Origin of the sequence: Streptomyces sp. NPDC056231, from assembly GCF_048270745.1 — a bacterium.
GTDB lineage: Bacteria > Actinomycetota > Actinomycetes > Streptomycetales > Streptomycetaceae > Streptomyces.
In genome coordinates this window covers 1-55676 of sequence record NZ_JBLVKW010000053.1, presented here as the reverse complement: position 1 = coordinate 55676, position 55676 = coordinate 1, and the positions used below count along the sequence as shown (strand labels likewise).

At 69.5% G+C, this 55676-nt stretch carries 52 protein-coding genes, 1 pseudogene and 2 riboswitches; of the genes and pseudogenes, 28 read left to right on the top strand and 25 right to left on the bottom strand.

All coding sequences use genetic code 11. The features are described 5' to 3' along the window. Both ACNPQM_RS30810 and ACNPQM_RS30805 read right to left on the bottom strand, forming a co-directional pair. The coding region (locus ACNPQM_RS30810; RefSeq protein WP_418086538.1) for a hypothetical protein at nt 1–231 on the bottom strand (231 nt) is incomplete at its 3' end. A 4-nt stretch (nt 232–235) separates the two neighbouring features. Further along, nucleotides 236–4660 carry a S8 family serine peptidase gene (locus ACNPQM_RS30805; protein WP_418086537.1) on the bottom strand — a complete coding sequence of 1475 codons (4425 nt, stop codon included), beginning with the start codon at nt 4658–4660 and terminating at the stop codon, nt 236–238. A gap of 387 nt (nt 4661–5047) precedes the next feature. Here ACNPQM_RS30805 and ACNPQM_RS30800 point away from each other — a divergent pair, with 387 nt between their 5' ends. Next, on the top strand, nt 5048–5260 hold the full coding sequence (locus ACNPQM_RS30800) for an FKBP-type peptidyl-prolyl cis-trans isomerase (protein WP_418086536.1): 213 nt from the start codon (nt 5048–5050) through the stop codon (nt 5258–5260). 18 nt (nt 5261–5278) lie between these two features. Here the strand turns inward: ACNPQM_RS30800 and ACNPQM_RS30795 are convergent, their stop codons facing one another. Then, complete coding sequence (locus tag ACNPQM_RS30795; RefSeq protein ID WP_418086535.1) at nt 5279–6151, bottom strand: alpha/beta fold hydrolase; 873 nt, start codon at nt 6149–6151, stop codon at nt 5279–5281. Between the two features lie 232 nt (nt 6152–6383). Then, nucleotides 6384–6848: an ATP-binding protein gene (locus ACNPQM_RS30790; protein ID WP_418086534.1), complete on the bottom strand. Its 465-nt coding sequence runs from the start codon at nt 6846–6848 to the stop codon at nt 6384–6386. Nucleotides 6849–7002: 154 nt separating this feature from the next. Here ACNPQM_RS30790 and ACNPQM_RS30785 point away from each other — a divergent pair, with 154 nt between their 5' ends. The 6 genes from ACNPQM_RS30785 (at nt 7003) to ACNPQM_RS30760 (ending at nt 12967) form a co-directional block, all read left to right on the top strand. After that, a complete protein-coding gene (locus ACNPQM_RS30785; RefSeq protein WP_418086533.1) occupies nt 7003–7857 on the top strand; it encodes a helix-turn-helix domain-containing protein in 855 nt (284 codons plus the stop codon). Beyond that, a complete protein-coding gene (locus tag ACNPQM_RS30780) occupies nt 7854–8039 on the top strand; it encodes a DUF397 domain-containing protein (RefSeq protein WP_418086532.1) in 186 nt (61 codons plus the stop codon). The genes ACNPQM_RS30785 and ACNPQM_RS30780 overlap by 4 nt, the downstream gene beginning before the upstream one ends. 264 nt (nt 8040–8303) lie before the next feature. After that, nucleotides 8304–10721 carry a GTPase-associated protein 1-related protein gene (locus tag ACNPQM_RS30775; protein WP_418086541.1) on the top strand — a complete coding sequence of 806 codons (2418 nt, stop codon included), beginning with the start codon at nt 8304–8306 and terminating at the stop codon, nt 10719–10721. A gap of 163 nt (nt 10722–10884) precedes the next feature. Next, a complete protein-coding gene (locus ACNPQM_RS30770; RefSeq protein WP_418086531.1) occupies nt 10885–11685 on the top strand; it encodes a tetratricopeptide repeat protein in 801 nt (266 codons plus the stop codon). A 53-nt stretch (nt 11686–11738) separates the two neighbouring features. Next, on the top strand, nt 11739–12095 hold the full coding sequence (locus ACNPQM_RS30765; protein WP_418086530.1) for a DoxX family protein: 357 nt from the start codon (nt 11739–11741) through the stop codon (nt 12093–12095). A 104-nt stretch (nt 12096–12199) separates the two neighbouring features. Beyond that, complete coding sequence (locus ACNPQM_RS30760) at nt 12200–12967, top strand: SDR family NAD(P)-dependent oxidoreductase (protein WP_418086529.1); 768 nt, start codon at nt 12200–12202, stop codon at nt 12965–12967. A gap of 89 nt (nt 12968–13056) precedes the next feature. Here ACNPQM_RS30760 and ACNPQM_RS30755 read toward each other — a convergent pair whose 3' ends face one another. The 3 genes from ACNPQM_RS30755 to ACNPQM_RS30745 form a co-directional block, all read right to left on the bottom strand. Beyond that, the gene (locus ACNPQM_RS30755; RefSeq protein WP_418086528.1) at nt 13057–13995 is read right to left on the bottom strand and encodes a hypothetical protein; all 939 of its coding nucleotides are present in this window, start codon (nt 13993–13995) and stop codon (nt 13057–13059) included. A gap of 285 nt (nt 13996–14280) precedes the next feature. Continuing rightward, complete coding sequence (locus tag ACNPQM_RS30750; protein ID WP_418086527.1) at nt 14281–15549, bottom strand: cytochrome P450; 1269 nt, start codon at nt 15547–15549, stop codon at nt 14281–14283. Between the two features lie 29 nt (nt 15550–15578). Next, a complete protein-coding gene (locus ACNPQM_RS30745; RefSeq protein ID WP_418086526.1) occupies nt 15579–16937 on the bottom strand; it encodes a glutamine synthetase family protein in 1359 nt (452 codons plus the stop codon). Nucleotides 16938–17290: 353 nt separating this feature from the next. Between ACNPQM_RS30745 and ACNPQM_RS30740 the strand changes: the two genes are divergently transcribed. The 8 genes from ACNPQM_RS30740 (at nt 17291) to ACNPQM_RS30705 (ending at nt 25350) form a co-directional block, all read left to right on the top strand. Beyond that, a complete protein-coding gene (locus ACNPQM_RS30740) occupies nt 17291–17479 on the top strand; it encodes a ferredoxin (protein ID WP_277329056.1) in 189 nt (62 codons plus the stop codon). A 1-nt stretch (nt 17480) separates the two neighbouring features. Further along, the gene (locus tag ACNPQM_RS30735; protein WP_418086525.1) at nt 17481–18701 is read left to right on the top strand and encodes an NAD(P)/FAD-dependent oxidoreductase; all 1221 of its coding nucleotides are present in this window, start codon (nt 17481–17483) and stop codon (nt 18699–18701) included. A 12-nt stretch (nt 18702–18713) separates the two neighbouring features. Next, entirely contained in the window at nt 18714–19520 is an 807-nt protein-coding gene (locus tag ACNPQM_RS30730; protein WP_418086524.1) for an acetoacetate decarboxylase family protein, read from the top strand. A gap of 34 nt (nt 19521–19554) precedes the next feature. Further along, a complete protein-coding gene (locus ACNPQM_RS30725) occupies nt 19555–21027 on the top strand; it encodes an aldehyde dehydrogenase (protein ID WP_418086523.1) in 1473 nt (490 codons plus the stop codon). Beyond that, nucleotides 21020–21955 (top strand): 3,4-dihydroxyphenylacetate 2,3-dioxygenase, encoded by a 936-nt coding sequence (locus ACNPQM_RS30720; protein WP_418086522.1) that lies wholly within the window; start codon nt 21020–21022, stop codon nt 21953–21955. The genes ACNPQM_RS30725 and ACNPQM_RS30720 overlap by 8 nt, the downstream gene beginning before the upstream one ends. A gap of 11 nt (nt 21956–21966) precedes the next feature. Then, nucleotides 21967–22812 (top strand): fumarylacetoacetate hydrolase family protein, encoded by an 846-nt coding sequence (locus ACNPQM_RS30715; protein WP_418086521.1) that lies wholly within the window; start codon nt 21967–21969, stop codon nt 22810–22812. 145 nt (nt 22813–22957) lie between these two features. Next, on the top strand, nt 22958–23596 hold the full coding sequence (locus tag ACNPQM_RS30710) for a TetR/AcrR family transcriptional regulator (protein ID WP_418086520.1): 639 nt from the start codon (nt 22958–22960) through the stop codon (nt 23594–23596). Nucleotides 23597–23892: 296 nt separating this feature from the next. Then, a complete protein-coding gene (locus ACNPQM_RS30705; RefSeq protein ID WP_418086519.1) occupies nt 23893–25350 on the top strand; it encodes an APC family permease in 1458 nt (485 codons plus the stop codon). A gap of 170 nt (nt 25351–25520) precedes the next feature. Here the strand turns inward: ACNPQM_RS30705 and ACNPQM_RS30700 are convergent, their stop codons facing one another. Further along, nucleotides 25521–26231, bottom strand: a complete 711-nt coding sequence (locus ACNPQM_RS30700) for a type 1 glutamine amidotransferase (RefSeq protein WP_418086518.1) — start codon at nt 26229–26231, stop codon at nt 25521–25523. A gap of 168 nt (nt 26232–26399) precedes the next feature. On the opposite strand from ACNPQM_RS30700, the gene ACNPQM_RS30695 reads away from it, so the two are divergent. Together ACNPQM_RS30695 and ACNPQM_RS30690 are read left to right on the top strand one after the other, a co-directional pair. After that, a complete protein-coding gene (locus ACNPQM_RS30695; RefSeq protein ID WP_418086517.1) occupies nt 26400–27890 on the top strand; it encodes an aldehyde dehydrogenase in 1491 nt (496 codons plus the stop codon). After that, entirely contained in the window at nt 27875–28606 is a 732-nt protein-coding gene (locus tag ACNPQM_RS30690) for a gamma-glutamyl-gamma-aminobutyrate hydrolase family protein (RefSeq protein ID WP_418086540.1), read from the top strand. Before ACNPQM_RS30695 ends, ACNPQM_RS30690 begins: the two co-directional genes overlap by 16 nt. 66 nt (nt 28607–28672) lie before the next feature. On the opposite strand, the gene ACNPQM_RS30685 is transcribed toward ACNPQM_RS30690, so the two are convergent. After that, nucleotides 28673–29245 (bottom strand): MarR family winged helix-turn-helix transcriptional regulator, encoded by a 573-nt coding sequence (locus ACNPQM_RS30685; RefSeq protein ID WP_418086516.1) that lies wholly within the window; start codon nt 29243–29245, stop codon nt 28673–28675. Between the two features lie 269 nt (nt 29246–29514). Here ACNPQM_RS30685 and ACNPQM_RS30680 point away from each other — a divergent pair, with 269 nt between their 5' ends. After that, nucleotides 29515–29976 carry a hypothetical protein gene (locus tag ACNPQM_RS30680; protein WP_418086515.1) on the top strand — a complete coding sequence of 154 codons (462 nt, stop codon included), beginning with the start codon at nt 29515–29517 and terminating at the stop codon, nt 29974–29976. Nucleotides 29977–30382: 406 nt separating this feature from the next. Here ACNPQM_RS30680 and ACNPQM_RS30675 read toward each other — a convergent pair. Further along, a pseudogene (locus tag ACNPQM_RS30675) lies at nt 30383–30718 on the bottom strand (ArsR/SmtB family transcription factor); the annotation flags it as partial. Between the two features lie 65 nt (nt 30719–30783). Continuing rightward, nucleotides 30784–30973: riboswitch (cobalamin riboswitch) on the top strand. Nucleotides 30974–30999: 26 nt separating this feature from the next. Here ACNPQM_RS30675 and ACNPQM_RS30670 point away from each other — a divergent pair. Both ACNPQM_RS30670 and ACNPQM_RS30665 read left to right on the top strand, forming a co-directional pair. After that, a complete protein-coding gene (locus ACNPQM_RS30670; protein WP_418086514.1) occupies nt 31000–32109 on the top strand; it encodes a HoxN/HupN/NixA family nickel/cobalt transporter in 1110 nt (369 codons plus the stop codon). A gap of 110 nt (nt 32110–32219) precedes the next feature. Beyond that, nucleotides 32220–32444 carry a hypothetical protein gene (locus tag ACNPQM_RS30665; RefSeq protein WP_418086513.1) on the top strand — a complete coding sequence of 75 codons (225 nt, stop codon included), beginning with the start codon at nt 32220–32222 and terminating at the stop codon, nt 32442–32444. Between the two features lie 85 nt (nt 32445–32529). Here the strand turns inward: ACNPQM_RS30665 and ACNPQM_RS30660 are convergent, their stop codons facing one another. Further along, entirely contained in the window at nt 32530–33291 is a 762-nt protein-coding gene (locus tag ACNPQM_RS30660; protein ID WP_358856416.1) for a DeoR/GlpR family DNA-binding transcription regulator, read from the bottom strand. 434 nt (nt 33292–33725) lie between these two features. Between ACNPQM_RS30660 and ACNPQM_RS30655 the strand changes: the two genes are divergently transcribed. The 4 genes from ACNPQM_RS30655 to ACNPQM_RS30640 are packed head-to-tail and all read left to right on the top strand — an operon-like array spanning nt 33726 to nt 39374. Beyond that, nucleotides 33726–35261, top strand: a complete 1536-nt coding sequence (locus tag ACNPQM_RS30655) for an APC family permease (RefSeq protein WP_418086512.1) — start codon at nt 33726–33728, stop codon at nt 35259–35261. After that, nucleotides 35258–36691 carry an FGGY family carbohydrate kinase gene (locus ACNPQM_RS30650; RefSeq protein ID WP_418086511.1) on the top strand — a complete coding sequence of 478 codons (1434 nt, stop codon included), beginning with the start codon at nt 35258–35260 and terminating at the stop codon, nt 36689–36691. Before ACNPQM_RS30655 ends, ACNPQM_RS30650 begins: the two co-directional genes overlap by 4 nt. After that, nucleotides 36688–38124, top strand: a complete 1437-nt coding sequence (locus ACNPQM_RS30645) for an NAD(P)/FAD-dependent oxidoreductase (RefSeq protein WP_418086510.1) — start codon at nt 36688–36690, stop codon at nt 38122–38124. Before ACNPQM_RS30650 ends, ACNPQM_RS30645 begins: the two co-directional genes overlap by 4 nt. Then, on the top strand, nt 38121–39374 hold the full coding sequence (locus ACNPQM_RS30640) for an NAD(P)/FAD-dependent oxidoreductase (protein WP_418086509.1): 1254 nt from the start codon (nt 38121–38123) through the stop codon (nt 39372–39374). The genes ACNPQM_RS30645 and ACNPQM_RS30640 overlap by 4 nt, the downstream gene beginning before the upstream one ends. A gap of 454 nt (nt 39375–39828) precedes the next feature. On the opposite strand, the gene ACNPQM_RS30635 is transcribed toward ACNPQM_RS30640, so the two are convergent. From ACNPQM_RS30635 to ACNPQM_RS30625, 3 genes are read right to left on the bottom strand one after another with little or no spacing between them, the layout of a single operon-like run. Further along, nucleotides 39829–40074: a peptide-methionine (R)-S-oxide reductase gene (locus tag ACNPQM_RS30635; RefSeq protein ID WP_418086539.1), complete on the bottom strand. Its 246-nt coding sequence runs from the start codon at nt 40072–40074 to the stop codon at nt 39829–39831. A 15-nt stretch (nt 40075–40089) separates the two neighbouring features. Continuing rightward, nucleotides 40090–40440, bottom strand: coding sequence for a hypothetical protein (locus ACNPQM_RS30630; RefSeq protein ID WP_418086508.1), 351 nt, complete (start codon nt 40438–40440; stop codon nt 40090–40092). A 29-nt stretch (nt 40441–40469) separates the two neighbouring features. Beyond that, on the bottom strand, nt 40470–40796 hold the full coding sequence (locus ACNPQM_RS30625; RefSeq protein ID WP_418086507.1) for a plasmid mobilization protein: 327 nt from the start codon (nt 40794–40796) through the stop codon (nt 40470–40472). A gap of 222 nt (nt 40797–41018) precedes the next feature. On the opposite strand from ACNPQM_RS30625, the gene ACNPQM_RS30620 reads away from it, so the two are divergent. After that, nucleotides 41019–42935, top strand: coding sequence for a PE-PGRS family protein (locus ACNPQM_RS30620; RefSeq protein WP_418086506.1), 1917 nt, complete (start codon nt 41019–41021; stop codon nt 42933–42935). A gap of 216 nt (nt 42936–43151) precedes the next feature. Here ACNPQM_RS30620 and msrB read toward each other — a convergent pair whose 3' ends face one another. From msrB to ACNPQM_RS30600, 4 genes are all read right to left on the bottom strand, one after another. Then, nucleotides 43152–43559, bottom strand: a complete 408-nt coding sequence (msrB, locus tag ACNPQM_RS30615; protein WP_418086505.1) for a peptide-methionine (R)-S-oxide reductase MsrB — start codon at nt 43557–43559, stop codon at nt 43152–43154. A 10-nt stretch (nt 43560–43569) separates the two neighbouring features. Then, nucleotides 43570–44964 carry a UDP-N-acetylmuramate--L-alanine ligase gene (murC, locus tag ACNPQM_RS30610; protein WP_418086504.1) on the bottom strand — a complete coding sequence of 465 codons (1395 nt, stop codon included), beginning with the start codon at nt 44962–44964 and terminating at the stop codon, nt 43570–43572. Nucleotides 44965–45004: 40 nt separating this feature from the next. Further along, nucleotides 45005–45457 carry an indole-3-glycerol phosphate synthase gene (locus tag ACNPQM_RS30605; RefSeq protein ID WP_366136952.1) on the bottom strand — a complete coding sequence of 151 codons (453 nt, stop codon included), beginning with the start codon at nt 45455–45457 and terminating at the stop codon, nt 45005–45007. Between the two features lie 149 nt (nt 45458–45606). Then, nucleotides 45607–46371, bottom strand: a complete 765-nt coding sequence (locus tag ACNPQM_RS30600) for a pyrimidine reductase family protein (RefSeq protein WP_418086503.1) — start codon at nt 46369–46371, stop codon at nt 45607–45609. 36 nt (nt 46372–46407) lie between these two features. Between ACNPQM_RS30600 and zapE the strand changes: the two genes are divergently transcribed. From zapE to ACNPQM_RS30585, 3 genes are all read left to right on the top strand, one after another. Then, the gene (zapE, locus tag ACNPQM_RS30595; protein WP_358856396.1) at nt 46408–47532 is read left to right on the top strand and encodes a cell division protein ZapE; all 1125 of its coding nucleotides are present in this window, start codon (nt 46408–46410) and stop codon (nt 47530–47532) included. 40 nt (nt 47533–47572) lie between these two features. Continuing rightward, nucleotides 47573–47998, top strand: a complete 426-nt coding sequence (locus tag ACNPQM_RS30590; RefSeq protein WP_358856395.1) for an OsmC family protein — start codon at nt 47573–47575, stop codon at nt 47996–47998. Nucleotides 47999–48313: 315 nt separating this feature from the next. Continuing rightward, nucleotides 48314–49693 (top strand): alkaline phosphatase PhoX, encoded by a 1380-nt coding sequence (locus ACNPQM_RS30585; protein WP_358856394.1) that lies wholly within the window; start codon nt 48314–48316, stop codon nt 49691–49693. A gap of 59 nt (nt 49694–49752) precedes the next feature. Here the strand turns inward: ACNPQM_RS30585 and ACNPQM_RS30580 are convergent, their stop codons facing one another. From ACNPQM_RS30580 to ACNPQM_RS30550, 7 genes are all read right to left on the bottom strand, one after another. Then, a complete protein-coding gene (locus ACNPQM_RS30580; RefSeq protein ID WP_418086502.1) occupies nt 49753–49983 on the bottom strand; it encodes a hypothetical protein in 231 nt (76 codons plus the stop codon). 100 nt (nt 49984–50083) lie between these two features. Then, nucleotides 50084–50824, bottom strand: a complete 741-nt coding sequence (locus ACNPQM_RS30575) for an MgtC/SapB family protein (protein ID WP_418086501.1) — start codon at nt 50822–50824, stop codon at nt 50084–50086. A gap of 82 nt (nt 50825–50906) precedes the next feature. After that, on the bottom strand, nt 50907–52544 hold the full coding sequence (locus ACNPQM_RS30570) for an Nramp family divalent metal transporter (RefSeq protein ID WP_418086500.1): 1638 nt from the start codon (nt 52542–52544) through the stop codon (nt 50907–50909). A 336-nt stretch (nt 52545–52880) separates the two neighbouring features. Beyond that, nucleotides 52881–53057: riboswitch (M-box (ykoK) riboswitch) on the bottom strand. A 128-nt stretch (nt 53058–53185) separates the two neighbouring features. Beyond that, the gene (locus tag ACNPQM_RS30565) at nt 53186–53380 is read right to left on the bottom strand and encodes a hypothetical protein (RefSeq protein ID WP_418086499.1); all 195 of its coding nucleotides are present in this window, start codon (nt 53378–53380) and stop codon (nt 53186–53188) included. A gap of 69 nt (nt 53381–53449) precedes the next feature. Beyond that, entirely contained in the window at nt 53450–53794 is a 345-nt protein-coding gene (locus ACNPQM_RS30560; RefSeq protein WP_418086498.1) for a transposase, read from the bottom strand. A gap of 18 nt (nt 53795–53812) precedes the next feature. After that, the gene (locus tag ACNPQM_RS30555) at nt 53813–54883 is read right to left on the bottom strand and encodes a hypothetical protein (protein WP_418086497.1); all 1071 of its coding nucleotides are present in this window, start codon (nt 54881–54883) and stop codon (nt 53813–53815) included. A 20-nt stretch (nt 54884–54903) separates the two neighbouring features. Next, complete coding sequence (locus ACNPQM_RS30550) at nt 54904–55170, bottom strand: transposase (protein ID WP_418086496.1); 267 nt, start codon at nt 55168–55170, stop codon at nt 54904–54906. Nucleotides 55171–55676 lie beyond the last annotated feature (506 nt).

Below are 55676 nucleotides of genomic sequence, written 5' to 3'. Positions count from 1 at the left end.
GTGCGGGCGGCCGGCCCCTTCCGCGCGTGCGACGTGCTGGACCAGGGCGTCGGTGGCGGCGGCCCACGCGGCCACCCGTTCGTCCAGGACGCGCAGGAAGCCGGTGTGGGTCCCGGCCGCCTGGGCAGCCTGGATCACCTCGCCGATGAACGCCTTCGTCCCGTCGAGCCCCCGGCGGCGGTGGCTCGACGGAACGAGGTGGCGCCGGGGCCTAGTGCCCCTGCCGGTCAAGGCACTAGTTGCCCAGACCTGCCGGGATCCTCAGCATCACCGAGCTGGACCAGGCGGCGTTCGGGCCGCCCTCGCCGTAGACCATCAGCTGGTGGTGATCGTTGATGTCGAAGCTGTAGGTCGGCGTGAATCGATCACCGGCAGAGAGCGGCACCATGCCGGACAGATCCCAGAGCCGTCCCTGTGGGTCCCACATCGCCGACACCGCGACGTCCGGGAAAAGTTCGACAGTTCCGAGGATCCACCCGTCGTCGGTGACTTTCTCGCCGGTCGCGTTGTATCCGTAGTCGGCAAGGCGCCGCATTCCGCCGGCCTTGGTCCACACGAACGCGTCGTCCCCGCTGGTCCCCACGACAGTCCCGGAGGCGTTCACATCGTTCGCCTGGGCCGAAGACTGTCCCGGAAGCGTGCCGAGATCCTGAATAGCACCTGACGTCGCATCCCAGGCAACCGCGTGCGGCGCATGGCCATCGGTGTGCGAGTTACCGACGATCATTCCGGCATCGTTGATGGCGCGCGGCTGGGTCACCGTCATATCCGAGGACAGGTGGGCCAGCTTGCTGAACGTCCCATCCGGCGTCCGCACGAACCCGTCACTGTAGCTGTGGTTCTTGCCGTCAGACTCCTTGACGATTGCTTCGGAGAATCCGGTGACCACCTCCTTGTTGTTCACGGCGGTCGCGTAGCCGCTGGAATAGGGCCGCCAATCCGGGACGCCGAGCACGGTGAGCGATCCGTCCTTGGCCCATTGGGCGGGACGAGTATGCAATGCACTGTCCGTCGCGATACCGACGGCGATCTGGCCGTCATTCAGGTCCAGAGCCGATCCGTACCTGCCCCCGGCAAGATCCAGGTTGGTGAACCCGTCGGCGGCCGTCCAGATGGTCGGCGTCATCCTGGCGTTGTACTGGCGATCCCCCGCGACCACGCCGCTCTCATTGAGAGCCGCACCGACGAATGGCGGGGCCCACGCGACCAGATCGAGTTTGGGGACATCGACAGTGGCGATCGTGACGTCCGCCGCCCCGATGATCGTGCCGTACTCGTTGGCCACTCGGACCCGGCCGACCATGGGATCCTTGGTCAACTGCCGAGCGCTGACGATCATTGCCCCGCCCACCGGCATCGACTGGCCCGTGGCAACCGTGTACTTCGCGTCGGATTTCGGCGTGATCGTGCCGAGGCCCTTCGAGTACATCTCTTGGTGGTAGTCGAACGTGACGCTGTCTCCGGGCACGGCGACTCCCGCGACCACGATGAAGTACGTACCAGGCTGTGGATCATCGATGACGATGTGCTCGGGCGAGTCCCCGGTCGTGGTGCTCTGGCCTATCGGCCTGCCGTTGAAATACACATAGAAGTCCAGATCGGCAGCGTCTCTGGGCGTCAGCGTCACGTCGAGCCGGGTCGTCCGACGCGGAACATAGAGCATGTTGGACGTGATTTCGCCTTGCGAGACCGTCGAGAACAAATTGCGGACATCGCCGATCTCGCCCGTTGCGACGTGGGCGATCGCGGGGCCAAAGGTGTTCGTCCCCGTCGAGCCGACCTTCGTCGGCGAGTTCATCGTCACCTTGTCGACTTTGACGGTCCCCGGATCGAACGACATGCCCTGCAGCGAAACCGTCGCTGTGTACGGGTTCTGTTCGACCGGAGATGTCCTGCGAGACTCGATCACGAACTCCCAGATGCCGGGTTTGGGTCGGTACACCGGTCGTGCGGTGGCGTTGCACTTCGCCGGGTCGGTGTAGTTGGTGTAGCAGTGGTAACTGGCGTTGGAGTCCGCGGGCATGCCGTCGGGGTCGATGGGCAATGCGCGGACCTGGCTGCCGTCGGCGAGCCCGCCCAGGGTCAGCTGCAGTGCTTCGACGCCCTCGGGAACGGGCACCAGCAGCGAGGTGGTTCCGGTTCGGCCGAGCGTGCCGGAACTGGTGACCGCGTAGTCGGGTTTGGCCAGCGGCTTGGTCGCCAGCACGGTGACGGCGACGAACTGGTCGATGCCGCCCGTCGCCGGGTCATCAATGGTCAGGATCGCGCTGTGCACGCCGGAGGTCGTCGCGGTCGCGGTGACCGTGATATCGGCCGCTTTTCCGAGCTGCAGGGGCGTTGCCGTGCGGGCGCTGAACGTGCCGTCGTTGCCGATCCAACCGATCCGGTGCACGACGTTCCCGGCGGCACCGCTGGTCCGGGTGACGCTGACCTTGTAGGTCTTCTGCGCGCCGGTCACCTGGCCGCCTTCTGTCGGCAGACAACGGTTGTAGATGCCGACGCCGGTGTTCGGAGTCGCGAGCAGGCCGGACAGCGAACTGCAAACGGGAGCCGACACAGTGAGCTCATTGGTGTTGATGCCGGCGCTGAGCTGCTTCCAGGCCGCGACGGTGTCGATGATGCCGGCGCCCTGCGCGACGCTTGGGACGCCGGCGATCGGGTCGGCGGTGCCGGTCAGGGCGGTCTTCAGCGCCGCCGAGCTGACCGTCAGCGAACTGGCCTTGGCGGCCGACAGCAGCAGCGCCGCCGCTCCGGTGACCTGCGGGGCCGCCATGGAGGTGCCGTTGGCCATGCCGTACCCGGCCGGCAGCGAATACCCGGCCTCGGGGACGGCTTCACCGGACAGCCACATCGGGATCGAGGAGATGGCGGCGCCGGGCGCGGACACCTGCGGCGCCAGCGCCCCGTTCTCAGCGGGGCCACGGGAGGAGAAGCCGAAGATGCCCTGCTTGGTGGCGACCTTCGACCCGTAGCCGGCCCACCAGGTGTCGGAGCTGACGGACGCGGAGACCGAGATGGCCTTGCCCGCCACGGACGGCGAGCTGACGGTGTTGGTGCCGAGGCCGTCGTTGCCGGCGGCGATGATGATCTGGACGCCGTAGTGGCCTATCAGCTTGTCGTAGAGCGCGGCGATCACGTCGGAGCCGTCGTTCAATGCGGGAAGCCCACCGATGGACAGGTTGACGACGTCGACATGGCGATTGGCGACCAGGTCGATCATGCCCTCGGTCAGTGCCGCCTGGGTGCAGCCACCGCCCCAAGTACAGGCGCGGGCGGACACGATCTGCGCGCCCGGTGCGGCGCCGTGCATCTGGCCGCCGAACATCGACGTGCCGGCAGTGATCCCCGCCACATGGGTGCCGTGCGAGGCGACCGGCAACCCGATGGACACGTAGTTCGCGGTCTTGCCGGCGTTGCTGCCGCCGAGCGGGGAGAGATCGACGTCGTCGCGGTACTCCACGACGAACGGGATACGCTCGTTCTGCGGTGTTGCGGGGTCGTCGCTCCCGAAGTGGCCGACCTGGCGCTCGACCGCGAACGGGGCCATCGGTGTCTCGTCGGTGAGGTTCTGGTCGTTGTTGCCGTCGACCCAGATCCTGTGTGTGGTCGGGTCGTACAGAACCCCGTAGAAGTCCCGGGTGTCGCCGTCGCGGTTGAGGTCGCCCTCGAAGTCGCTCCCGGCCGTCGCGCTCTCGTAGAACACGCCGAACTGGAACGTGCCCTCCGGGATCGTCCAGGTCTTGCCCAGGTAGCTGAACGTCGGACCCGTCTTGGTGGTGGACATCCGCACCCAGCTGCCGTCGCGGTCGGTGACCGGATCGGTCTCGGTCACCCAATCGACAATCTTGGGCTTGCCGTCGCTGGTCTTCTGCAGCGCGGGATGCTCGACGTCGACGCCGGTGTCCAGCACGCCGACGACCGTGCCGCGCCCGTCCCAGGCCGGGTTGTCCTTGACGAAGGCCTCGGCGCCGGTCTCGTTGATCGGTAGGTACGGGTTGTCGGCGGGCGTGTTCACGCCGGGCGCGGTCGGCCCCGCGGCCTTCGTTGCCGCCGTCTTCGCACCCGCGGCGCCCAGATCCGGGCCCGGGATCTTGTACGTCCGGTTCAGGTCGATCGCCGCGACCGACCGGAGGCCGGCCAAGGTGGTTACGCTGTCGGTCGGGACGGTCGCCCGGACGTAGCCGACCTTTCCGGTCATCGACCCGACGGTCCCGCCGGCCTTCTCCACCGCGGCGACGACGTCTTCGGTTGCGCCCTTCCGGGCCAGCATTAACACCGTGACAGACTTCTTCTTCGACGCCTGCGCCTGCTGCAGCAGCCTGGTGTCGGCGTTGCCCAGCTTCTCGGCCGCAGTATCCGACAGCGAATCGTCGGTTAGCGGCTTGAACCCGTCGGTCTTCCCCGCTTTGTAGATCGAATCCGGGTTGTCGCGCCCGCCCCGGTCGTCGAGCCCAGCAACGGTCGACCGCCCCGGCCCCTGTGGCCCGTCGGGATCAGCGGGTTCGACCTTGCTCGCGCCAGCACTCTCGGAGCCAGCCGGGTTGGCGGCTGCGGCCGCAGGCGCAATCAGCGCCGCGGTGATCAACACGGCCGACGCCGCGGCAATCACACCTGTTCGTCTTCCTCGTTTCATCGTGCTCCTAACCAAGGGGCGAAACATCACCGTGCGGCCAAGCCCGCAGACACGAGGACACCTGGACCGCCTGGCCAATCTCACAGTTGGGTCCGGGCAGGATCAACGGACCGAGTGGGGCGGATGTGGGCCATGGCGGAATGCCGCCACACTCGGCTCAGACCCACCGCTCCCAGTCGGTTGACGTTTCCCCAAGGCCGGATAGCCGGCGTTTTCACAGGTCATGCAAAGGATTCGTCGTCTGTGTGATTGCCGTGCAGCGGCCGGTGCGGGCTCCGGTGGTGGGGGGCGGCAGGAGCGTGATCGTCGTCGAGGTCACGACCTTGGGGGTCGTTCACGTCTTCCGCTGCCCCGCCTCCACCTCCTCCAGCCGCTTGAACAGCGCGTTTTCCACGAGATGTTCGGGGCCTGTTCATGAATTCGAACGCCGACGGCGGGCCACTGGTTGTGGTGCTCGACCGCGGCAATGTGATCAAGGGCTGGGAGCAGGCTCTGGCCGGACTGCGGGTGGGCAGCCGGATTCTGGTGGTCATGCCAGCCGGCCTGGCCTACGGGACCCATCCCCCACCGGGTGTACCAGCAGGCGCGACCGTGGTGAATGTCTTCGATGTCCTCGCGATCTCGTAGAGGGACCCGGACCCGCCTTCAAGACCTCTGCAGGAACGTCCTGATGTGTTTGCTGAGTTGCTGCGGCTGATCCTCAGGGATCAGCGTGTAACTGTCGGCAATCTCCACCAGCTCCCCCTTGGGCAGCAGTTCGGCGAGCCGGCGACCGTGCTCCGGCGGCATGACCTTGTCCTCGGCCGCCCAGACGACGAGCGCGGGCCGGTCGAAGTCACGCAACTTCTCGGCCCACCGCAGAAGTTCCTCCTTGGGCGGCACCCCGAGCACATACCTGCGCAGATCGCGCCGGATCTCCGCCGATGTCCACAGCGGCCGGAACCACGCGTCAATCACACTGTCCGGCACAGGCCGCTTGCTCATCCGTCCCCAGGTCATCGGAAGCCGCCGCATCGGCTTCAGCTTGAGCAGCATGAACGCGAGGTGCAGGCCGGCAGGCATCTTGGCGGAGGCGTAGAGATTGGAGCCGGGCAGTCCGGGCGGGAAGTTGTCGAAGGCCTCGCAGGAGGTGATGACAAGCTTCCCGATCCGCTGATCACGCCCGTCGGCGACGAGGGCCTGCGCCCCGCCCCAGTCGTTCATGACAAGGGTGACATCGGTGAGGTCAAGCGCATCGAGGAACTCCGCGACCAGCCGGGCAACGCCGAGGACCGACAGGTCGGCGTCCGGCTTCATGGGTCTGCGGTGACCGCCGAGCGGCAGGGTCGGAACCACACACCGGTAGTCGGGGCGCAGATCGGCGACGACGTGCCGCCACAGCGAACCGTCCATGGCGACACCGTGCAACAGGACGACGACGGGGCCGTCCCCGCCGGTGTCCTGGTATGTCACCGGCCCTGCGGAGAGCTGGACTTCGGAGACGGGTGGCGGCGGGGCTGCGTGGGAGTGTTCGATCACGGGGTGTGCACTCTCCTCGGTTCCCTTCGGGCAGGGGCGGCGCGCGGTCGACCCTACGCCGACGCGCTCGCACATCGCCAGTGTCCAAGTCCAGGTCGAACGGTCCGGGCAGGCGCAGAATGGCCCCGGCCTCCTACTCGGAGCGAGCGTGGCCAAACTCCGCCGCCAGGAAAGCCCGCCTGCGCTCGGCACACTCGCACACCTCCGCAGGGGGCGGCAGCGGGCACGCCGGTCAGTACAACAGGTCCAACTCGGCGCGGACCGTTTTCCCCGGTGGTACGCGGTCGACCACCGCCCACCGGTCGGCCAGCGCCTCGACCAGGATCAGCCCGTGCCCGCTGCCGGAACCGGGCGGCGGTGCCACCAGCTCCCCCGGCCCCGGCGGGCGCCGCTCACCCCGGGCGTCCGTGACTTCGATCCGCAGGACGCCGAGCGTGCGCCGGTCGCCCGGAGCATGCACGAGCCTCAACTCGAAGTCCCGGCCCGGCACCCGGCCGTGCGTCACCGCGTTCGCCGCCAACTCGGCGACGATCAGCGCGGTCGTCTCGGACGCGTCACCGCCGTACGGGATGCCCCACTCGTTCAGTTGGTGCAGAGCAAGCTGCCGGGCGAGCCGGGCACCTCGGGGCGTGGAGCTGAACCGCTGCACGAACACACGCACGGTAAACGGCGCTTGCGGTAACGCGAATGCTTCCATGCGCCCACCGTGACGGCCGGGAGGGCGGTCCACCAGGTCAGAAACCCGTACGCTGAGTCAGCGTACGGGTACGCAGTGTGGACAGTACGCGTAACAGTCCGTGACCATGGGCGCGTTGCGGACCGGTACGGGCGGGCACGGGAGGTGGCCGGACATGACGGACGGCGCGGGCGGCACAGGCGGCACGACGGGCGCGGACGGGGAGCCGGAGCCCTCGGACACTCTGAAGGCGTTCGGCGAGGTGGTCAAGGTCTTCCGCAAACGAGCGCGGCTCACGCAGGAGGAGTTCGCCCCGAGGGTGCGGTACTCGGTGCCGACAGTCGCCTCGATCGAACAGGGGCGCCGGTTCCCACCGCCCGCGTTCGTCGACCGGGCTGAGGAAGTGCTGGATGCGTTCGGAGTGATCAGGGCTGCGGCGAAGCACTTGTCGCGGCGGCGGGGGCTGGCGAAGTGGTTCCACCACTGGGCGCAGCTTGAGGCGGAGGCGGCCAGCCTCTACACGTACGAGTGCCGACTGATTCCGGGCCTGTTGCAGACCGAGGCATACGCACGGGCGCTTTTCGTCAACCAGCTCCCCCCACTGGGTGACGAACAGATCGAGGCTCAGTTGGTAGCCCGGGTCGAGCGGATGGCGCTGCTGACGGAGCGGCCAAACACCGCGTACAGCTTCATCCTCGAAGAGCACCTGTTCTTGCGGCGCTCAGGTGGGACAGAGGTCACCCGGGGGCTCATCGACCACGCAATCGGGCTCGCCCAACTCCGTAACGTCGAGGTGCAGATCATGCCGCAGGTGCAAGAGAACCACGCCGGACTGGACGGTCCCATGCAGCTACTGGAGACTCCTGACCACAAGTGGTTCGCCTATGGCGAAGGGCAGGAAAGCGGTCACCTCCATGCCGACCCGGCGGTCGTCAGTATGCTCCAGATGCGATATGCCAGGATGCGATCACAGGCTCTCTCCCTGGAGGACTCCATGAGCCTGTTGGAGCGGATGCGAGGAGCAGCATGAGCACCACAGACCTTGCCTGGTTCAAGAGCAGCTATAGCGGTGGCTCGGGCGACTCCTGCGTAGAGGTCGCAACCTCCCCCGACACCGTCCACGTCCGGGACTCCAAGGTCGAAGAGGGCCCCCAGCTCACCCTCTCCCCTGCCGCCTGGACCGGCTTCGTCGCGTACGCCGTCCAGCGCTGATCACGTAACGGAGCTGAGGCCGCCCGCCGGGCCGACGCGAGAGATGCAGCTGGACTGAAACACCTCTGCGGGAGTTACTGAGATCACGTTTCGGCAGCGTGCCTGCGGCGCCGCCGCGCCTTGATAGCGTCGCTCCCACGATTGCGGACCGCTCCCGCCGGGGTCGTCGCCGTGCCCGTACAACCGGCCTCTGACGACGGCCCACGAGGGCGAGGCGTGCTGACACACGGGGACGTACGTGGCAAGGACGAAGAGGGCCGACGCATGAGCCTCGCGCAGTTGCACTACACCTCTGCCTCTGCGGGGGACGACGGGGTCGGCGCACGGTTCACCGCGGTTGGTGGCGGCATACCCACTCCGGTGCTGACCGAGGCGGAGAAGTTGCTCGGTTACGAGCCTCCGGCCGGGGCGCCGTATCATCCCACGAACGTCGAACTCCGCTCCTTTCCCGAGACGTTCAGTTTCAGCGAGCTCTCCGACGGCAGCCATCTGCTCAGCCGCACCGTCGCACTCGGTGGTTCCGGCGCCGGTCACTTCCATGCGCACGCGGTGCATCTGCCGGCCGGCACGCGCCTGCCGGGCGACGCGCTCCCGATCACGGCGTGGCGCTCGCCGAGCTGGGCTTCGACCACGCCGGACAGCGGCATACCGGACCGCATATCCGCCCTGCCCGCGTCCGCCGCCTTCGGGCAGGAGGCGCTCAACGACTTCGCGGTCTCCCGCAGCCCCTGGCTCGCGACGGTCTTCGCCGATCTGCGCCAGGTGAGCGAGAAACGGTCGTCGGCGCAGCTCGTCCTCGTGGAGCGGCAGAGTGCGGACGTGGCCCGGTGGATCGCGCTGGCCGCAGCCGTACTCCCGCCGGAGCACGCCCAGCGGCTGACGTTCACCACATACACCCGCCGCCCGGCGCACTCCCCGCACCAGGTCATCGGCGTACTGCCGGACGACGCACACGAACTGACCGGCCCGGGCCTCCGTGTGCACATGTGTGCCGACCGCGCTCCGGAGGGTCCGGTGGACGACACCTGGGCGGAGACCGTCGCCCGGGTCTGGCGCAGCCGCGCGCCAGAACTGTTCCGGGCAGCGGCCGCGCTGCCGGGCGAACCCTTCGCCGCCGGACCACTCGCCTTCACCGCACTGCACGCAGGCATCGCACTGGGCCCGAACGGGCGTGCCGCAGCGGCCGATTGGGCCGCCGAGCGACCGTACGCGCTGAGCGAGCAGCAGACGCACCGGCTGACCACCGCACTCACAGCACCGGCCGACGACCGCAGCGCCTCCGAATCGGCGTCCGTGGCCCGGCTGCTGGCAGGGCTCGAAGGACGTGCCCCTGCCACCACCACGGCGCCGCTCGCCGCACTACTGGTGACGGAGGCGGTTCGGCGCAAGGACGCCGCGCTGACACTCCCGCCGCGCTCGGCGTTCGCCGAGCCCGCCGCCGTGAAGCAACTGGCTGACGGGCTCGGCCCGGACCTGCTCGCCGAACTCACCTCGGAGGCAACGGAGTCCATGGGCGGGGCGGCCATCGGACGCCTGGTACAGCTGCTCCGGATCGCCCGTCTGCTCGACATCGACCTCACGGACCAACTCCCTTCCGTGGCCAAGCACATGGCCGGATCGCTGCTCGCGGCTCCAAAGCCGGACAGCATCCCCGCGCTGATCGACCTCCTGGACGAACAGTTCGACGTCCGCACGGCGCTCCTCGGCGAACTCGATCAACTCGCCCTGGCCGCCCCCGCCGCCGTCGAGGAGCTCCTCACTCGCGTCGCCCTCCCCTTCACCGGCGCGCAGGCACTGCCGCATCTGCGGATGTGCGCCGAGGCGCCCCGCGCGAAGGAGCAGGGCTCCGACCGCATCATGGCGCTGCACACGGTTCTGCGCGCTGCCGGGTTTTCGCCGTTCGCGGAACCGCTGGTCCTGCGCACCGCCGTCACGCTGATCTGGGGCGGCGCCACCCCGACGGCGGGCGAAGCAAGGCTTCTGCTCGGCGAGTCCGGATCGGACTCGCACCGGACGGCCGGTACGTGGTCCCACCTCGTCGACGCGGCACTCCAGGCGCCCTCCGACGACGAGGAGGCGGCGGAACTCGCCCACGATCTGCTGCGCTGCTTCCCTCAGGAGATCTCCACACGGGTCCGCGGTGCGCTGCAACTCCTGGACTTCGCCCGCGCTGTCAGGTCCGGTGAGCCGGCGCCCGGCTGGCCCGACCGTGCAATGGCTCTGCGTGCCCGCGCCGAACCGGTGGAGCCCACTGTGCTGGAGCACGCCTACGGTGCCCTTGCCCACAGTCTGCTCGCGCGGGACCGGCCCGACGCGGAGCTGTACGCGTTCGTGCACAGCGACGACGCGGACCTGATCGCGGCCTACGGCCGGGCAGCCCGCCACGGCGACATCCTGGCCCGGCTGCGCTCCGACCCGGCCTACGTGGCCGACTGCTTCACCGTCTGGAGCGCCCACCCGCACGCCGGCCGGGCCTGGAGCGAAACCCGGGCCGCGCTGCTGGAGAAGGTACTGCGTCCGGTGGTGCGCGGCCTGTCCGGCAGCGAGATCACGGCGGTGGAGCGGGCCGTCGAGCGCACGGGGAGCAGCCGTACAGCGGAGGCGTTCCGGGCCTGGAACCGGCCGGGCACGTTCGGCAGACGACTGGGCAGCCGCCTGACGGCACGGGTGCGGCGGTCCTAAGGACAGTCCATACCGTTCGCTTTGAGGCTCGCCGTCCATTTCGAGGCGGCGGGTCCCACCTTTGCTTTCGATAACGGCCGAATCTGTCCTGGTCAGGCATGTAACCTCACGTCCTGTGAAGATCGCACGGATGATACGGGGCCGCTCGCGGGAAGCTGCCGCCTTGGAGCGCCTCCATCAGCTGTGGCGGGAAGGCAAGTACGAGGAGGTCGAGGCCGGGGCCAGAACGCTCGAGGCGTCATCGGTGCATCTGCGCAGGCGACGTTGGGGGCTCGCTGTGGCCTGGCACGCCAAAGCCCTGGCCACGGCGGCCTGTTGTGCCCACGGGCGCGGTGCGCAGGTGCTGGCCGAGCTGGAATCTCTCACGGCAGAGCTGAATGAGTTGGCTGGGCCCGGGCGGCGGCTGCTGCTGCTCATCCGGAGCAACCACATGCTGGTCCTCAACAGCGAGGGGCGCTACGGAGAGGCGGAGGCCGAGGGGCTGGACATACTGCGCGACCTGACGCGCCTCAAGCATCTGGCACCGGTGTCGGACATCGAGTTGTGCGTGTTGGACAACCTGGTCGACGCCTTGTGCGGGCAAGCCCGCTACGAGGAGGCCGAGGCCGTCGCCCGGGGGAATCTGCCCCGAGCCGAAGGGGGCACGCTCGCTGCTCTGCACTGCGGCCTGGTGCACAGCCTGAATGGTCAGGGGCGCTACGACGAAGCGCTCACCGAGGCGCACCGGTTCGCCCCATGTTGGGATCGGGGCCTGAGCGGGAGCCTGGGTACAGGGACGGCCGTCGCCCTGCATGGTCTGGGGCGCCGAAGCGAGGCAGAAGCGGCAGTCCGTGAGGCGCTGACCGACTGCGAGCGGTTCCTGCATCCGGACCACCCCCGTTTTCGGGAAGCCCGCATGCTGCTGGCACGCATCACAGCCGACGACCCACCGGCGGCGACGGCCGAAGAGGCACGCACGCGCTAACCCACCACGCTGGGCGCCCAACGAACATCATTCACCACAGAAACGGAGAAATCGTGTTCACCGCCTATGTCACGGTCACCATTCTCGGCGCGGTCTTCAACGGTGCCGCCGCCGTCACCTACCTGATCGGCCACGAATACCCCAAGACCCAGGCGGACATGAAGGGCCTGCCCCGGAAGTGGGTACCGGTGCTGGGCATGCTGCTGGCAGCGGGCACCGTGGGGCTGCTGGCCGGGCTCGCCGTGCCGCTCCTGGGAACCCTCGCCGCCTCCGGCCTCGTGCTGTACTTCATCGGCGCAATCATCGCCCACCTACGGGTTGGCTCCCGCAACATCGTAGGCGGGATAGTGTTCCTGGCCACCGCGGTGGCCGCCTTGACTCTGGGCCTGGTCTACCACGGCCCCTGGTAACCCGCGGGGCCCAGAAGTTCCGCACCCGTCACCACGGCGGACGTCACCCAGGACCCGGGCCAATTCGGTTGGCAGCAGCGCGCCCATGCCGTGAACTTGACCCCATGACAAACACAACTCGGACGCGAGGTACGGCCATTGTCACCGGCGCAGCACGCGGCATCGGTGCCGCGGTGGCCAGGCAGCTGGCCCGCGACGGCCTGGCGGTCGGTGTGATCGACCTGGACGAGGCGGACTGCGCGGGCACCGTACAGGCCATCAAGGACGACGGCGGGTCGGCGACGGCGGTCGCCGCCGACGTCGCGGACGAAGTGGCGGTGACCGCCGCCGTCGCCCGGGTCGCCGCCGAGCTGGGCCCGCCGACCGTGCTGGTCAACAACGCCGGCGTCGGTCCCCGTGCCGACCTCGTGGAGATGACCACGGAGCAGTGGGACGCGGTCCTGGGGGTCAATCTGCGCGGCCCGTTCCTCGTCACCCGGGCTGTCGCCCCCCACATGATCGCGGCCGGCTGGGGGCGGATCGTCACCATGTCGAGCATCTCCGCGGTCGGTGACGCCGCCCGTGTCGACTACGGCAGCGCGAAGGCCGGTCTGCTCGGCTTCACCAAGTCACTCGCCCTGCAGCTCGGCCGGCACGGCATCACCGCCAACGCGATCGCCCCGGGCTTTGTGGTGAGCGACATGACCAGGACCTCGGCCCGTCGGCTGGGCCTCGGCTTCGAGGAGTTCCAGCGGAACGCGGCGCAGTCCATTCCGGTCGGCAGAGTGGGCCAGCCGGAGGACATCGCCCACACGGCGTCCTACCTCGTGAGCCCCGGCGCGGGGTTCGTCTCCGGCCAGGTCATCTATGTGGCGGGCGGGCCGGTCGACTGAGCTTGTTCTATGGCCTCCGGTGTTCTGTGACGTCGAACCTGGACCGTCTGCCATCGAAGTGGGGACCGGCTGAGATGTTGTCGGGGTGTTCATGCTTCTATGCGCAGCCAGGTGTTGCCTGCGCGGAGCCAGAGGGAACCGTCGCGGCCTTGGCCGCAGTGCAGGACGACTCGACCGGGCACCCGAAGCCGACGCCGGCTGGTTACCTCCCAGGTGGTGCCATGGAGCTCGGCATGTGTGAGCTCGACGGACCGCTTGTTGTGGTTCCGGCGGGTGAGTACTGCCCGGTTGCCGCGGACTGCGAATCCGTCCGGATCGGGGACGGGGCTGGGATAGCTCGTCACGTCTCCGGTGGACGGAGTGATCCGTGTCAGGAAGGTGCCGCCTCTGCTGCTGCCGGAGTACCAGACGAGCCATACCTGTTCGTTCTCGGTCGCGGCGGTGCAGCCTTCCAGTGGGTGGTCGGGCAGCCGCCCCTTGGGAGCCCAGGAGGTCCGGCCCTGGGTGTCCCAGCCCGCGAGGCCCGCTCCTGACTCGGGGTGGCCGCCGTAGATGCCCTCGTCGCCGTAAGCCGTCCAGATGCCTCCGTGGACGTCGGTGACCAGGGCGGGAATGTCATCACCGACACAGAACTCGGCCTCAGGTGTACCTGACGGGGAGAACACCACAGCGTTGGGCGCCCAGGGGCCCTCGGTCTCGTTCCGGAACGTACGTCCGCTCACCAGCAGGAATCGGGAATCCGGGAGCAGGGCCAGGTGGCTGGGCCGAATCCGGATGTCCCTCACGCGGGTGCGCCGTTCCTCCTGCGCTGTGATGGTGATCAATTCACCAGTGAACGGGATGTCCGGCTTCTGCCCGATCCACCCCTTGGGGTAGCGCTTGCGATCAAGGTAGCTCCGGTGGACCAACAGGACCGCAAGCTGCCCGGCGGGCCCGACGCTCCACCAGAGGGCTCGGTGCCCCCGCACGGCATCGGCAACGGGAAGCCGCCACACGTGGTGTATGGCGGTAGCGGAACGAGCAGTCATGGGGCGGAGATTCATGGGTAGTCGCCTCTAGGACTCCGGGAGCTGAGTCACCCGAAGATCGCTACCTTATTGGCCCTCGGGCATTCTCTGGACGCTGAGGCGGCCTTCGCCTGATCATGCGCTCCGACCAAGGTGCACTGATCAGGACGAAGGCCGTGAAGGTGGGTTTGCTGCCCGAAGCTGTCCCGGCGGAAGCGTTCGCGGAAGCCGGCCCCGGCAGGTCGCCGTCCCGGAGTTTCGGCGGTGTGGCGGGCGGGCCGTGCGGCCCGCCCGGCCGATGAACCGTCAGGCCAGGGTGACCTCGACCGGGAGCTTCTTGATGCCGTTGACGAAGTTGGAGCGGACGCGGGGCACGTCGCCCGCCAGGCGGATGTCGGCGAGGCGCGGGATGAGCTCCTCGAACATGATGCGGATCTCGGTGCGGGCGAGGAGGTTGCCCAGGCACAGGTGGGGGCTGCCCTTACCGAAGGTGACGTGGTCGTTGTCGGCGCGGGTGACGTCGAAGTCGTAGGGGTTGCCGAAGACCTTCTCGTCGCGGTTGCCGGAGGCGTACCACATGACGACCTTGTCGCCCTCCTTGACCTGCTTGCCGCCGAGTTCGACATCGCGGGTCGCAGTGCGACGGAAGTGGTAGACGGGCGATGCCCAGCGCAGGAACTCCTCGACCGCGTTCGGGATCAGAGAGGGGTCGGCCTGGAGCCTGGCCAGTTGCTCGGGGTGCTGGATCAGCGCGAGCATGGAGTGCGAGATGGTGTGCCGGGTGGTCTCGTTGCCGGCCACCACCAGCAGCAGGAAGTAGTTGTCGAAGTCCTGCTCGGACAGCGGGATGCCGTCGCGTGGGGTCTCGTTGACGAGTTTGGAGACCAGGTCGGTGCCGGTGCCGCCGCGGCGTTGGCGGGCAAGTTCGCGGCCGTACTCGAAGACCTCGACGGAGGCGGGCGAGCGGAAGGGAAGATCGCGGTACTTCTCGCTCTCCGCGCTGTGCAGGAGGACGTCGGCGTAGTCGGGGTCGGTGTTGCCGATGATCCGGTTGCCCCAGTCGATGAGCTGCTGGTTGTCCTCCGGAGGTACGTCCAGGAGGCGGGCCAGGACGTTGATGGGGAAGTCCGCGGAGACGTCGGCGACGAAGTCGAAGGTGCCCTTGGCCAGGGCTGTGTCAAGGGTCTTGGCCGTCAGGCCGCGCAGGAAGTCGGTGTACTGATTGATGACACCCTGGCCGAACTGGCGCTGCAGGAGGCTGCGCATCGCGCGGTGGCGGACTCCGTCCAGTTCCAGGATCGAGGCGCGCTTCTTGATCTGGTCGTCGTCGACTTCTTCGAGGTTGACGAACTTCGTCGAGGTGAAGGTCTCGGCGTCGCGGTCGACCGTGGCGATGTCCTCGTGCCGGGTGACTGCCCAGAAGCCGGAGTTGGGGGCTTCCTCGGGCTGCCAGTGCACGGGGTCCTCATGGCGCAGGGTGTGGAACATGCGCCACGGCGTGATGCCGTCCAGGAAATTGTCGTTGTCGGCGAGGTCGACCTCGTCGAGGGGCATGGGGTCGAAGGGGTTCGGCATGCGGTGCTCCTGTGGGCGGTGCGGAACGATCAGAGGTGGTAGGAGTACTCGGTGAACTCCCAGTCGGTGACATGGCGGTTGAAGCGGTCGAGCTCGTCGCGCTTGTAGGCGAGGAAGGAGTCGGTGAAGTCCTTGCCGAGGATCTCGATGAGGGCCTCGTCGGCCTCCAGCGCGTCGAGCGCGGCGGGCAGGCTCATCGGCAGCATCGGGGACTTCCGCGGGTCGTAGCCGTAGCCCTCCAGCGGAGCCGGCGGCTCCTGGCCTTCCCGTACGCCGAGCAGTACGGCGGCGGAGAGGGCGGCGATCGCCAGATACGGGTTGGCACTGGCGTCGCCGAGCCGCACCTCCAGGCGGGCGCCGGAACCGCGCTCGGGCGGAATGCGGACCATGGCGCTGCGGTTGTCCAGGCCCCAGTCGATCAGCCAGGGAGCGAGGGTGCCCGGTCCGAACCGCTTGTACGAGTTCACGGTCGGGTTCAGCAGCGCGGCCAGGGCCGGGGCGTGAGCCAGGATGCCGGCGATGGCGTGGCGCCCGGTGTCCGACAGCCCGAAGTCTCCGGACGGGTCGTCGAAGACATTGCGGCCCTGGGCGTCCTCGCCCGAGAAGTGCAGATGGAAGCCCGAGCCACCCGCGTCGTTGAAGGGCTTGGCCATGAAGGTCGCGAGCTTCCCCTCCTTACGGGCCAGTTCCTTGACGGCCGACTTGAAGAGGAAGGAGCGGTCGGCGGCGTCCATGGCCTCGGAGTGGGTCAGGTTGATCTCGAACTGCCCGGCGTCGAACTCGTGGTTCCCCGAGACGACACCGATTCCGAGGTCACGCAACTGCCGAAGTGTGCGCAGCAGATGGTTGTCGGCGTCGGCACGCAGCCCGGCGGTGTAGATGACACCCGTGGCGGCCTGCGCGTAACGGCGCCAGCCACTCGGCGTTCCCGGGGCCCCGTCGAGCAGGAAGTACTCCAGCTCGGGGCCGACGACGGGGCGCAGTCCGGCCTCCGCACATCGGGCCAGGACAGCGCGCAGCAGGTCGCGCGGTGACTCGGGGCTGGGCGCGCCCGTGGCGGGGTCGGTGGTGTCGCCGAGGCACCAGGCGACGCCGGGCTCCCACGGAAGGACGTGGACCGTGTCCAGGTCGGGCCGTACGGCGATGTCGGGCAGCCCGGCATCCAGTCCGCCCGGCACGGGGACGACGTCGCCCTGGGGGCTGGTGTGGTACACGGCACGACAGAAGGCGAGTCCGTGTTCGCAGGCCGAGGGCAGATGGTCCAGGAGGACGTCGCGGGCACGGTCGGTGCCGATGAGGTCGGGGTAGATCACCCGGACCACGTCGATGCCGTCGGCGGCGAGCCGATCCATGTGCCTGCGGACTTCCGGGGTGTCTTGAGCGCTCACCGATGTCTCCTCGGCGGATGTGAACGGGCGTGATGGCCGACGACCCGATGGCCTGCCGGTCCGGTGACGGCCTGGCGGGGGCGCTGGGCCGGGGACCAGAAGCGGGGGCGGCGCCCGAGCTTGTCGTTTGGCGTCAAACGGTAGGGACGCCGCCACCTCCCCGCAAGGGCCTGGACCAAAGAATTTATCCATCCGGATAGGTGTTGACCAGGGTCCGACTCCTTCCTATCTTGTTTGAAGCCAAACGAGTAGGGGGTTCTTCGGACCCCTTTGGCCGAGGGCCCGGCCGCGGGCCGGGCCCTCCTCCCCCGCCATCTGCGCCCCGATGCCCCTCACATCCAGGAGGACCGGCCATGAAGGTCGTCGTCGACATGAACAAATGCCAGGACCACGGCCAGTGCGTCTTCGCGGCTCCCGACGTCTTCCAGCTCGACGACAACGGGCGCCTGGCCTACGTCTCCGACCCGGACGACGCACTGCGCGACGAGGTCGAGGAAGCCGCGGACGTCTGTCCGCTGCAGGCCATCCGGATCGAGGACTGACATGACCGCGGAACGCATCGTCGTGGTCGGCGCCTCCATGGCCGGCCTGCGCGCGGCCGAGCAACTGCGCGCAGCCGGCTGGACCGGAACGATCACGGTCATCGGGGACGAGCCCCACATGCCGTACAACCGGCCCCCGCTCTCCAAGGAGGTGCTCGCCGGCAAGGCGCCCTTCGAGTCCCTCGCCCTCACCCCGCGGGCGAGCGCCGCCGACGTGGAGTGGCGGCTCGGCACCTCCGTCACCACCACCCGCCTCACCGAGCGCGTCGTCGTCCTGGACGACGGCACGGAACTGGCCTTCGCCGGCCTGGTCGTGGCCACCGGCATGCGGCCCCGACGGCTGCGCTGCGACGGCCCCTGCGGACCCGACAGCGGCCGCCATACGGTACGCACACTCGCCGACGCCCAGGGGCTGCGGGACGAGCTGACCCGGCCCGGCGTGCGTGTGGTCGTGGTCGGCGCCGGTTTCATCGGCTGCGAGGTAGCCGCGACCGCCGTCGGCCTCGGCGTCACCGAGGTGACCGTCGTTGACCCCGAACCGCTGCCGATGCTGCGCCCGCTGGGCGAACTGCTGGCGCGCGCGCTGCACAAGCGGCACGAGGAGCGCGGGGTGCGCTTCGCACTCGGCACCGGCGTCCTTGGCTTCGAGGGCGAGGACCGGGTCACCGGAGTCGTCCTGAGCGACGGGACGGTCCTTGCGGCCGACGTCGTCGTGGAGTCCGTCGGCTCGGTCGCCAACACCGAGTGGCTCGACGGCAACGGCCTGGACCTGAGCGACGGTGTGCTGACGGACGAGCAGCTGCGCGTCGGCGATCTCCCGTACGTCGTCGCGGTCGGCGATGTCGCCCGCTTCCCCAACGCCCGCTACGACAGCGTCCCCCGCCGCGTCGAGCACTGGTCGATCCCCGGTGACACCGCCAAGCACGCCGCGAAGAGCCTCGTCGCCCATCTCACCGGGAAGGACGCCGAGACGGGCCCCTTCGCGCCGCTTCCCACCTTCTGGAGCGACCAGTACGAGTTCAGGCTGCAGTCCTTCGGTGCCCCGGTGCTCGGCATCGGGGATGTCCGGGTGCTCGACGGCGACCCGGACGGCGACGTCCTGGTCGGCTACCACGCCGACGGCTGCCTGGTCGGCGTCGTCGCCCTCGGCGGCCATGCCGCCACCACCGGCGCCGCCCGCTACCGCGCCCAGCTGCTCAGGCAGCCTGCCCTCACCTCGTAAGGAACATCTGTCATGGCCAGTGTCCGTGGTTACTTCCATCCCAAGACGGCGACCGGCGACTCGTCGCTGATCCCCTCGCCGCCCTGGCGCTACTCCGGCGACCTGCTCACCGTCGAGTACCGCACCGATCCCGCCCGCGTGCGCGAACTACTCCCGGAACCAATGGAGTTGGCGGAAGAGGACCCGGGTGCCGTCGCGCTGATCTGGGCCGACTGGCAGTCCTGCTCGACCAGCGGGCAGGAGCTGCTCGACCCGGTGCTCTCCCAGTACAAGGAGGCCTTCGCGGTCGTCCGCTGCTCCTACAAGGGACGGACGTACTCCCGCTGCGTCTACATCTGGGTCGACAAGGACTTCGCGATAGCCCGCGGACTGCACCAGGGCTACCCGAAGAAGCTCGGCTCCATCCACCAGACCCGCCCGCACCCGTACGGGCCCGCCCCGCGGATCGAGGCGGGCGCCCGCTTCGGCGCCACGCTCGCCGCGGCCGACCGGCGGCTCGCCCAGGCCGTGGTCACCCTGCGGGAGCCGTCCGGGACCAACGGCTTCGTCAACGGCCATCCGATGGCCCACCACCGCTGGCTGCCCTCCATCGAGAAGGGCAAGGGGCTCGCGCTCGACGAGCTGATCGAGACCGGTGCGGCGTCCTTCGAAGCCGGGCAGCCCTGGACCGGTGACGCCGATCTCGAACTGTTCGAGGCCCCCACCGAGGAGCTGGCCCGCCTGGAGATCCGGGAACCGATCGCCGCGTACTACCGCCAGGTCGGTGTCGTCTGGGACGGCGGCACGCTGCTGGAGTCCGGCACTTCGGAAGCCGAGTAACCCCTCTACACCCCAGACCACTTGGAGACCGGACATGACCGAACACACCCTCACCGTGGCCGGGGTCGCCGTCGACACCCGGCACTGGATCGGCGGCGAGCGCATCGCCTCCTCCAAGACCTTCACCGATGTCTCGCCCATCGACGGCAGCGCCCTCGGCGAGATCTCCCGGGGCACCGCGACGGAGGCCGCAGCCGCCGTCGCCGCCGCGAAGGCCGCCTTCCCCGGCTGGGCCGCCACTGCGCGCGCCGAGCGGGCCCGCATCCTGCACGCCATCGCCGACGGTGTCGACAAGCGCATCGAGGACCTGGCGATCGTCGAGACCCACGACAACGCGGCTCTGCTGCGCTCGCACCGCCGCGGTGTGATGCCGCGCGTGGCGCACAACTTCCGCTTCTTCGCCGACTGGCTGCTGAAGCTGGAGCACGAGGAATTCGAGACACGCGGCCACACCAACCACGTCAGCTGGGACCCGGCCGGCCCCTGCGTGCTGATCACTCCGTGGAACGCCCCACTGATGCTGGCCACCTGGAAGATCGCCCCCGCGCTCGCCGCCGGGAACACGGTGATCCTCAAGCCTGCCGAGTGGACCCCGCTCACGGCATCGCTCCTCGCGGACATCGCCGCCGAGGCGGGCCTGCCGGCCGGCGTGCTCAATGTCGTGCAGGGCTATGGCGCCGAGGCGGGCAACGCGCTCGTCTCCCATCCCGACGTACGCCGGATCAGCTTCACCGGTTCCGTACCGACCGCGAAGGCCATCGGCGCCGCGTCCGCCGCGAATCTCGTGCCCACCAGCTTCGAACTCGGCGGCAAGTCACCCCTGTTGGTCTTCGCCGACGCCGACCTCGACCTCGCGGTCGACCTCGCCGTGGAGCAGTACGACAATGCCGGACAGGTGTGCCTGGCCGCGACCCGCATCCTCGTCGAGGAGTCGATCGCCGACGAGTTCACGAAGCGGTTCGCCCAGAAGGCCGCCACCCTCAAGCAGGGCGACCCACGCGACGAGGCCACCGACCTCGGCCCCAACATCCACCCCCGCCAGCTGGAGAAGATCGACGGCTTCGTGCAGCGGGCGCTGGCAGCCGGCGCACGCGCGGTCATCGGCGGCGCACCCCACACGGACCTCGGCGGCCTCTACTACCGACCGACCCTGCTCACCCACGTCGCCCAGGACAGCGAGGTCGTCCAGGAGGAGGTCTTCGGCCCGGTCCTGACCCTCCAGACCTTCGCAACCGAGCAGGAGGCGGTCGCGCTGGCCAACGACACCCGCTTCGGTCTCGCCGCGACCCTTGCCACCGGCGATCACGAGCGCGCCGAGCGCGTCACTGCGCAGCTCGTCGCGGGCACGGTCTGGGTCAACTGCTTCTTCGTACGGGATCTGCAGGCGCCGTTCGGCGGCTCCCGCCAGTCCGGAGTCGGCCGCGAGGGCGGCACCTGGAGCTTCGACTTCTACTGCGACCTCAAGAACACCGTCACCGCACCACAGGGATGGCGGAACCATGGGTGAGATCGTCGGGGCGGGCCTGCTCGCCCATGTCCCCACCATCATGCTGCCGGAGGCCGACCGGCTCGACCTCAACGAGGGCAAGGAGATCACCCTCGTCACCGGCCTGCACCAGCTGCGCCGCGAAATCTTCGAGCACGACATCTACGACACGGTCGTCGTCCTCGACTCGCACTGGGCCACCACGGTCGAGTTCGTCGTCACCGCCCAGCAGCGCCGCGCCGGGCTCTTCACCTCCGAGGAACTGCCGCGCGGCATGTGCCGGATGCCGTACGACTTCCCCGGCGACCCCGAACTCGCCAGGAACATCGAGAAGTTCGCCGACGAGCACGGCACCTGGATCACCGCAATCGACGACGACTACCTGCCGATCTACTACGCCACCATCAACCTCTGGAAGTTCCTCGGCGAGGGCCTTCCCGACAAGAAGTGGGTGACCATCGGGGTCTGCCAGACCGGCGACATGGAAGACCACCTGCGGCTGGGCCGGGCACTGGCCGACGGCATCGCGGCCACGCCCGGCCGCCGGGTCCTCCTCATCGCCTCCGGCGCGCTCTCCCATACCTTCTGGCCGCTGCGCGAACTGCGCGACCACGAGGCGAGCGACACCGCCCACATCTTCACTGCCGAGGCCCGCGATGCCGACCACGAGCGCATCGCCTGGTTCAAGGAGGGCCGCCACGACAAGGTCCTCGACACCATGAACGAGTTCTGGAGGTACAAGCCCGAGGCGAAGTTCTTCCACTATCTGATGATGGCCGGCGCGCTCGGTGAGGGTGCGTGCACGGCCAAGGGCCGCCAGTACGGCGAGTACGAGAACTCCATCGGCACCGGCCAGGTCCACCTCTGGTTCGACCGCCCCGCCGACGGCTGGACCGGCACCGGCCTGCCCGTACCTCCCTCCCCGCGAAACCCGCACAGCCGCTTCTAGAAAGGCCCGCCATGCCCGAGTACCGCCGCATCCTCCTCGACGGAGCCGTCGTCGAGACCCTCCGTGACGGAGACGAACTCGTCGCCGGCGACGGCCGCCGCGTCAAGATCGACGACGCCCAGCACCTGCCGCCGGTCGTGCCGTCGAAGATCGTCGCCGTCCACCTCAACCACCGAAGCCGCGTCGACGAGTTCCAGATCGAGCTCACCCCGACCCCGACCTACTTCCACAAGCCGACCTCCGCCCTCAACTCCCACAAGGGCGCCGTCATCCGCCCCGAAGGCTGCACATGGCTCAACTACGAGGGCGAGGTCGCCATCGTCATCGGCAGGACGGCGCGCAACATCTCCCCGGCCCAGGCGGGCGACTACATCGCGGGCTACACCGTCGCCAACGACTACGGCCTGCACGACTTCCGCGACACCGACGCCGGCTCCATGCTCCGCGTCAAGGGCTCCGACACCCTCTGCCCCCTCGGACCGGGTCTCGTCACCGACTGGGACTTCCACGGCAAATACCTGCGCACCTACGTCAACGGTGAGATCGTCCAGGACGGCTCGACCGACGAGATGGAGTGGGACATGCACTACCTCGTCGCCGACATCGCCCGCACCATCACCCTCCACCCCGGCGACGTCCTGCTGTCCGGCACCCCGGCCAACTCCCGCCCCGTACAGCCCGGCGACGTCGTCGAGGTCGAAGTCGAGGGCCTCGGCCGGCTCACCAACCACATCGTTCCCGGACCCACCCCCATCCGCACCGACGTCGGCGCTCAGCCCACCGAGTCCGAGGAAGTGTTGTCCACCGCGCTCGGCGGCGACTGGGAGTTCCGCGGCGTCCGCCCGCCCAAGCGCTGACAGCGCCGCACGACCGCGCCGCACCGGGCCTGACGCGAGAGGTCGCACGGTGCGGCGCGCCCGTGCGGACAGCTCTTCTCCGCGCGCCCGGGCCCTTGCCAACACGTGCACCCTCATCCACAACCCGGCAGGTAGGGTCCCCGGCATGACCAAATCCGCCGAGACCACCGAAGACAAGGGCGAAGGCAAGGGAGCCAAGCCTCGCAAGCGGGTGAACTACGGAGCGGGCCGCGAAGCCCTGCTCAGCGCCGCCGTGCGGGTGGTGGCCCGCGGTGGTCTACGCAAACTCACTTACCGCGCGGTCGCGGAGGAGGCCGGGGTCACCCACGGCCTGGTCGTCCACCACTTCGGCTCGCGTGACGCCCTCATCGAAGAGGCGCTGACCCACGCCGTGCGCACCAGCCTGAACACCAGCGCGCTGGAGCCCGGCACCGGCAAGGTGGCGGACTTCTCGACCGAGTTGTCGGAGATGGTCACCGCTGATCCGGACATCCAGGTGTTCCAGTACGAGCTGCTCCTCGAATCCCGCCGCAGGCCCGAGCTGCTGCCACCGCTGCGTGCGCTGTACGACGAGTACTTCGCGGCCACCCAGCGCGAGCTCACCCGCATACTTCCGGGCGATGCGAACCCGGCGCTGATGCGGCTGGTCTTCGCCGCTCTGGACGGCCTCGTCCTGCACCAGCTCGTGTTCGACGAGCCGACCGTCACCGACGCCGCCCTGGAGGAGCTGAGGGCTCTCCTGCGGCTGCTCGACGCCGACGGAGGCGCCGAGGGGAACCACTGACCCCACCGACACATCGCGAGGCCCTGGACGCTCGGCGTCCAGGGCCTCGCCCGATTCCGCACCGGAGCCATCGCCGTACACGAGGAGGCGTGCACCGCACGTGAGGAGCGGTGCGATTCAGACGCGCTGTCACCTCGTCTCCCCGATACCACTTCGATTCCGACGCCATGAAGAGCCGACAGTGCGGCGGGAATCCTCATCAACCCCTTGCCAAATGGATAGTTCACCCCCAGGATGAGGCAACTCGTTTGGCCTGAAACAAACCACCCTTTCCTCATTCCCGGCAGGTGATCCGAGTGGACAGTCAAACGGTCGCAAGGCAACAGACCGTGCAGGACGCGCCCACCGCAGGCAAGCTCAAGCCCAACGCCCTCGGCGTCCTGGGCATCCTCTTCTTCGTCCTCTCCGCGCAGGCCCCGCTGACCGGCATCGCCGGAGCCTCCCCCATCTCCGTCGGCCTCGGCAACGGAGCGGGCGTACCTGCCGCGTACGTCGTCGCCGGTCTGATGATCCTGCTGTTCTCGGTCGGCTTCGTCGCCATGGGCCGCCATGTCGTGGACACGGGCGCCTTCTACACGTACATCGGCAAGGGCCTGGGCCGGACCACCGGATCCGGCAGCGCGGGCGTGGCCCTGTTCGCCTACTGCACCATCCAGGCCGCCATGTACGGGCTGTACGGGGCGCTGGTGAGCGGTCTGGTCTCGCACTACGCGGGCCTGGACACGCCGTGGTGGGTGTGGGCGTTGACCACGATGGTGGTCGTACAGGCGCTCGGCGCCGCCGGCATCGAGATGGGCGCCAAGGTCCTTGCGGTCTTCGTCCTGGCGGAGTTCAGCATCCTGTTCGTCTTCGCGCTGGTCACCCTGTTCAAGGGCGGCGGGCCCGAGGGGCTCGGCTTCACCCAGAGCTTCTCGGCGAAAGCTGCCCTGCAGGGGGCTCCCGGAGTGGCGATGATGTTCGCCGTGGCATCGATGTTCGGCTTCGAGGCCACCGCGATCTACGGCGAGGAGGCGCGCGAACCGCGCAAGACCGTCCCCCGGGCCACCTACCTGTCAGTCGCCGTCGTCACCGGCTTCTTCGCCTTCACCTCCTGGATGATCATCTCCTCCTACGGCGCTTCGCACGCCACCGCAGCCGCCGGAAAGGCACTGGAGAGCGGCGACGCCACGGCGTTCGTCTTCAATCCCGTCGCCGACCAGTTCGGCGGATGGGCTTACGACGTACTGCCGGTCCTCCTCGCAACCTCGCTCTTCGCGGGCATCCTCGCCTTCCACAACTCGGCCAACCGCTACCTGTTCTCGCTCAGCCGTGAGGGGCTACTGCCCCGCAAGCTGTGTGCGCTCAACCGACGCCATTCCCCCTGGGCGGCCGGCAGCGTGCAGACCGCGATCGCGCTGGTGCTGGTCGCCCCGTTCGCACTGCTGGGCAAGGACCCCGTGCTGACGCTCTTCTCCTGGTTCAGCGGAGTGGCCGTCCTCGGGATGATGCTCCTGTATTTCCTGACCTCGGTTTCGGTGATCGTCTTCTTCCGGCGCGAGCGCCTCGACACCCGCCCCTGGAACACCCTGATCGCCCCGGCCCTCGGCGCGCTCGGCCTCGCGGGCGCCATCTGGCTGATCCTCGCCAACTTCACGACGCTCATCGGCGGTGACCCCGGCACGGCCGCCTGGCTCGCGCTCAGCGTCCCGGCGATCCTGGTCCTGGGCGCCGTGGCGGCACGGGTGGTGCGCGGCAAGGCGGCTGTGACCGCCTGATCCGCCCTCCCCCTGCGGCGCGCTCCCGGCGAACGACCCCGGGCGCGCGCCGCGGGGGCGCCACCCCCGAACGGCCGACATCATCTCCCACCGCACCGGAAGGTGCTGACCGACGAGGTCAACGTGCTGGTGCTGCCCGGTCCCGTATGACGCGCATCAGCACGCCCACATCAGTCGGCGGCGTAGGCCACCTGGTCCAGGAAGCCGTCGACGAGGCGGCGGGCATTGGCGCGAGCGACGGATTCCATGACGCGGCTGTGTACGAGCAGTTCGTCCGGGTCGACTCCGTGCCGTACGCACTGCTCCGCGCCGCCGAGGTCGACCCACCCTCGCACCATCGCCGTGGTGACCTCAGGGTGGAACTGCACGCCCAGTGCTCGCCCCGCCCGGAAAGCCTGCGTGCACACGGTGTTGCGGGCCAGCGCCACGGCGCCGGGCGGCAGGACGCAACGGTCGTAGTGCCACTGGAACCACGGCCCCGGCGGCACCAGGCCGGGAACCTCGGTCTCGACCTCCGTCCATCCGATCTCGGGCCGCGGGGAGGCTTCCACCGAGCCACCGAGGGCGGTGGCGAGCGCCTGGGCGCCGAAGCAGACGCCGAGGACCGGAATACCGAGGTGGTGGGCCTTGCGCAGCAGCGCGAGCTCGCCGCCGATCCAGCTGCCGATGGCCACGTCGTCGTAGACCGACCAGGGGGCACCGAGGGACACGATCAGGTCCCAGCCATCGGCGTCGGGGAAGTCGAACTCCACATTCGGCGCGTGATGGCGGGACTCGGGCACGACCGTCACAGTGGTGAGTTCGTATCCGTGCTCGACGAGGCGGTCCCCGACCCGCCCGGGCTCCGTCACGTGGTCGTGCTTGATGACGAGTGCTCGCACGATGGGCGCTCCCTTCCGCTGTCCATGGACCCGCCGGATCACCCGACCAGGCCAATCGTATGGATCCAAATGATACGCGGAACCCGCCTTCCGGGGACCCTTGCGAGGGGCCGCTCACCGCCATATCGTTTGAGCCCAAATATATTGGATGTGACCTGGAGGCCACCCATGCTGGATGTCACCCATGAGGAGTGGCTGCGCCGAGCCGAGGAGCTGGACCTGTCCGGGGTCCACCACATCGACGGCGCCGACGAACCCGGTGGCGGTGGGAGCTACACCGTCGTATCTCCACGCAACGGCCAGGTGCTGACCCAGGTCGCCGACGGAGGCCACTCGGAGGTGGACGCGGCCGTCGCCGCCGCCCGCCGGGCCTTCGACTCCGGCCCCTGGCCGCGCCTGGCGCCCGCCGACCGCGGCCGGGCGCTGCTGCGGATCGCCGATCTGCTGGAGGAGCAGCGCGACCAGCTCGCGCTCATCATCAGTCTGGAGATAGGCAAGCCCATCACGGACGCGTATGCCATCGAGCTGCGCGCCGCGATCAATACCTTCCGCTGGTACGGACAGTTGGCCGACAAGGTGACCGACGAGTCCCCCCACATCGCCCCGGACGCGCTCGCGCTCGTCACCCGGGAGCCGGCGGGCGTCGTCGGCGCGGTGGTGCCGTGGAACTTCCCCCTGACGCTCGCCTCCTGGAAGGTCGCGCCCGCACTCGCGGCCGGCTGCACCGTCGTACTGAAGCCCTCCGAGAACTCCCCGCTGTCCGCCCTGCTGTTGGGCCGTCTCGCAACCGAGGCCGGGCTGCCGCCGGGCGTCCTGAACGTCGTCACCGGCGACGGCCCCACCGCCGGGCGGGCGATCGGCCTGCACCCCGACGTGGACGTCCTGGCCTTCACGGGGTCGACCGCCGTGGGGCGGCACTTCCTGCGCTACGCCGCCGACTCCAATCTCAAGCGTGTCTGGCTGGAGTTGGGCGGCAAGTCGCCCAACATCATCCTCCCGGACGCACCCGACCTGGAGAAGGCCGCGGCCACCGCCGCCTGGGGCATCTTCTTCAACCAGGGCGAGATGTGCACGGCACCCTCGCGACTGCTCGTCCACTCCTCCATCGCCGAGCGCGTCACCGAGGCCATCGTGGATCGCGCACGGAAACTGCGAGTCGGTGACCCCCTCGACCCCGCCACCGAGATGGGCGCGCTGGCCGGCGAGGGACACCTGGAGCGCGTACTGGACCACATCGGAACCGGCCTCCACGAGGGCGCCCGGCTGCGGACCGGTGGTGACCGCACACGGGCCGAGTCCGGGGGCAGCTTCCTGCGGCCCACCGTCTTCGACCGGGTGGACCCCGGCATGCGGTTGGCCCGGGAGGAGATCTTCGGCCCGGTGCTGTCCGTCCTCACCTTCGAGGACCTCGACGAGGCCGTCGCGCTCGCCAACGCCACCGAGTACGGTCTCGCGGCCGGGCTGTGGACGTCCGACCTGTCCACCGCGCACCGGGTCTCCCGCGCCCTGAAGGCCGGGACGGTCTGGGTCAACTGCTACGAGGAGGGCGACCTGACCGTGCCCTTCGGCGGGATGAAGCAGTCCGGCAACGGCCGCGACAAGTCCGCGCACGCCCTGGAGAAGTACACCGAACTCAAGACCACCTGGATCCAGCTGTGAGACCGCTCATCGCCATTCCGGCCCGTTTCTCCGCGTCCACCTCCGCCCTGCGGTACGCCGCCGAGGTCAACGCCCGGGCGCTCGTCGACGCGGTGTGGCGGGCGGGCGGCGAACCCGCGACCATCCACCCGCACGCGCCCGGCGGAACCGCCGACCCCGCCGAGGTGACCGCCCGGCTCACCCGCTTCGACGGCGTCCTGCTCCCCGGCGGCGGCGACCTCGCCCCGCACCGCTACAGCGATGGCGAGGCCCACGACAGCGTCTACGACGTGGACGACGAACAGGACGGCTTCGACCTGGAAGTCGCCCGCCAAGCGCTGGACGCGGGCCTGCCGACGCTTGCGGTCTGCCGCGGCCTGCAGGTCGTCAACGTCGCCCTGGGCGGCACCCTGGAGCAGGACATGGGCGGCCCGCAGCGCGAGCACCGCCACGTCGTGCACCCGGTGGCGATCCAGCGCGGCTCGCTCCTGGGGCAGGCCACCGGGGCCGAGAAGGTGGAGGTCTCTTGCTACCACCACCAGCGGGTGGACCGTACCGGTGTCGGCCTCACGGTCGCCGCCCGCGCCGTCGACGGGACCGTGGAAGCCCTCGAACTCCCTGGCCTGCACGGCTGGTTCGCCGCCGTGCAGTGGCACCCCGAGGACACCGCCCACGAAGACCCGGCCCAGCAAGGGCTCTTCGACGCCCTCATCCGCGCCGCCCGCGGCCGTCGCTGACATCGCCGTGGCCCTCTTCGGCCGCGGCCGGACCACAGGGCCCCGGCTCGCTCCGGAACTCGACCTTCACGCCTTGGGGCGGCGTCCGCTGCGGCGCGGCGCGGGTTCGGCGCCGTCCAGCAGGGCGAGGCGACGCTCCTCGCCCTGCTCCTCCACCTGGAGCACGACCCGGCGCAGCCCCTCCGCGACACTGCGGCACTCCTCGTCGCTGAGCTGCCCGGTGACAAATGCCTCCTCCTCGTTGAACTGGGGAAACACGCGTTGCATGAGCTCCTCGCCCTCGTCCGTGAGGCTGAGCAGCACCAGCCTCCCGTCAGTGGGATGACCGGACCGCCGCACCAGCCCCCGCGCCTCCAGAGTGCGCGAAACCCCGGTGAGGGTCCCCTTGGAGATGCCCGCTTCCTCCGCCACGTGCCGCGTCTCGGACTCGCCCCAGATCCACACCACCCACAGCACGACGAACGCCGTCCAGGTCAGCTCGGACTCGCGCAGCACCGAGTTCTCCAGGTGCTGCCTGACCGCGGAGGCGGCGCGGTAGATATTGGCCACCACGGCCATCTGCTCGTGCCGGACCGGAATGCCCCCCAGCTTCGCACCTGCCAGCTTCTCGGCTTCGGTGATGGATCGTTGGCCGGGCACGGGCACACCCCTCCGACGCCATTGCGGCGCCTTGGATCGACGCTATCGTTCGGGACCAAATTGTACGGAGTTCCGGCCGACAGGGCATGTGCCGACGATGTACCTCGAAACCAGTAGTGGACTCCCCTGCTCTGGCCGCACTACGGGAACGCGCTGCCTCATCCGGCAGGTGGCACGGACCGCCCGGGGCGCCGGGTACCGTGGAGCCCGCCGATCCCGTGGACCTTCTTGCGGGCTGCGTGACCCCCGTAGGAACAGATGAGGAACCGATGACGACGAACCGCGGACGCAAAGACGTCATCCGCGACCGGATGGCTGCCACCGGCGAGTCGTACAACGTAGCCGCCCGCAACCTGAAGGCGATGAAGGACATGGGCGCCACCCGTGACGCCGTCCTCACGCAGCGCTGGCGCCCGGCGGACTCGCTCGACGTTCCGTGCCCCTGCGGCGGGACCTGCGAGCCCGGCGAGACCTGCGACCACTGCCATGCCCGGCACCGTCATGTGGCACGCTACCCCGGCAGCGTCACGGATGTGGAGACCTGGGCCGACCGGTACGACTGCATGGGGTGCTCGTCCTCGTACACGCTGATCGTCGTCCTGCACGGCCGCCCCTGGGGTGTCGCCGAGACGGTGGTCCAGGGCGGGGCGGCCGAGCCGATGGTCAGGGCGCGGGTGTTTCCCGGCGTCGCCCACCCGCTGCTGCGCCCCGAGAGCCCCGAGGACGACTGACCGGCTGAGGACGAGGGCGTACCCCGCCGGCCCAGCGGGGTACGCCCTCGTCCGGTGCCAACCGCTGATGCGGTACCGCTGGTCGGTCGGTGTCTGCGGGACGGGGTGAAGGCAGCCGTCGCCGGCTTCCAGCGAGCCGAGGTGACCTGAACCGACAAAATCACCGCACTACCCACGACGCGCGTCGCGGACGTGCTGGGTTTTGTGGAGGGGCGGGACATCGATCCCCTCAGCAACAGTCGGCCGTACTACGAAAGAGTCCTGCCTGAGGCTCGCCGTGATCGCTTGTGGCCGCGGATCCTCACCGTCATCCTGAGCCACTTCCTCTTCCTGCCAGTTTCGGCGCCGCTCCGGTGGCCTCCAGGAACAGTGTGCCGTCGGCGCCTGCGTCTTGGGACGTGCAGTGTTTCAGCAACGCGGAAATCGGGCCGTCGACGAGCCGGTAGCGCACGATCCGGCCGTCCTTCTCACCCTCGACGATGCCGGCGGCCCGCAGAAGACGCAGAGCCTGGGAGACGGCGGTGTCCCGCATCCCGCTGGCGACGGCGAGGTCGGACACGGCGATGGGGCCCGCCTCATGGAGGGCGAGCAGCAAGGACAGACGTCCGGGATCGGAGAGCAGAGAGAAGCGATCGGCCCAGCCGCGTACGCGCTCGGGCTCGCCCATGGCGGCGATGGCATCGCAGACCCGATGGCCGTCAATGGTGCGCCGCCCGGCGTGTTCCGCGGGAACCAGATGCATGGACACATCATCGCAGTCACGCCCTTCACCTGCATACCTGGTCAGTTATGCAGGCTTGCAGCCTTCTAGGGTGGGCGGGCCGTGGTGTTCGGGAAGACCGGTGACAGCCCCCAAGGGCTCAGTCCGGAGCGGCCCTCGCCACTGTGATCGGGAAGTTCCCGCCCCATGCATTGCCACTGGCCTCGCGGCCGGGAAGGCAGGGGCGGGCGCGTTGACCCGTCAGCCAGGAGACCGGCCACGGCAGCACGAAGCTGATCCACGAGGTGCTGGAGCGTGACCGTATGACCGTGTCCCAAGGCGTGCCCGAAACCGCCGCCGCCCCGTCCTTCCGCTGGCGCCGCGAGGACACCGTCCGAACCGCAGGACTGCTGGCCGTGATCGTCGCGCTGCACGTGGTCGCGTTCGGAATCCTGTTTCTGCTCGTGATTCCGCATCACTACGAGGTCGGCACCAAGGCGTTCGGGGTCGGCCTGGGCATCACCGCCTACACCCTCGGCATGCGGCACGCCTTCGACGCGGACCACATCGCGGCGATCGACAACACCACCCGCAAGCTGATGGCCGACGGCAAGCGGCCGGTGTCGGTGGGCTTCTGGTTCGCGCTCGGGCACTCCAGTGTGGTGGTCGTCATGGCCGCACTGGTCGCCGGGGGCGCGAAGCTCGCCGGCACCCTGATGGACGACGGCTCCCGAACCCACCAAGTCCTCGGCACTGTGGGCACCACGGTGTCCGGCAGCTTTCTATATCTCATCGCCGCCCTCAACCTCGTGGCGCTGTTCGGCATCATCCGCGTCTTCAAGGCGATGCGGGCCGGACGGTACGACGAGGCGGAGCTGGAGGCCCACCTCGACTCGCGCGGCTTCATGAACCGCCTTCTGGGGCGGTTCACCAAGTCCATCCGCCGGCCCGGCCAAATGTTCCCGCTCGGCTTCCTGTTCGGGGTCGGCTTCGACACCACGACCGAGGTCCTGCTCCTCGCTCTGGCCGGCAACGGCGCCGCCGCCGGCCTCCCCTGGTACGCGGTCCTGTGCCTGCCCCTCCTCTTCGCGGCGGGCATGAGCCTGTTCGACACCCTGGACGGCACGTTCATGAACTTCGCCTACCAGTGGGCGTTCTCGAACCCCGTTCGCAAGGTGTTCTACAACCTCACGATCACCGGCCTGTCCATCGCGGTGGCCTTCTTCGTCGGCACGATCGAGCTGGTCGGCGTTCTGCACGACAAGCTCGCCCTGAGCGATGACGTCACCGGCTGGATCGCGGGCCTGAACCTGGACAACGTCGGCTATGTCATCGTCGGCCTGTTCGTGGTCGTCTGGGCCGTGGCCATCGCCTACTGGCGGCTGGCCAAGGTCGAGGAGCGCTGGAGCGCCCGCACCGCAGACGCCGCCTGACGGCGGCAGAAAGAGACCACCGCCGACATCTTCGAGGCCATCGAGCACGCCTCAGGGCGACGGTGAAGCCTGAAGCTGCAGGACAACCAGTTGCGGCGCATGGTGGTGCCATGGATGAGCACCCTCCTGTGGTCGTGCTTCCGCCCTCGCCGGACGGTGGGCGGCAGGTGACGATCCACGGCGAGCGCGTAGGCACCGCCTACAGCCTTTTCGACGTGCTCGATTTCCTCCACCGCGCCGGCTTGCCCATCAAGGATCGCGCGATCGACGACCCCGAGCTGATCGAGTGGCGCGGCGGCGGACCATACGACTGGAACAACACCGCGCTGCCCTGACCCCGCTGCCGATCGCCGGGCGTCCCACCCGCCCAGTGCCTTGGTCAGAGGACGCGCAGATGGGTGGGGCCTCTTTGGGACCTTTTCAAGCCACGATGACGGTGCTGCCGGCTCGGTCGAGGGCGGTGTGCAGTTCGGCCGGGCATGGCTTGTCGGTGATGAGGGAGTCGAAGCCGTTCAGCTCGCACACGCGGTGGGCGGCTGTGCGGCCGAACTTGCTCGAGTCGGCGAGTACGTAACGGTGGGAGGCGTTGGCGAGCATGGCTCGCTTGGTGGCGACTTCGTCGAGGTGGAAGTCGGTGAGCCCGTAGGGGGCGATGCCGCCGGATCCCAGGAAGACGGCGTCCGCGCGCAGGTTGCTGAAGAATTCCACCGCTTGGGCGTTGGAGCAGGCGAGGTCGCCGGCTCGGATCCGGCCGCCGCTGACCAGGACCTCGACTCGGGGGCGTGTGCTGACTTCCGCGGCCACGAGGAGGGAGGGGGTGGCGATGACCCCGGCGTGGTCGGCGGGCAGCGCGCGGGCGACCTCCAAGGCGGTGGTGCCGACGTCGATGACAACGGTCTGGTTAAGCTGGATGAGTGCTGCTGCCGCGCGGCCGATGGTCTCCTTCTCCGAGGCGAGGGCGCCGCTGCGTTCGCTGAAGGGTGCCTCTTCCCCGACCGGCGCCTGAGGGCTGGTGGCGCCGCCGTGAACCCGGGAGAGCCGGCCACGCCGCTCGAGCAGGGCAAGGTCCCTGCGGACCGTTTCGTGGGAGACGCCCAGCAGCGTCGTCAGATCGTCAGTGGTGACGAACGTGAGCCGGGCGATTTCGGCGGCGATTCTGCGATGGCGCTCGGCGGCGAGCACGACCTGTCTCCTTTGGAAGGGTGACCGTTTTTGTGGATCTGTGACTGCATTCTACGGTCCAGGCAGCCTCGATCAGGTCGTCGCGCCTCCTCCTGCCGGGCTTCCCCTTCCTCCCTCTCGCTGCCTGTGGCACCTGGGCGAGCGCCCCAGGCCTGTCCGGTGCGTTACGCAAAGACCAACCCTTGACGCCGAGCAGGCAAAGGTCCACACTTCCAGTAACTCGCGGTCAATAATCCACAAGAACGGTCAAGAGCCGGGTTGTCGACTGCCACGGGTACGGCCGCGCGCACCATCGCGGCCCCGCCGTCCCAACAGCAGACAGGCCCCCAGCAGACCCGCGCGCGGGGCGTGCCTGCATGCCGACCCGTTCGGTTCCTCCACGTCCACTGGCTCTCGCATCCACGGCGGGCCACTTCGAAGCAGGAAACAGAGGCATGGCATACGAAGACGCAGGTCCCCAGGGATCGAGAACAGACGGCGCGGGCGCCGGTGAGCCCAAGCAGCACATGGCGCGGGAACTCGGCTGGTATGCCTCGTTCTCCGTGGCATTCGGCTTCGTCTCCATCGCCACCGGCATCTTCACCACCTACGGCGCGGTGCTCGCGACGTCGGGCCCGCGCGGCATCTGGGCCTGGCCGATCTCCGTGATCGGCCAGCTGTCCATCGCCCTCGTCTTCGGCGCTCTCGCAGCGCGGATCCCGATCAGCGGCTACTCGTACCAGTGGGTGTCACGCATCGTGGGCCCGGTATGGGGCTGGATCATGGGATGGATCTCGTTCGCCTTCCTGGGCGTGGTCCTGATCGCCGTGGACTACACGATCGCCTCCACCATTCTTCCGGAGCTGTTCCAGTACGTCGGCACCACGCAGAACGCCTGGGTGATCACGGCCGTTGTCGTGCTGCTGCAGTCTGTTCTGGTCGCCGCCTCGACGCGCACCACCCACCGGGTCAACAAGGTGGCCGTGACGGTGCAGCTCGTCGGCATGATCGCCCTGACCGTGCTGCTGTTCGTCGTGGGCGCCTTCACGGGCAAGCTGGATTTCGCTCACCTTTTCGCGACCGGGCCCGTCCCGGAGAGCGGCTACTACGCCCTTGGCGGGGCCACCGAGGCCGGACCGTTCGCTCTGGCGTTCCTGCTGGGCGCGTTCACCATCGTCGGATTCGAGTCGGCGGCCAACCTGGCCGAGGAGACCAAGGATCCGGCTCGTGTCATCCCCAAGGCGATGATCCAGGCGGTGCTCTCCCTGGGCGTGCTGGGTTTCCTGTTCCTGGTCGCGATCACTGCCGCAGCCGGCCGGATCGACGGTGTCGCGGAGTCGGCAACGCCGGTGGCCACTGTGATCACCGCCGTGCTGGGCTCAGTCGTCGGGAAGATCCTGCTCGTGCTGGTCGTCGTTTCGATCTTCTCCTGCGGGCTGGTGATCACCCTGAGCGGCACCCGCCTGGTGTATGCGATGTCGCGGGACGAGCGCTTCCCCGGCTGGCGGCTGCTGAAGCGTATCGACCGGCGCACGGCGACACCGCTGAACGCTTCGGTGTTCATGCTGCTGATCGCACAGATCATCCTCGCGGTCTTCTCCCGCTCCACGGACGCGCTGTTCCAGCTGTTCTCCGCCGGCACCCTGCTGCCCGCCCTCATCTACGCCGGAACGGTCGCGATGTACGCCGCCAAGCGCCGCTCCCTGCCCGCGTCCCAGGGGTTCTCACTGGGCCGCTGGGAGATCCCGGTCCTCGTCGTCGCCGGCGTCTGGCTGGCGTACGAACTGCTGATCTTCCGGGACGCCTCCTTCCGAGCCCCATGGATCTACGTACTGGTCCTCTTCGCGATCGGTGCCGTCTACTTCACCGGCCTGATCATCCGGCGGGGCCGCCACGGACTGACCATGCCCGACATGGCCGACGTCGACCGGGCGCTGGACACCGCCGACCAGAAGCCCGCCGACGCCACCGCGGCCGGGAGCGCACGATGACCGCGATTCTCTCCATCGACCAGGGCACCTCGGGCACGAAGGCCATCGTCGTCGACGCCGACGAGGGAACCGTCGCCATCGCGGAGGAAACCGTCCGCCCCACCTATCTCGCCGGAGGAGGCGTCGAGCAGAACCCGCACGAGCTGCTCGACTCCGTCCTCAACGCCGGCCGCCGCGCCGTGAGCGCGGCCGGCCGGCCGATCGCCGGCGTTGCCCTGGCCAATCAGGGCGAGACGGTCCTGGCCTGGGACCCGGCCACCGGAACACCTCTGACGCAGGCGATCGTGTGGCAGGACAGGCGCGCGGAAAGCGTCTGCAGCGAGCTGACCGAGCACGCCCAGAGCATCGCCCGGCGCACCGGTCTCGTCCTCGACCCGTACTTCTCCGCGCCCAAGATGGCCTGGCTGCGCCGCAACCTCACCCGCGACGGGGTGGTGACGACCACCGACACCTGGCTGGTGCATCACCTGACGGGCGAGTTCGTCACCGACGCCTCCACCGCCAGCCGCTCGCTGATCCTCGACCTGGACACCGCTGCCTGGGACCCTGAGCTCGCCGATCTGTTCGGGCTCGGCGGGGAGCGGCTGCCCCGCATTGCCGCGTGCGACGAAATCGTGGGCACCACCCGCGCGTTCGGCCAGGAGGTGCCGGTGGCCGGGCTGATCGTCGACCAGCAGGCGGCCCTGGTCGCGGAGGGCTGTCTGGAGCCGGGCACCGCGAAGTGCACCTACGGCACCGGCGCGTTCCTGCTGGCGAACACCGGTCTGAACCCGGTGCGCTCCAGCGCGGGCCTGACCACGTCGGTGGCCTGGCAGGCGGCCGGACAGACCCCGTACTGCGTGGACGGTCAGGTCTACACCGTCGCCTCCGCGGTGCGCTGGCTGCAGGACCTCGGCCTCATCCAGTCCGCGACCGACCTGGACGCAGTGGCGGCAGCCGACAGCGAGGGTGTGCTGTGCGTGCCCGCCTTCGCCGGGCTCGCCGCCCCCTGGTGGGCGTCACAGGCCACCGCGTCCTTCTCCGGCATGACCCTGGCCACCCGCCGCGAACACCTCATTCTGGCCGTGCTCCAGGGCATCGCCGCACAGGTCGCCGAGCTGGGCGCGCTGGTCGCGAAGGACCTCGGCCGGCCTCTGAGCCGACTGCGCGCGGACGGCGGACTGACCAACTCCGCCGCCCTCATGCAGGCCCAGGCCGACATCGCCCAGATCCCCGTCGACATCTACCCCCACGCCCACGCCACCCCCCTGGGCGCAGCCGCCCTGGCCCGCTGCGCCCTCGACCCCGCACTCAGTCTCAAAGAGGCCGTCGGCGACTGGCAGCCGACCACCGTTTACGAACCCCGCTGGTCCACCGATCGGGCCGAGGAGTTCCGCACCACATGGGCGAAGGCCGCCACGGCCTGCGCCACCGAGGGAGATCACTCATGACCGCCACCCCCCACCGTCCCCACAACGGCGTCTTCGACGTCGCGGTGATCGGCGGAGGCATCGTCGGCGCGGCGATCGCACGCGAACTGTCCGGCTGCGAGGTCTCCGTCGCGCTGATCGAGGCCCGCGACGACGTGGGCGACGGCACGAGCAAGGCCAACACCGCGATCCTGCACACCGGCTTCGACGCCAAACCCGGCACGCTCGAATCCCGGCTGGTCGCCCGCGGCTACCACCTGCTGGGCGCCTACGCCAAAGCCACCGGAATCCCCGTCGAACACACCGGTGCCGTGCTGGTGGCGTGGAACGACGAAGAACTCCAGGCGCTGCCCGGCCTGAAGGAAAAGGCCGAGGCCAACGGCTACGAACACTGCCGCATCATCGACGCCGAGGAGGTCTACCGCGCGCTTCCCGACCTCGGAGAAGGCGTGCTCGGCGGCCTGACCGTTCCCGACGAATCCATCATCTGCACCTGGACCACCAACCTCGCCCTGGCCACCGACGCCCAGCAACGCGGCACCACGATCCTGCTCAAGCATGCCGTGACCGGCATCGACCAGGGGGACGAGGCGACCACCCTGCACACGGCGGCCGGTGACGTACGGGCCCGCTGGGTCGTCAACGCCGCCGGCCTCGGGGCCGACCACATCGACCGCCTCTTCGGCCACGACCGCTTCACCGTCACGCCCCGCCGCGGAGAGCTGTTCGTCTTCGACAAGCTCACCCGCCCCATGGTCGACAAAATCGTCCTGCCGGTGCCGTCCTCCCGCGGCAAGGGCGTGCTGATCTCCCCGACCATCTACGGCAACGTCATGCTCGGCCCGACCGCCGAGGACCTCACCGACCGCACCGACACCGGCACCTCCGAAGAGGGCTACGACTTCCTCCTCACCAAGGGTGAGCGCCTCATGCCGCGGCTGCTGGCCGAGGAAGTCACCGCCAGCTACGCAGGCCTGCGAGCCGCGATCGACCATCCCGACTACCTCATCGAAGCCACCGCGCACCAGCGCTACCTGCTCGTCGGCGGCATCCGCTCCACCGGCCTGACCGCCGGCATCGCCATCGCCGAACACGCCCGCACGCTCCTCGAGGAAGCCGGCCTGGCCCTGCGCACCCGCGGCGACCTGCCCGAGCCCCCGCAGATGCCCAACATCGGCGAAGCCTCCCTGCGCCCCTACCAGGATGCCGACCTCATCGCCCGCGACCCCGCCTACGGCACCATCGTCTGCTTCTGCGAACGGGTCAGCGAAGGTGAGATCCGCGACGCCTGCCACGCCCCCGTGCCTGCCCACAACCTGGAAGGACTGCGGCGGCGCACCCGCGCCATGAACGGCCGCTGCCAGGGCTTCTTCTGCGGCGCAGCCGTCGCGGCCCTGCACGAACAGCACCACACCCACGACGGCTGCAGCCGCCAGCACAAGGACGCCCGATGACCCACCAGCCGCCCGTGATCACACCCGACGTCCTCATCATCGGCGGCGGACCCGCAGGTCTGACCGCCGCCGCCGAGCTGGCCGGCCGACGGGCCGGCCACGTCCTCGTCGTCGACCGGGAGCAGGCCGCCGGCGGAATTCCCCGGCACAGCGACCACACCGGCTACGGTCTGCGCGACCTGCACCGCGTGATGTCCGGCCCCGCCTACGCCCGCCACCTCGTCCAGCAGGCCACCCGGGCCGGAGCGGAGATCCGCACCCGGACGATGGTCACCGGCTGGGCCGACGACGACACCGTCGACGTCACCAGTCCCGACGGCCGCTACCGGATCCGCGCGCGGTCCATCGTGCTGGCCACCGGCGCCCGTGAACGGCCGCGCGCCGCACGCCGCATCCCCGGTGACCGCCCGCACGGCGTCTACACCACCGGCCAACTGCAGAACCTCGTCCACCTCCACCACCAGCCCGTCGGTAAACGGGCCGTCATCGTCGGCGGAGAACTCGTCAGCTGGTCCGCGGCCGTCACCCTGCGCGAAGCGGGATGCACTCCCGCCCTCATGGTCAGCCAGTACCCGAAGGCGGAGTCCTACGCCGCCTTCAACGCGGCCGGGCGCACCGTCCTGCGCGTCCCCGTCGCCACCCGCAGCCGCGTCACCCGCGTCATCGGCAAGGGCCGCTGCCAGGCCGTCGAAATCGAACACCTCGACACCGGCCGGCGCCGTACCATCGAATGCGACACCGTCGTCTTCACCGGCGACTGGATCCCCGACCACGAACTCGCCCGCACCGCCGGCATCACCATCGACGAAGGCACCCTCGGCCCCCTCACGGACACCGCCCTGCGCACCAGCCGCCCCGGCGTCTTCGCCGCCGGAAACGTGCTGCACCCGGTCGACACCGCCGACGTCGCCGCCCTCGACGGCAAGCACGTCGCCCAACAGATCATCAACCACCTGAACAGCGAACGACAGCCGGCCGAGGGCGTCCGTCTGATCGCCGACGCTCCCTTCCGCTGGGTCGCCCCCCAAATCCTGCGACCCGGTGACCCGGCGCCCGCACGTGGCCGCCTGCTGCTGTGGGCCGACGAGTTCGCCCGCTTCCCGAGGGTGACCGTCCGCCAGGACGGACGGACCGTCACCCGCCGCACCCTCGCCTGGCCCGCCGCACCCGGCCGCGTCTTCCGCGTCCCCTCCAGCGTGCTCGACGGTGTGTCACCCACCGGCGGTCCAGTGCACATCGGCCTGCACTAGGTCCGGGCCTGCCGATCTTCGTGGCTCAGCCCGGGACATCCGGTGCGGCGCAGCGCAAGCGGAGGATCGTCCTCGTACTGGACGTACGTGGGCGAGTCCGACAACGCGGCGAGGTGCCGTGCCAGGCGTTCCGGGCCCACGAAGACCGGCAGGACAGGACCTGGCGGGCACCGCGGCCGGCCCTCAGGACAGGCTGCCGCGCTCACGCCCGCCCCACCCCGGCGGACGGATCCGCATGAGCGCGGCAGCCCTTCACCACTGCGACTGCGTGGTACGAGGCCGGTGTACAGGGCGGCCTGATCGCCGTCCCACTGACGAAGCGTCACCGCCCAGCAGGTGGACCGGTCCCGGGCGGTCGCCGCCGACAGGCGCTCCACCCGTGACCGCTCGGGGTGCCCCGGTCCCGGTTTCCTACGCTCCCCAGCGGGGCCCCATCCCCATGTGCCGGTCGGTCTTATTCGTCCTCGGGAACCAACCGCAGCGAGATCGAGTTGATGCAGTACCGCTGATCCGTCGGCGTCGGGTAGCCCTCGCCCTCGAAGACACGACCCAGATGTGAGCCGCAGCGGGCGCAGCGCACCTCGGTGCGGACCATGCCGTGGCTGCGGTCCTGGATCAGTTCGACCGCGTCAGTGTCCTTCGAGTCGTAGAAGGACGGCCAGCCGCACCTCATTGACCACTTCAGCCTCCACAGCCCCAGCGCCGAGCCGCACCGTCAGACTGCAACCACATGCACATCCGGCGGTGCCAGAACCTCCAGATAGGCGCGGAGATCATCTGGATCACTGGTGAAGATGACCGCGCTGCCGTGCCTCACTGCCGCCAGCGCCACCCAGGCATGCACCGCATCAGGACGCTTCTTGACCGGCAGCACCGCCTGCCCCAGAGCCGTACCGATGCGCCGCCAGTCGGCAAGGTCCGGCCCCGTTGCGCAGGCCAGGCACTCCGGGCGGCCCGCCTTCGTCTCGCGCATCGGCGGCTCGGACGTACGCGCCTGCGGGACAGCGCAGTCCCTGAGCACTCCGGACAGGGCATTCGCCTTGCGGTCGGCGAGCGCGATGAGCATGCCGGTGTCCTACACCGGCACCCGAGCGCTCACGCGGCATGCCCCGGGCGATGTCCCTGCCGGTCTCGGCCGTGCACGAGACCGAGGGCCTCTTCGACCTCGCGGCGCTCCTGCTCCGTCAGGTCCACGGGTACGTCGACAGGCCCTCTTGGCATCTCTCCGGCTTCCCGCTCCGCTCGGGCGATCACCGCATCCACATCGGCGAACTGCTCCTCTATGGCATCGCTCTCGGCCATCTGCCGCGTCGCGGCATGCACCAGATACGCCGAGACGTCCATGCCCGCCCGCTCGGCATGCTCTCTGATGCGCTCGGCCTGCGACTGCTCGAGGCTGATACTGATCCGAGTCTTCGCCATAACGAAAGCGTGTGACGCGTATTACGGAGGCGCAAGCGCCGATGTCCCGAAACGAGAGCGTCTGCAGGACATCGGCGATCAGACGGGACCGGTCGGCATGGGGCTCGCGAAGTCGGTGACGGAGAGCCGGTACGAGGGCTCCAGACGGCGACCCCGATTCCGGTCCGTGGAGGACCTCCACACCACGCCGATCCGCGTCGCGCGGCTGGAACAATAGGCCGAATGAGCAAAAGAGTTGACGGGGAACCGGGATACGGGGAACCGGGATTCGGAATGCAGTGGGGCAACCAAGACGTCCCGCGCCAGGGTGCCAAGATCGCCCCACTCCGCGCCCGCTACCGGAAGTGGGGGAACAGCGGCGTGACCACTCCACGGGAGAGGGCCGATGCGATCCTCACCAAGGCGGGTCTGGAGGCCGCAGGCGGCTGGGGCGCCCACCGCAACGCCCTCCCCGTCCGTGCGGCGCTGCGGCCGATCGCGGCAGGAAACGCCGTACCGACCTCTGTCGTACGACTGGACGCCGCCGATCCGTTCGCCGACACCGACGCGGAATGGTTCCGGCTGGCCACCGCGCACGGGCTGTTCGGCGAGGACGGGGGCTTCCTGGTCACGCTGGGGTGCGGCGACTGGTTCCGGGTCCGGCTCGGGCAGAAGTGGCGGCTGGCGGAGGTCCTGCGGAATCAACCCCGCTGCCCGGAGTTCATGACGCTCTCCCCGGACGGGAAGACACTTATCGGCGTCACCACCGAGGAGTACGAGATCTGGCTGATCGTGGTCGACGACGTCCCCGCGTATCAGGAACAACGGGCCCTGAAACTGGCGCGGGAGGAGAGCGAGGAGGAGCGCGAAGCGGCCTGGGACGGGCTGTTCAGCAGGCTCCGGATTCCACAGCAGACACGGGAGCGGTGGACGACCGGGCTCCTGTCCAACTCCGCTCTGCCCGACGGACTCCGGCTCGACCTCCTGGTACGCACCCGGAGGTTCTACGGCCGCGACCTGCCCGCCGACCTGATCGACCAACTGCTCGCCCACCCGGACTGGAAGGTGCGCAGCGCCCTGGTCGACACCGGCTCCAATCAGCTGACGCCCGGCCAGTGGAGCCGCCTCGTCCTCGCCGAGGAGAACGACCGCCGCCGCTGGGCCCTGGTCAGCATCGCCGTCGACTACGGCGCGACGTTCACCTCCGCCGCCTACGAGCGTCTCGCCGCCGATCCCGTCTCGCGTGTCCGTGCCGAGGCCGCCTCCCTGACCAGCCTGCCGGTCACCGTGGCCCGCGCCCTCCTCACCGACCCCGAGCCTCAGGTCCGGCAGTCCGCCTGCGCCGCCGCCTGGCCGGACCTCGACGCCGACGAGCGTCACGCGCTCCTCACCGACCCCGACCCCGGCGTCCGCGCCGCCGCCCGCCGGCTGCATCACCGTGAGCACCCGGTCCCGCTCGCCGTCTTCGAGAGCGGCGACCTCGGCGACGCCACGCGCGTCGTCACCGACTCCGTGCTGGAACCGGAACTGGCCCACCACCTGTCCCGGCACCCGGACGTCACCCTGCGCCGCGCCCTCGCCGACAACCTTCGTCTGCCACCGGCCCTGATCCCCGTACTGGGCGTGGACCCCGCCCCCTCCGTCCGGGGCGCCATCGCCCTCCGCCCGGACCTCACCGAGGCCCAACGAGCCACCATCTCCTACGACTTCGATCCCTCGGTCCACTACTCCACCCTCCCCTGGGTCCACGCCCTCCACAACGACCCCGAAGCCATGCGCCGGCTCTCCGTCTCCCCGCACCCCCTGATCCGCCGCTCCGTCGCCCGCGCCCGCCACCTCCCGCCGGACGTCGTCGATCGACTGGCCCACGACGAGGACCGCGTCGTCCACCTCTTCCTCGCCGAGTCCTGCGACGACGCCCCACCCTGGATGCTGCTGCAGGTCTGGCACTGGTGGAACGGCAGTCTCTCCTCCCCCGGCCGCCCCCGCACCCACCCCAACTTCCCCCGCACCGGCCTCCTGGAATACGCCGACGCCCCAACCCCCGGCTACGCCAACTCGCCCTGGACGACCCGGACTCCACCCCGGAACTCGTCGAGCGCTTCACCCTCGACCCGCACCACGAGGTCCGCTTCCGCGCCGCCGACGACCCACGACTGAGCCGCCTGGGCGCGGTCCGTCTCCTCGACGACCCCGACCCCTCCGTCCGCTGGGCTGCCGCCCGCTGCCCCCGCCTCCCCGCCCGCGTCCTGGTCACGCTCCTTCGTGACCGCCACACCGCCGAGGGCGCCGCCCAAAACACGGCGATCCCGCCCGGCATCATCCGGAGGATGGCCGAGCGGGATCAAGATTTGCCGGAGGGTGGAGGCCCTGGGGTCACTCCCCGTCCGGAACCAGCCTGAGCGAGATCGAGTTGATGCAGTACCGCTGATCCGTCGGCGTCGGGTAGCCCTCGCCCTCGAAGACATGGCCCAGATGCGAGCCGCAGCGGGCGCAGCGCACCTCGGTGCGGACCATGCCGTGGCTGCGGTCCTGGATCAGTTCGACCGCGTCGGTGTCCTTCGGGTCGTAGAAGGACGGCCAGCCGCAGTGCGACTCGAACTTCGTGTCCGAGCGGAACAGTTCGGCGCCACAGGCCCGGCAGGAGTAGACGCCGGCCGTCTTGGTGTCGGTGTACTCACCGACGAAGGCCGGTTCGGTGCCGGCCTGGCGCAGGACCGCGTACTCGGCGGGCGTCAGTTCCGCGCGCCATTCCTCGTCCGGCTTCTCGATGTCGTACGACACGGTCGCTCCCTCAGCTCGACAGGTGATCCAGGATCTGCGGGCCGAGGTCTGTGACGTCGCCCGCCCCCATGGTCAGAACGAGGTCGCCGGGCTTCGCCATTCCCGCGATGACCTCGGCGACCGCCGCCTTGTCGTGGACGGCGGTGACGTCGGCGTCGGCCGCCTTCGCCGCGTCGATGATCAGGGCACTGGTGATGCCCGGGATCGGGTCCTCGCGGGCCGGGTAGATGTCCAGGACCACGGACGCGTCGGCGAGGGCGAGGGCCTGGCCCATCTCCGTACCGAGCTCCTGGGTGCGGGAGAAGAGGTGGGGCTGGAAGACGACCAGGAGGCGCGAGTCGGCGGCGGCGCCGCGCATCGCTTCGAGGTCGGCGGTCATCTCGGTCGGGTGGTGTGCGTACGAGTCGATGACCTGGACACCCGCCGCCTCGCCCTTGAGCTGGAGCCGGCGCTTGACGCCGGTGTACGTGCCGAGGGCGGAGGCCAGGTTGTGGGCCGGGATGCCGAGCGCGACACCGGCGACGAGAGCGGCGACCGCGTTGAGGGCGTAGTGGCGGCCGGGGACGGAGACCGTGAAGGTGAGGTACTTGCCGTTCAGGACGACGGTGACTTCGCTGGTCAGACCGCGCGGGGTGATCTTGTGGACCCGTACGTCGGCCGTCTCGGACTCGCCGTACGTGACGATGTTGAGCGACGCCAGGTCGCGTACCCGCCGCGTCAGCTCGACCGCGCCGGACTGGTCGGCGGAGACGACCAGGGTGCCACCGGGGACGACCTTCCCGACGAACGTCTCGAAGGAGTCGTAGATCTCTTCCATCGAGGCGTAATTCGCGTGGTGGTCCAGCTCGGCGTTGAGGACGATCGCGACCTCGGGGTCGTACTTCTGGAAGCTGCGGTCGCTCTCGTCGGCCTCGGCGACGAAGATGTCGCCCTCGCCGTGCCTGGCGTTCGTGCCGGGGCCCGCGAGGTCGCCCCCGATGGCGTACGACGGGTCGAGGCCCAGCTCGGACAGGGCGACGGCCAGCATCGACGTGGTGGTCGTCTTCCCGTGGGTGCCCGCGACGGCGATCGCACGCAGGCCCTGCATCAGCGAGGCGAGCGCGTCGGAGCGGTGCACGACGGGGATCGACAGCTCGGCGGCGCGCAGCAGCTCCGGGTTGTCGGAGCGGATGGCGCTGGAGACGACCACGCAGGACGCGTCGTCCGCCAGATGGGCGGCGGCGTGCCCGATGTGGACGGTCGCTCCCAGCGCCCGCAGTGCCTCGGCCGTGCCCGACTCCTTGGCGTCGCTGCCCGTGACCTTGGCGCCGCGCCGGGCAAGGATCTGCGCGAGGCCCGACATTCCGGCGCCGCCGATGCCGATGAAGTGCGGCCGTTCCATGGCGGCAGGAATACCGGGTGCCATGCGTGTGTCTCCCCAGAAGTCGTTGTGAGTCGCCCCCAGCCTATTCGCTGTGCGCGAAGAGCTTGAGCACCGGTACGCCGACCTTGTGCCGGGCCCGGGAGGCCCAGTCGCGGTGGAAGAACTCCTCCACGTAGTGCGGTGCGGTCAGCACGATGACCTCGTCCGCCCCCGCCTCGTCGACGACGGACTTCAGCTTGTCCAGGGGGTGCTCCTCGACCACCTGTCCGACAGCCTCCGAGCCTGCCTGGCGCAGGGCGGCGAGCGATACCTCGAGCGCCAGTTCGGCGGGTTGCCTGGCGTCCTTGCCCTCCGGCTCCTCGAGCTCACGGGCGGCTTCCTTCAGCTCGCCGATCGCCACGTCGTCGATGGCGCGCAGCAGTACGTCGGCCTGGTCTCCGCGCGGCTGCATCAGTACGACGAACGAGGTCTCTTCCTCCCCGTGCAGGGTGGTGACGAACTCGACGTCCTCGGATGTGAGGGGCTTCTCGATCATCAATACGCTGGTGAACACCTCGGGCGCCCTTCTGCTCCATCGGGCCTCGACGGCCTCTGCTGAAACCATCCTTCCCCGTGGTCGCACGGGGTCTGCGTGAGTCATTGTGCCCATCGGAAGCTAACCGGAACGGGAAATTCCGCCGATTGTCAGATCCGACGGTACCGAGTGAAGAGAAATCCGGCTTCTTCCAGCAGCGAAGCGAGGGTGAATCGCTCCGGCACCGCAACTGAGGGGCCGCCCGTGATCCGCTGGGCATCGCCGGCGGTCAGCATGGGCGAGAGGGTGAGGCAGAGCTCGTCCAGCACCCCGGCGGCCACGAACTGGCCGAGCAGCCGGGGCCCGCCCTCCGCCAGTTGACGCCTCAGCCCGCGGTCCGCGAGCTCCCGCACGACCCTGGTGGGGTCCACCCGGGTACCCTCCCCCGCGATCACCACCTCGGCGCCCGCGCTGCGGGCCGCCTCGACCCGGTCCGGCGGCGCACCGGCCCCGGTGACCACGAGGGTCGGGACGAGCGGTGAGACGAAGAGCGGGAGCGAGAAATCCAGGTCCAGGCTCCCGCTGACAACGGCGATCGCCGGCGCGGGTCTCTGCCCGGCCGCCGCCCGCCGCGCGGCGAAGGCGTCCCGGGCCCTGGCGGGCCGGTACCCCTCCATCCGTACGGTCTCCGCACCCACCACGACCACATCGGCCAGAGCGCGCAGCGTGCCGAAGATCCGCATGTCCGTGTCGCACGAGATCGGCTGCGAACGTCCGTCGTGCTGCGCGGCGCCGTCGAGTGTGGAGACCATGTTGGCGCGCAGCCAGGGGGCGTCGCCCGCCGGGTACGCATAGGCGTCGGCGAGCTCGTCCAGACTCCACTCCCCTCCTTCGGCAGCCGGTGTCGGGTCGGTCACAGGGAAGAGGCGTCGCATCCGTGCAGTCTCGCATGGCGCTTAAGCTTGAGAGCTGTGTCGTCATCCACCGCCGTGCCGGGGCAGAGCCCCATAGCCGAAACGGCCCCGCTGTCCCTGTGCGCCCTTGAGCCGCACGTCCCCGCCGACCGTCTGGTCGCCGAGATGGTGCCGCCGCCGCGCTTCGACTCGGTGCGCTTCGACACGTACGTCCCCGATCCCGACCAGCCCAGCCAGACCGACGCGGTGAAGGTACTCGACGAGTTCGCGCACGGGCTCGGCGGGGCGCACGCGACGGGTGCGGGCAGGAAGGGGAGCGCACGAAGCGGATCTTCGGAGGGATGGTGGCGGTTCGGCAGGAAGGCGGCACCGGTCGCCGGGCCGCGCGGTGTGTATCTCGACGGCGGGTACGGCGTCGGCAAGACGCATCTCCTCGCCTCGCTCTGGCACGCCACGCCCGCCGCTCCCTCACTGAAGGCGTTCGGCACGTTCGTCGAGCTGACCAACCTGGTGGGCGCGCTGGGCTTCCAGCAGACCGTGCAGACACTCAGCGGGCACCGGCTCCTGTGCATCGACGAGTTCGAGCTCGACGACCCGGGTGACACCGTTCTCGTGTCGTCACTGCTCAGCAGGCTGGTCGAGGCGGGTGTCGCGCTCGCCGCCACCTCCAACACCCTGCCCGGCAAGCTCGGCGAGGGGCGCTTCGCCGCCGCCGACTTCCTGCGGGAGATCCAGGGGCTGTCCTCGCACTTCCGGCCGCTGCGGATCGACGGCGAGGACTACCGGCACCGCGGGCTTCCCGAGGCGCCGGCGCCGTACTCCGACGAGCAGGTCACGAAGGTCGCGTACGCCACCGAGGGCGCCAGCCTGGACGACTTCCCGTCGCTGCTCGACCATCTGGCCCGCGTCCATCCGAGCCGGTACGGCGCGCTGACGGACGGCATCCGCGCGGTGTGCCTCACCGACGTGCAGGCGGTGCCGGACCAGTCGACGGCGCTGCGGCTCGTCGTGCTCGCCGACCGGCTGTACGACCGGGAAGTCCCGGTGCTCGCGTCGGGGCTCCCGTTCGACCGGCTGTTCAGCGACGAGATGCTGAACGGGGGATACCGGAAGAAGTACTTCCGGGCGATCTCCCGTCTGACGGCGCTGGCGCGCGACGCAAAGGGACTGGTGGCGCAGTAGGTTCGGGTGCGGTAACTCCACCCATCCGAAGGGATCCAGCATGGCAACCACGCGTCAGGCGCACACGGTCTGGGAAGGCAACCTGATCGAGGGCGAGGGCGTTGTCACCTTCGACTCCTCCGGCATCGGGGATTACGCGGTCTCGTGGCCGTCCCGCGCGGAGAAGGCGAACGGCAAGACCAGCCCGGAGGAGCTCATCGCGGCGGCGCACTCCAGCTGCTTCTCGATGGCCCTGTCCAACGGTCTGACCACGGCCGGCAACGCGCCGACCCGGCTGAACACCCAGGCCGAGGTCACCTTCCAGCCCGGCACCGGCATCACCGGCATCCACCTCACCGTGCAGGGCGAGGTGCCCGGTCTCGACGAGGCGGACTTCATCAAGGCCGCCGAGGACGCCAAGGCGAACTGCCCGGTCAGCCAGGCCCTCACGGGCACGACGATCACGCTGACCGCGTCGCTCGTCTGAGAGCCTGTCGGGTGACCTTCGATCGGACAGCGGACGCGACATGGTGCGTGCGATTCCAAGGCGCCGGGATGGCCTTGTAGCGGAGCTACCAGGGCATTTCGGCAACGCCGGAAGCGTGCGTGCCAGGGCGTGGCCGCCCGATCAGAGGCCACCCGACAGGCTCTGACCGCACGGGCGACCCGGCGGGCGATCCCAGGGGTCCCTGTCGGCCCATGGCACGCACGAGGCTCAGTGACCCGCGTGGTTCCCACGCGACGATACGCGTGGTACACACATGCGGGTCACTTCTCCTGTCCGCCAGCAGGGAGTTGCCTCATGTCATCAACTGCCCCTCGACGACTCGCAACACGACGCCAGGTCCTGGCCGGCAGCGGTGCGACCGCTGTCTCGATCGCCTTCGCCGGGGCCTTCTCCGAACTCTTCGCGGGCACCGCGGCCGCCCGTGGCCACAGCGGCTACGGTCCGCTGGTCCCGGACCCCGACGGTCTGCTCGATCTGCCGCAAGGATTCCGCTACCGGGTCCTGTCCCGCGAGGGCGACCGGCTCCGCTCCGGCGAGGGCCGGGTCCCCAGCAACCACGACGGCATGGCGGCGTTCACCGGCCACCGCGGCCGCGTCCATCTCGTTCGCAACCACGAGAACCGGGTCACCGCGAAGATCCCGGTACCGACCGTCGACGGCCTCACCTACGACCCGATGGGCAAGGGCGGCTGCACGGCCCTGGAGCTCGACAGCCGGGGGGCGGTCCTCGGCGAACGGGTGGCCATCGCCGGCACGGCGGTGAACTGCGCGGGTGGCCGGACGCCGTGGAACACCTGGCTGACCTGCGAGGAGACCGAGGACCGGGCCGGCACCAACGGCTACACCAAGGACCACGGCTTCATCTTCGAAGTGGACGGCGCCGACCCGCGCCGCACCGGAGCCGTGCCGCTCACCGCGATGGGCCGCTTCCAGCACGAGGCGGTCGCGATCGATCCGGACAACGGGATCGTGTATGAGACGGAGGACGCGTTCGACAGGCCGTTCGGGCTTTTCTACCGCTTCCTTCCGGAGAAACCGCTCGGTGGTACCGGCTCACTGCGGGCCGGCGGCGAACTGCAGGCCATGCGGGTGCCCGGTGTCCCCGACCTCTCCGTCGTCCAGGAGACCGGCGCGAGCTTCGACCGGATCGAGTGGGTCCCCGTACCGGATCCGCAGGCCGCCGGAACGCCGATCCGGTTCCAGGACTTCGGCCCGAAGGGCATCACGCACGCCCAGAAGCTGGAGGGCTGCTACTGGGGAGGCTCGTCGGTCTACTTCGTCTCCAGCTTCGCGAAGAGCGCGGCGGGCTCGGCGGCCGACCACTTCGGACAGGTGTGGCGGTACGAGCCGAAGCGGCGCCGTCTCACTCTGGTGGTCGTCTTCGGTCCGGATACGGACGTGCAGTTGCCCGGCGAGTCCCCCGACAACATCTGTCTGACGTCCGACGGCGGGCTGATGGTGTGCGAGGACGGTGACGGCGCGCAGCATGTATTCGGCGTGACGCGGCACGGCGAGGTGTACGCGATGGCGCGCGGCCGGCAGAACATCGGGACGGCGGAGAGTCCGGAGTGGGGCGAGTTCGCCGGGGTCACGTTCGCTCCGGACGGCGGGACGATGTTCGTGAACTGCTACACACCGGGGACGACGTTCGCGGTGACGGGCCCTTGGCATTGAGATGTTGAGCGGTACGGGGGCGGAGCGGTCCGCCCCCGTACCGGACGGGGCATCCGCCGCTACGAGGTGGTGAAGCCCTCCAGGCTGCGGATGGTGAACCACGACGCGTCGGCAGCCTCCGCCGCCGCGGCCAGCCGACGCGCGGCCTGCCGCCCGGCCCTGCGGTGGGCGGCAGTGGCAGCTCCGACCAGGGCGCCAGCGACGGCCGGCCGATAGGCACGCGGGGCGGTGGCCAGCGCCGCCGGCACAGCCGTGCCCTCGCCGGTGCGCGGGTGCGGAACAGTCCTCATCAGGGCACACATTCCCTTCCGTTCTCGTACCGGCCCGCACACGGGGACGGTGTCCTGAGGCCTTGCGGCCTCTCGACGGCTCATCCAGCCCGGGCGCTGGTCAGGCCAGCGCGCGGGGCCGGTCCGGGTGCGGTTCTGGTTCGTCGTGCAGGTGCCAGTGCAGGTCGTGCACCCCGGGCTCCAGGGACAGCCGGGCGATGACTGGTTCCAGTGCCGGGGCGACCGGGCCGCTGATCGCGACGGCGGCCCGCAGGCTGGTGGTGTCCCCGTTGTCCTCGCGGCGGGCCCGCAGACCGATGGGAGCCAGTTGGGAACCGGCCAGGGCCTGCAGCAGCAGGGCCCGGATGTGGGTCTCGGCCTGCCGCTCGCACACCAGGTGCACAGTGGCACGCACGGCGGCGTCCGGGTCCGAGCCTGCGGCCGGGGCCCGGTCCAGCCAGCGCCCGGCCGGCCGCAGCACCAGGTGCACGGCCAGCACCGCAAGCGTGCCGAGCACGGCGAAGGGCAGGCGCCCCGAGGCGGCCAGCACCCCGACCGCGGCCGAGCACCACAGCGTGGCGGCGGTGTTCAGCCCGCGCACCCCCGCACCGTCGCGCAGGATCACCCCGCCGCCCAGGAACCCGATCCCGGACACCACGTAGGACGCCACCCGGGTGGGGCTGCCCAGGTCGCCGACCGCCTCGCTGTACAGCACGAACAGCGTGGCCCCGGTGGCGACCAGGGCGTTGGTGCGCAGGCCCGCCATCCGGGCCCGCCACTGCCGCTCCACGCCGATCAGCGCGCCGCAGCCGGCCCCGGCCGCGAGCCGGGTCAGGAAATCGATCATGGTCAGGGCGTGCATACCGCACACCTCCCCTCTGCTCCGGCGTGACAGGGGGCGGCACCCGGTGGTGCCGGCGCCGCCCCCTGTCACGGGCGAGCGGTCAGTGGCCGAGCGCGACCTGCACGATCTTGATGACGACCAAGACCGTGGCGATGAGCAGGTAGGTACGCAGCGCGCCCATGCCGATCTTGCGGGTGGTGGACATCACCGGCTTTGTCAGCGTCTTCAGCGGGGGCATCCGCCACGTGTCGCGGCCGGTGCGGTCGAGCGGGTCCTCGTTGGTGCCCGTGCGGCGCTTGACGAAGGAGTACCCGGCGGCCAGCATGCCTGCGACGCCGCAGCCGGCCATGATCTGCCCGATCGCGGTCGCGGAGAGGTCCGGGAACAGCACAGCGGCGGTCAAGATCACCGACAGGGCCACCAGCACCCCGACCACGACGGCGGTGAACGCATTGGTCTTCGGCCCGTTCACCCACGGGCCCAGCACCTGACGGTCGTTGCACAGCAGCAGCAGGAACACCGACGCGGACGGCAGCAGCACCCCGGCGAGGGTCTGCACGCCTTCGGTCAGCAGCCCCAGCGGGGAACCGGGGACCAGCACGATCGCCGCCGCGGCGGCCACCAGGCCGGCGTAGACGGCGTAGAAGCCTTTCGCGCCCTTGATGCCGCGGTGCAGGGAGTGCTTCATGCCCAGCACATCGCCGATGGCGTAGGCGGTGGACAGGGAGACGGCGAACGCACCGATGATGGAGGCGTCCAGCAAAGCGATCGCGAACAGCACCCCCGCCAGCTGGCCGGCCTTGGCCTCCAGCCCGTGCGCGATGCCCGCGGAGTCGGTGAACTGCCCCGCACCGTGGGTGCCGGCGAACGCGGCGGCGGTGAAGCCCACCATCGCCGCCGCCCCGATCACGACGATCACGATGCCGATCCACAGGTCGACCTTCTCGTAGCGCATGAAGCGGGGCGTGATCCGCTTGTCGATGACGTAGGACTGCTGGAAGAACAGCTGCCATGGGGCGACAGTGGTACCGACAATCCCGATGATCAGCAGCATCACCGTGGACAGCTCACCCGTGCCGCCGGGCAGGTTCGGCACGACGAAGTCCCGGGCCATCTGGCCGGTGGCCGGGTGGACCATGAAGTAGATGGGCACTAGCAGCAGTGAGGCCGCGCACAGCGTCATCGCGACCCGCTCGAAACGGCGGAAGGAGCCGGTGAACGCGGAGGCGATGATGATCCCGGCGGCAAGGACGACGGCGGCGGCCTTCGGCAGTCCCAGGTATCCGGCCGCGAGGGTGATGCCGATGAACTCGGTCACCAGGGTGAGCGCGTTGAGCAGGAACAGGTCGATCACGGAGAAGGCGCCCCAGAACTTCCCGAACCGCTCCAGAATCAGCCGGGCGTGCCCGACCCCGGTCACCGCGCCGAGCCGGAGCACCATCTCCTGATTCACGTACAGCACCGGGACCAGCAGCAGCAGCGTCCACAGCAGGTGGGTTCCGTAGTTCTGGCCGGCCTGGCCGTAGGTGGCGAACGCGCCGGCGTCGTTGTCGCCGACCATCACGATCAGGCCGGGGCCGGCGATCGCCAGCAGTGTCTTCAGCTTCGCCGACAACCCCCGGCGCTCGCCGTGGTCGTCCAGCTTGATGGTGCCCAGGGCGCCGCGGATGTCACCGATGTGGGCGTCGTCCAGCACCGCCGTGCTCGGCGTGGGGATGTTGGTCATCGTGTCGGTCATGTCGTGCCTCCCGGTCCCCCCAAGAGGGGGGAGGTGTCGGGGGGCACGCAGCAGTCATCACCCCTGCGCGCCGGATGCGCGCACGGCAGCACACACCGCCCGCCACGGCCCTCATCAGGCCGCACCGGAAGGTGGTGACAGGGCGCAGCGGGGCCGCGCAGGGGAGGTGGTTACCGCGTGCCGGAAGAATGCGAGGACAAGCGGATCAGGGGCCGATGATGGCCCGGACTACTGCAACTGCAATCCATGTCTCTCGCCTCCTTCCGGCCGGGAACACCCGCACACGGGTGTCGTCGTCGACGCGGCAAGGAGCGACCAGCCCGCACGATGGTGGCCGGTACACCCCATCTCGTCAGAGCTTTGGCACTCCACGGCGTAATCCCGCCGACGGGCGGGAAGCCACTTGGCCTCACCCCTTAGGCCGGGGAGAGGTGTCCTGAACCTGGGCGTCTCTCGACGTCGTGGGGTCAGTGGCCTGTGTCCGTGAAGACGCCTCACCGAACGAGGTGCCTCTTCAAACCTCGCCAAGCATAAACCCGGGCCGGGGCGCCCACTCTCCGGATTACCCAGTCTTGACCGGCAGGCACCCGGCCCATTGCCACCCCGAACATGCCCCCTGGGATCCGAAAGCTACTGTCGGGTTACTGCGCATAAAACTTCAGCAGTATGGCGAAGCCCAGGCGCGTCGCACCGCGCTTGCCGGACACAAGCACCTGCTCGTCCTTCAGCAGGGCCCAGCGCTCGACCAGCTCATCCAGGTCCAACGGAGTACGGCCACGTTCGCCGATCGTCGTCCCGAGGATTCCCCCATCGCAGCCGTACGGCCCAGGACTCACCCACACAGGTGCCACCCTCGTAAGATCATCACCGTTTGCGGCTGGTGACGATCCTGCTGGCTTATTCGGTCACGCGGCGAGGGGGAGGTCGAGGCGGGCAAGGTGGCTGACACGGGTGCGGTCGAGCGGGTGACCGTTCCACCAGGCATCGAGGCGAATGAGGTTGAGTGCAACGGCGGAGAAGACGTGCTCCAGGTGGGTCTTCTGGAGACCGAGGTAGCGGGCACGTCTCATCCCGGTGAACGCGACGGCCTGGTGGATGGTTCTCTTGACGTCCGCGCGGGTTCCGTACTTGGCTCGCCACTGCTCGTCAGCCTGCTGGAGGCGGGCATGGTCGAGGACTTCTTGCAGCTCGCGGGGTTGCAAGGAGAGGGTCCGGCCGCCGGTCTTCGAGCGGGTGCACTGGTCTCGCACCGGGCAGGGGCGACATGTCTACTTGTCGAACTTGATGACGATGGCCTTGGTCCCGCGCAGGGCGGCGGGGCTCCACCAGGTGCTGGTGTCCCCGCGTGGGCAGGTGGCCTGCCGCTTCTCCCAATCGATAGTGAACGCGGTGCGGTCGAAACCGGCGCCGGCACGTGCCTGGGGTGAGCTGTTCAGCAGGACCGGGGTAACCAGGGTGACCCCGAAGTTCTTCTTCATCCCCACGATCAACTCGGCGGAGGCATAACCGGAATCGAGGAAGTGCTCGGCAGGCAGAAGACCACGGCCGGCGAGCATGTGATGGACCGGTTCAGTCACTTCCGCGTCGGTCACTGTGGCGTCGGTGGTCGCGATGCGGGTGATCAAGTGTGGCGGCGGTCCGTCGGCTCCAGGGATCGTCGCCTGGCCGGTGGGCGCGTCCTGGTCATCAGTTTCGTCGCAGGACTCACTGATGTGGATCTTGTAGCCGGTCCACCAGGAGCCCTGTTTGAGGCCGTAGCGCGCGTCCGTGTCGTACGGGGAGGCCAGCTGCAGTCTGCCGGGCGGGAGGTCCTTGCTCTCCCGCCACTTCACCTCCGCCCCGGCCTCGGTCACGGCGCGGTGGTAGTTCTGCACCCATAGCGCGCGCAAAACCTGCACCGCTGGGAACTCACGCAGCCAGGCCGGGGCGTCAGGGGCGTGCACCGCCTCCAGCAGCGCGAACCCGTCCCGGCCGTAGACCAGGGCCATCTCCTCGCGCTTGCTCGTGGAAGCCGGCGGATGCCAGGAGTGAATCCGCGGGCCGTAGCGTTCGACCCATTCCCGAACGGGCACCGCCTGGGTCAGCCAGTCCGGGACCACGCAGGCCAGCGCCTCCAGCGCGGCCCTCAACGTCTCCCCGGCCAGCTCCAGCCTGTTCAGATCGCGTACCGCCGCCAGCACACGGGTGGAGTCAGTGCGTTGCCTGCCTCCCGCCTTCACCAGGCCCCGGTCCTTGAGCGCGGTCAGCAGCAGGTCGAGCACCTTCTCCTCCATCCCGTGCTTGACCAACCGCGTGCGGAACTCGGACAGCACCGAGGCGTCGAACCCGGGATCATCCAACTCCAGGCCGAGCGCGTATTTCAGGCCATGCCGTACCGCACCCGATGCACTGCCGCCCGGTCGGTGAGGTTCTCGGCGAACTGCAACACCGTCACCAGCGCGAGCTGGCCTGGTGACCAGCCTGGCCGTCCTCTGGCTTCGAACGCCTCGGCGAACTCGGCGTCCGCGAACAACTCGCCCAGCTCGTCACGGACCCGCATCGCCAACGGGTACGGGCCCCGTGCCGCCACCGCCCGCGCCACCTGCGCGGTCAGCTCAGGCACCTTCGGCCACGGCCTCGGCTGCATCGACATTCCACACCCCACCCGCGACCGGGAAAGCCAAGACGGCCGCTGCTGTCCTGCCCAACGAGCCGTCAGCCCCGCTGGGCACGGAATAAGCCAGCAGGATCGGTGACACGGTTCTTACCGGCACCCCGACATGCTGGACCACCGGAAGTTCTACACCTTCGACACCGAATCGGCCCCCGCGGGCGCTGGCGGCAAACGGTAGGGCAGTCCGGGGCGGTCGACCTGGCCGCCCCGCCCGCGGTCGACCCCGGTGCGACGACCCGCACTTCAAACAGGCCGTCGTGAAATCCGGTCGCGGCGTACAACCCTTGCAGTACACAAGGTGTCGTACATGCGAACACGTATACGTCTACAGGCTCCCGGGGGGATCCTTGAGCACCACGCACCACCTCACCCGCCGTACCCGACTCGCGTTCGTTGCCGGCATAGCTGTCCTCGCGAGCGTCACGGCTCCGCTGACCACAGCCACCGCGTACACCGCCACCACCCCGGTTTCGAAGGCC

Bases quoted from the DNA above. Each gene is read 5' to 3' on its own strand.
- ACNPQM_RS30805 (WP_418086537.1), bottom strand. From the start codon at position 4,660: ATGTTTCGCCCCTTGGTTAGGAGCACGATGAAACGAGGAAGACGAACA.
- ACNPQM_RS30800 (WP_418086536.1), top strand. From the start codon at position 5,048: ATGAATTCGAACGCCGACGGCGGGCCACTGGTTGTGGTGCTCGACCGC.
- ACNPQM_RS30790 (WP_418086534.1), bottom strand. From the start codon at position 6,848: ATGGAAGCATTCGCGTTACCGCAAGCGCCGTTTACCGTGCGTGTGTTC.
- ACNPQM_RS30785 (WP_418086533.1), top strand. From the start codon at position 7,003: ATGACGGACGGCGCGGGCGGCACAGGCGGCACGACGGGCGCGGACGGG.
- ACNPQM_RS30780 (WP_418086532.1), top strand. From the start codon at position 7,854: ATGAGCACCACAGACCTTGCCTGGTTCAAGAGCAGCTATAGCGGTGGC.
- ACNPQM_RS30775 (WP_418086541.1), top strand. From the start codon at position 8,304: ATGAGCCTCGCGCAGTTGCACTACACCTCTGCCTCTGCGGGGGACGAC.
- ACNPQM_RS30760 (WP_418086529.1), top strand. From the start codon at position 12,200: ATGACAAACACAACTCGGACGCGAGGTACGGCCATTGTCACCGGCGCA.
- ACNPQM_RS30755 (WP_418086528.1), bottom strand. From the start codon at position 13,995: ATGACTGCTCGTTCCGCTACCGCCATACACCACGTGTGGCGGCTTCCC.
- ACNPQM_RS30750 (WP_418086527.1), bottom strand. From the start codon at position 15,549: ATGCCGAACCCCTTCGACCCCATGCCCCTCGACGAGGTCGACCTCGCC.
- ACNPQM_RS30740 (WP_277329056.1), top strand. From the start codon at position 17,291: ATGAAGGTCGTCGTCGACATGAACAAATGCCAGGACCACGGCCAGTGC.
- ACNPQM_RS30735 (WP_418086525.1), top strand. From the start codon at position 17,481: ATGACCGCGGAACGCATCGTCGTGGTCGGCGCCTCCATGGCCGGCCTG.
- ACNPQM_RS30730 (WP_418086524.1), top strand. From the start codon at position 18,714: ATGGCCAGTGTCCGTGGTTACTTCCATCCCAAGACGGCGACCGGCGAC.
- ACNPQM_RS30725 (WP_418086523.1), top strand. From the start codon at position 19,555: ATGACCGAACACACCCTCACCGTGGCCGGGGTCGCCGTCGACACCCGG.
- ACNPQM_RS30720 (WP_418086522.1), top strand. From the start codon at position 21,020: ATGGGTGAGATCGTCGGGGCGGGCCTGCTCGCCCATGTCCCCACCATC.
- ACNPQM_RS30715 (WP_418086521.1), top strand. From the start codon at position 21,967: ATGCCCGAGTACCGCCGCATCCTCCTCGACGGAGCCGTCGTCGAGACC.
- ACNPQM_RS30710 (WP_418086520.1), top strand. From the start codon at position 22,958: ATGACCAAATCCGCCGAGACCACCGAAGACAAGGGCGAAGGCAAGGGA.
- ACNPQM_RS30695 (WP_418086517.1), top strand. From the start codon at position 26,400: ATGCTGGATGTCACCCATGAGGAGTGGCTGCGCCGAGCCGAGGAGCTG.
- ACNPQM_RS30680 (WP_418086515.1), top strand. From the start codon at position 29,515: ATGACGACGAACCGCGGACGCAAAGACGTCATCCGCGACCGGATGGCT.
- ACNPQM_RS30670 (WP_418086514.1), top strand. From the start codon at position 31,000: ATGACCGTGTCCCAAGGCGTGCCCGAAACCGCCGCCGCCCCGTCCTTC.
- ACNPQM_RS30665 (WP_418086513.1), top strand. From the start codon at position 32,220: ATGGATGAGCACCCTCCTGTGGTCGTGCTTCCGCCCTCGCCGGACGGT.
- ACNPQM_RS30655 (WP_418086512.1), top strand. From the start codon at position 33,726: ATGGCATACGAAGACGCAGGTCCCCAGGGATCGAGAACAGACGGCGCG.
- ACNPQM_RS30650 (WP_418086511.1), top strand. From the start codon at position 35,258: ATGACCGCGATTCTCTCCATCGACCAGGGCACCTCGGGCACGAAGGCC.
- ACNPQM_RS30645 (WP_418086510.1), top strand. From the start codon at position 36,688: ATGACCGCCACCCCCCACCGTCCCCACAACGGCGTCTTCGACGTCGCG.
- ACNPQM_RS30640 (WP_418086509.1), top strand. From the start codon at position 38,121: ATGACCCACCAGCCGCCCGTGATCACACCCGACGTCCTCATCATCGGC.
- ACNPQM_RS30630 (WP_418086508.1), bottom strand. From the start codon at position 40,440: ATGCTCATCGCGCTCGCCGACCGCAAGGCGAATGCCCTGTCCGGAGTG.
- ACNPQM_RS30625 (WP_418086507.1), bottom strand. From the start codon at position 40,796: ATGGCGAAGACTCGGATCAGTATCAGCCTCGAGCAGTCGCAGGCCGAG.
- ACNPQM_RS30620 (WP_418086506.1), top strand. From the start codon at position 41,019: ATGAGCAAAAGAGTTGACGGGGAACCGGGATACGGGGAACCGGGATTC.
- murC (WP_418086504.1), bottom strand. From the start codon at position 44,964: ATGGCACCCGGTATTCCTGCCGCCATGGAACGGCCGCACTTCATCGGC.
- ACNPQM_RS30605 (WP_366136952.1), bottom strand. From the start codon at position 45,457: ATGATCGAGAAGCCCCTCACATCCGAGGACGTCGAGTTCGTCACCACC.
- ACNPQM_RS30600 (WP_418086503.1), bottom strand. From the start codon at position 46,371: ATGCGACGCCTCTTCCCTGTGACCGACCCGACACCGGCTGCCGAAGGA.
- ACNPQM_RS30590 (WP_358856395.1), top strand. From the start codon at position 47,573: ATGGCAACCACGCGTCAGGCGCACACGGTCTGGGAAGGCAACCTGATC.
- ACNPQM_RS30585 (WP_358856394.1), top strand. From the start codon at position 48,314: ATGTCATCAACTGCCCCTCGACGACTCGCAACACGACGCCAGGTCCTG.
- ACNPQM_RS30580 (WP_418086502.1), bottom strand. From the start codon at position 49,983: ATGAGGACTGTTCCGCACCCGCGCACCGGCGAGGGCACGGCTGTGCCG.
- ACNPQM_RS30575 (WP_418086501.1), bottom strand. From the start codon at position 50,824: ATGCACGCCCTGACCATGATCGATTTCCTGACCCGGCTCGCGGCCGGG.
- ACNPQM_RS30570 (WP_418086500.1), bottom strand. From the start codon at position 52,544: ATGACCGACACGATGACCAACATCCCCACGCCGAGCACGGCGGTGCTG.
- ACNPQM_RS30550 (WP_418086496.1), bottom strand. From the start codon at position 55,170: ATGCAGCCGAGGCCGTGGCCGAAGGTGCCTGAGCTGACCGCGCAGGTG.